At 55.0% G+C, this 57,671-nt stretch carries 49 protein-coding genes and 1 tRNA gene; 20 read left to right on the forward strand and 30 right to left on the reverse strand.

The features are described 5' to 3' along the window. Positions 1-257: 257 nt before the first annotated feature. The 3 genes from JTP09_RS03420 to JTP09_RS03430 form a co-directional block, all read right to left on the reverse strand. A complete protein-coding gene (locus JTP09_RS03420; RefSeq protein ID WP_204877016.1) occupies positions 258-839 on the reverse strand; it encodes a sigma-70 family RNA polymerase sigma factor in 582 nt (193 codons plus the stop codon). A gap of 130 nt (positions 840-969) precedes the next feature. Then, positions 970-1,125 (reverse strand): hypothetical protein, encoded by a 156-nt coding sequence (locus tag JTP09_RS03425; protein ID WP_204877021.1) that lies wholly within the window; start codon positions 1,123-1,125, stop codon positions 970-972. Between the two features lie 137 nt (positions 1,126-1,262). Then, on the reverse strand, positions 1,263-1,424 hold the full coding sequence (locus JTP09_RS03430) for a hypothetical protein (RefSeq protein ID WP_204877022.1): 162 nt from the start codon (positions 1,422-1,424) through the stop codon (positions 1,263-1,265). 566 nt (positions 1,425-1,990) lie between these two features. On the opposite strand from JTP09_RS03430, the gene JTP09_RS10305 reads away from it, so the two are divergent. Beyond that, positions 1,991-2,359 (forward strand): helix-turn-helix domain-containing protein, encoded by a 369-nt coding sequence (locus JTP09_RS10305; protein ID WP_204877213.1) that lies wholly within the window; start codon positions 1,991-1,993, stop codon positions 2,357-2,359. Here JTP09_RS10305 and JTP09_RS03440 read toward each other — a convergent pair. The 3 genes from JTP09_RS03440 to JTP09_RS03450 form a co-directional block, all read right to left on the reverse strand. Next, a tRNA-Met gene (locus JTP09_RS03440) sits at positions 2,316-2,392 on the reverse strand. The genes JTP09_RS10305 and JTP09_RS03440 overlap by 44 nt on opposite strands. Positions 2,393-2,597: 205 nt before the next feature. Continuing rightward, complete coding sequence (locus JTP09_RS03445; RefSeq protein WP_204877024.1) at positions 2,598-5,642, reverse strand: UPF0182 family protein; 3,045 nt, start codon at positions 5,640-5,642, stop codon at positions 2,598-2,600. A 155-nt stretch (positions 5,643-5,797) separates the two neighbouring features. Further along, the gene (locus JTP09_RS03450) at positions 5,798-6,919 is read right to left on the reverse strand and encodes a PDZ domain-containing protein (RefSeq protein WP_204877026.1); all 1,122 of its coding nucleotides are present in this window, start codon (positions 6,917-6,919) and stop codon (positions 5,798-5,800) included. Positions 6,920-7,059: 140 nt separating this feature from the next. Here JTP09_RS03450 and JTP09_RS03455 point away from each other — a divergent pair, with 140 nt between their 5' ends. Then, positions 7,060-8,421 carry a zinc-dependent metalloprotease gene (locus JTP09_RS03455; protein ID WP_204877028.1) on the forward strand — a complete coding sequence of 454 codons (1,362 nt, stop codon included), beginning with the start codon at positions 7,060-7,062 and terminating at the stop codon, positions 8,419-8,421. A gap of 102 nt (positions 8,422-8,523) precedes the next feature. On the opposite strand, the gene JTP09_RS03460 is transcribed toward JTP09_RS03455, so the two are convergent. The 3 genes from JTP09_RS03460 to nudC form a co-directional block, all read right to left on the reverse strand. Then, the gene (locus JTP09_RS03460) at positions 8,524-9,120 is read right to left on the reverse strand and encodes a M48 family metallopeptidase (protein WP_204877030.1); all 597 of its coding nucleotides are present in this window, start codon (positions 9,118-9,120) and stop codon (positions 8,524-8,526) included. A gap of 23 nt (positions 9,121-9,143) precedes the next feature. Beyond that, complete coding sequence (locus JTP09_RS03465) at positions 9,144-10,955, reverse strand: ATP-dependent helicase (protein ID WP_204877032.1); 1,812 nt, start codon at positions 10,953-10,955, stop codon at positions 9,144-9,146. A 163-nt stretch (positions 10,956-11,118) separates the two neighbouring features. After that, positions 11,119-12,234 (reverse strand): NAD(+) diphosphatase, encoded by a 1,116-nt coding sequence (nudC, locus tag JTP09_RS03470; protein ID WP_370592484.1) that lies wholly within the window; start codon positions 12,232-12,234, stop codon positions 11,119-11,121. Between the two features lie 195 nt (positions 12,235-12,429). Between nudC and JTP09_RS03475 the strand changes: the two genes are divergently transcribed. Next, on the forward strand, positions 12,430-13,563 hold the full coding sequence (locus tag JTP09_RS03475) for a phosphotransferase (protein ID WP_204877033.1): 1,134 nt from the start codon (positions 12,430-12,432) through the stop codon (positions 13,561-13,563). A gap of 74 nt (positions 13,564-13,637) precedes the next feature. On the opposite strand, the gene JTP09_RS03480 is transcribed toward JTP09_RS03475, so the two are convergent. The 3 genes from JTP09_RS03480 to JTP09_RS03490 all read right to left on the reverse strand — a co-directional run bounded on the left by JTP09_RS03480 (position 13,638) and on the right by JTP09_RS03490 (position 21,519). Continuing rightward, positions 13,638-17,540, reverse strand: coding sequence for an ATP-dependent DNA helicase (locus tag JTP09_RS03480; RefSeq protein WP_204877035.1), 3,903 nt, complete (start codon positions 17,538-17,540; stop codon positions 13,638-13,640). Between the two features lie 20 nt (positions 17,541-17,560). Further along, on the reverse strand, positions 17,561-21,067 hold the full coding sequence (locus JTP09_RS03485) for a UrvD/REP family ATP-dependent DNA helicase (RefSeq protein ID WP_204877036.1): 3,507 nt from the start codon (positions 21,065-21,067) through the stop codon (positions 17,561-17,563). A gap of 62 nt (positions 21,068-21,129) precedes the next feature. Continuing rightward, positions 21,130-21,519: a hypothetical protein gene (locus JTP09_RS03490; RefSeq protein ID WP_204877038.1), complete on the reverse strand. Its 390-nt coding sequence runs from the start codon at positions 21,517-21,519 to the stop codon at positions 21,130-21,132. A gap of 124 nt (positions 21,520-21,643) precedes the next feature. Between JTP09_RS03490 and JTP09_RS03495 the strand changes: the two genes are divergently transcribed. Then, positions 21,644-22,330 carry a 3'-5' exonuclease gene (locus JTP09_RS03495; protein ID WP_204877040.1) on the forward strand — a complete coding sequence of 229 codons (687 nt, stop codon included), beginning with the start codon at positions 21,644-21,646 and terminating at the stop codon, positions 22,328-22,330. A gap of 532 nt (positions 22,331-22,862) precedes the next feature. Here JTP09_RS03495 and hemL read toward each other — a convergent pair. The 8 genes from hemL to hemE form a co-directional block, all read right to left on the reverse strand. Next, complete coding sequence (hemL, locus tag JTP09_RS03500; RefSeq protein ID WP_204877042.1) at positions 22,863-24,188, reverse strand: glutamate-1-semialdehyde 2,1-aminomutase; 1,326 nt, start codon at positions 24,186-24,188, stop codon at positions 22,863-22,865. A 34-nt stretch (positions 24,189-24,222) separates the two neighbouring features. Continuing rightward, the gene (hemB, locus tag JTP09_RS03505) at positions 24,223-25,251 is read right to left on the reverse strand and encodes a porphobilinogen synthase (RefSeq protein ID WP_370592485.1); all 1,029 of its coding nucleotides are present in this window, start codon (positions 25,249-25,251) and stop codon (positions 24,223-24,225) included. A 36-nt stretch (positions 25,252-25,287) separates the two neighbouring features. Next, entirely contained in the window at positions 25,288-26,145 is an 858-nt protein-coding gene (locus tag JTP09_RS03510; RefSeq protein WP_204877044.1) for a uroporphyrinogen-III synthase, read from the reverse strand. A 1-nt stretch (position 26,146) separates the two neighbouring features. Further along, positions 26,147-27,178 (reverse strand): hydroxymethylbilane synthase, encoded by a 1,032-nt coding sequence (gene hemC, locus JTP09_RS03515; RefSeq protein WP_204877046.1) that lies wholly within the window; start codon positions 27,176-27,178, stop codon positions 26,147-26,149. After that, a complete protein-coding gene (locus JTP09_RS03520; protein WP_204877048.1) occupies positions 27,150-28,478 on the reverse strand; it encodes a ferrochelatase in 1,329 nt (442 codons plus the stop codon). Before JTP09_RS03520 ends, hemC begins: the two co-directional genes overlap by 29 nt. Beyond that, entirely contained in the window at positions 28,478-29,212 is a 735-nt protein-coding gene (gene hemQ, locus JTP09_RS03525; protein WP_204877216.1) for a hydrogen peroxide-dependent heme synthase, read from the reverse strand. The genes JTP09_RS03520 and hemQ overlap by 1 nt, the downstream gene beginning before the upstream one ends. A gap of 197 nt (positions 29,213-29,409) precedes the next feature. Continuing rightward, entirely contained in the window at positions 29,410-30,864 is a 1,455-nt protein-coding gene (gene hemG / locus JTP09_RS03530; protein ID WP_204877054.1) for a protoporphyrinogen oxidase, read from the reverse strand. 8 nt (positions 30,865-30,872) lie between these two features. Continuing rightward, positions 30,873-31,988 (reverse strand): uroporphyrinogen decarboxylase, encoded by a 1,116-nt coding sequence (gene hemE / locus JTP09_RS03535; RefSeq protein WP_204877055.1) that lies wholly within the window; start codon positions 31,986-31,988, stop codon positions 30,873-30,875. A gap of 138 nt (positions 31,989-32,126) precedes the next feature. On the opposite strand from hemE, the gene JTP09_RS03540 reads away from it, so the two are divergent. From JTP09_RS03540 to JTP09_RS03560, 5 genes are all read left to right on the forward strand, one after another. Further along, the gene (locus JTP09_RS03540; RefSeq protein ID WP_204877056.1) at positions 32,127-33,419 is read left to right on the forward strand and encodes a glutamyl-tRNA reductase; all 1,293 of its coding nucleotides are present in this window, start codon (positions 32,127-32,129) and stop codon (positions 33,417-33,419) included. A gap of 113 nt (positions 33,420-33,532) precedes the next feature. Then, a complete protein-coding gene (locus JTP09_RS03545) occupies positions 33,533-34,276 on the forward strand; it encodes a TetR/AcrR family transcriptional regulator (RefSeq protein ID WP_204877057.1) in 744 nt (247 codons plus the stop codon). 147 nt (positions 34,277-34,423) lie between these two features. Further along, positions 34,424-34,654, forward strand: coding sequence for a DUF3107 domain-containing protein (locus JTP09_RS03550; RefSeq protein ID WP_204877059.1), 231 nt, complete (start codon positions 34,424-34,426; stop codon positions 34,652-34,654). A 358-nt stretch (positions 34,655-35,012) separates the two neighbouring features. After that, on the forward strand, positions 35,013-36,596 hold the full coding sequence (locus JTP09_RS03555) for a DEAD/DEAH box helicase (RefSeq protein WP_370592486.1): 1,584 nt from the start codon (positions 35,013-35,015) through the stop codon (positions 36,594-36,596). Positions 36,597-36,605: 9 nt separating this feature from the next. Next, a complete protein-coding gene (locus JTP09_RS03560) occupies positions 36,606-37,628 on the forward strand; it encodes a site-specific DNA-methyltransferase (protein WP_204877061.1) in 1,023 nt (340 codons plus the stop codon). A 13-nt stretch (positions 37,629-37,641) separates the two neighbouring features. Here JTP09_RS03560 and JTP09_RS03565 read toward each other — a convergent pair whose 3' ends face one another. Further along, entirely contained in the window at positions 37,642-38,469 is an 828-nt protein-coding gene (locus JTP09_RS03565) for a PHP domain-containing protein (RefSeq protein ID WP_204877062.1), read from the reverse strand. A 79-nt stretch (positions 38,470-38,548) separates the two neighbouring features. On the opposite strand from JTP09_RS03565, the gene JTP09_RS03570 reads away from it, so the two are divergent. Continuing rightward, complete coding sequence (locus tag JTP09_RS03570; RefSeq protein ID WP_204877063.1) at positions 38,549-40,087, forward strand: aminopeptidase P family protein; 1,539 nt, start codon at positions 38,549-38,551, stop codon at positions 40,085-40,087. A gap of 81 nt (positions 40,088-40,168) precedes the next feature. Here the strand turns inward: JTP09_RS03570 and JTP09_RS03575 are convergent, their stop codons facing one another. The 3 genes from JTP09_RS03575 to JTP09_RS03585 form a co-directional block, all read right to left on the reverse strand. Next, a complete protein-coding gene (locus tag JTP09_RS03575) occupies positions 40,169-41,107 on the reverse strand; it encodes a BsuBI/PstI family type II restriction endonuclease (protein ID WP_204877064.1) in 939 nt (312 codons plus the stop codon). Further along, on the reverse strand, positions 41,107-42,564 hold the full coding sequence (locus JTP09_RS03580; protein WP_204877065.1) for an N-6 DNA methylase: 1,458 nt from the start codon (positions 42,562-42,564) through the stop codon (positions 41,107-41,109). The genes JTP09_RS03575 and JTP09_RS03580 overlap by 1 nt, the downstream gene beginning before the upstream one ends. A 134-nt stretch (positions 42,565-42,698) precedes the next feature. Then, the gene (locus tag JTP09_RS03585) at positions 42,699-43,703 is read right to left on the reverse strand and encodes a general stress protein (RefSeq protein ID WP_204877066.1); all 1,005 of its coding nucleotides are present in this window, start codon (positions 43,701-43,703) and stop codon (positions 42,699-42,701) included. Between the two features lie 177 nt (positions 43,704-43,880). Here JTP09_RS03585 and JTP09_RS03590 point away from each other — a divergent pair, with 177 nt between their 5' ends. Genes JTP09_RS03590 through JTP09_RS03600 form a run of 3 tightly spaced genes read left to right on the forward strand, consistent with a single transcriptional unit; the run spans position 43,881 to position 47,016 of the window. Next, complete coding sequence (locus tag JTP09_RS03590; protein ID WP_204877067.1) at positions 43,881-45,191, forward strand: magnesium transporter MgtE N-terminal domain-containing protein; 1,311 nt, start codon at positions 43,881-43,883, stop codon at positions 45,189-45,191. Next, positions 45,184-45,846: a DUF1003 domain-containing protein gene (locus tag JTP09_RS03595; protein ID WP_204877068.1), complete on the forward strand. Its 663-nt coding sequence runs from the start codon at positions 45,184-45,186 to the stop codon at positions 45,844-45,846. The genes JTP09_RS03590 and JTP09_RS03595 overlap by 8 nt, the downstream gene beginning before the upstream one ends. Beyond that, a complete protein-coding gene (locus JTP09_RS03600) occupies positions 45,847-47,016 on the forward strand; it encodes an Mrp/NBP35 family ATP-binding protein (RefSeq protein WP_204877069.1) in 1,170 nt (389 codons plus the stop codon). A gap of 82 nt (positions 47,017-47,098) precedes the next feature. Here the strand turns inward: JTP09_RS03600 and JTP09_RS03605 are convergent, their stop codons facing one another. Beyond that, positions 47,099-47,488, reverse strand: coding sequence for a twin-arginine translocase TatA/TatE family subunit (locus JTP09_RS03605; RefSeq protein WP_204877070.1), 390 nt, complete (start codon positions 47,486-47,488; stop codon positions 47,099-47,101). A 106-nt stretch (positions 47,489-47,594) separates the two neighbouring features. On the opposite strand from JTP09_RS03605, the gene JTP09_RS03610 reads away from it, so the two are divergent. Continuing rightward, on the forward strand, positions 47,595-48,233 hold the full coding sequence (locus JTP09_RS03610; RefSeq protein ID WP_204877071.1) for an O-methyltransferase: 639 nt from the start codon (positions 47,595-47,597) through the stop codon (positions 48,231-48,233). 26 nt (positions 48,234-48,259) lie between these two features. Here the strand turns inward: JTP09_RS03610 and JTP09_RS03615 are convergent, their stop codons facing one another. Further along, the gene (locus JTP09_RS03615; RefSeq protein WP_240334008.1) at positions 48,260-49,600 is read right to left on the reverse strand and encodes a hypothetical protein; all 1,341 of its coding nucleotides are present in this window, start codon (positions 49,598-49,600) and stop codon (positions 48,260-48,262) included. After that, positions 49,593-49,958 carry a DivIVA domain-containing protein gene (locus JTP09_RS03620; RefSeq protein ID WP_204877072.1) on the reverse strand — a complete coding sequence of 122 codons (366 nt, stop codon included), beginning with the start codon at positions 49,956-49,958 and terminating at the stop codon, positions 49,593-49,595. The genes JTP09_RS03615 and JTP09_RS03620 overlap by 8 nt, the downstream gene beginning before the upstream one ends. A gap of 183 nt (positions 49,959-50,141) precedes the next feature. Here JTP09_RS03620 and JTP09_RS03625 point away from each other — a divergent pair, with 183 nt between their 5' ends. Genes JTP09_RS03625 through JTP09_RS03640 form a run of 4 tightly spaced genes read left to right on the forward strand, consistent with a single transcriptional unit; the run spans position 50,142 to position 53,409 of the window. Further along, on the forward strand, positions 50,142-50,885 hold the full coding sequence (locus JTP09_RS03625; protein ID WP_204877073.1) for an amino acid ABC transporter ATP-binding protein: 744 nt from the start codon (positions 50,142-50,144) through the stop codon (positions 50,883-50,885). Between the two features lie 32 nt (positions 50,886-50,917). Continuing rightward, entirely contained in the window at positions 50,918-51,766 is an 849-nt protein-coding gene (locus JTP09_RS03630) for a glutamate ABC transporter substrate-binding protein (protein WP_204877074.1), read from the forward strand. A gap of 48 nt (positions 51,767-51,814) precedes the next feature. Continuing rightward, positions 51,815-52,498 carry an amino acid ABC transporter permease gene (locus JTP09_RS03635; protein ID WP_204877075.1) on the forward strand — a complete coding sequence of 228 codons (684 nt, stop codon included), beginning with the start codon at positions 51,815-51,817 and terminating at the stop codon, positions 52,496-52,498. Continuing rightward, complete coding sequence (locus JTP09_RS03640) at positions 52,495-53,409, forward strand: amino acid ABC transporter permease (protein ID WP_204877076.1); 915 nt, start codon at positions 52,495-52,497, stop codon at positions 53,407-53,409. Before JTP09_RS03635 ends, JTP09_RS03640 begins: the two co-directional genes overlap by 4 nt. Positions 53,410-53,645: 236 nt before the next feature. Here JTP09_RS03640 and dapE read toward each other — a convergent pair whose 3' ends face one another. Next, on the reverse strand, positions 53,646-54,782 hold the full coding sequence (gene dapE, locus JTP09_RS03645; protein ID WP_204877077.1) for a succinyl-diaminopimelate desuccinylase: 1,137 nt from the start codon (positions 54,780-54,782) through the stop codon (positions 53,646-53,648). 59 nt (positions 54,783-54,841) lie between these two features. On the opposite strand from dapE, the gene dapD reads away from it, so the two are divergent. Together dapD and galE are read left to right on the forward strand one after the other, a co-directional pair. After that, positions 54,842-55,795: a 2,3,4,5-tetrahydropyridine-2,6-dicarboxylate N-succinyltransferase gene (gene dapD / locus JTP09_RS03650; RefSeq protein WP_204877078.1), complete on the forward strand. Its 954-nt coding sequence runs from the start codon at positions 54,842-54,844 to the stop codon at positions 55,793-55,795. Between the two features lie 95 nt (positions 55,796-55,890). After that, positions 55,891-56,904 (forward strand): UDP-glucose 4-epimerase GalE, encoded by a 1,014-nt coding sequence (gene galE, locus JTP09_RS03655; protein WP_204877079.1) that lies wholly within the window; start codon positions 55,891-55,893, stop codon positions 56,902-56,904. A 185-nt stretch (positions 56,905-57,089) separates the two neighbouring features. Here galE and JTP09_RS03660 read toward each other — a convergent pair whose 3' ends face one another. Further along, positions 57,090-57,344, reverse strand: coding sequence for a Txe/YoeB family addiction module toxin (locus JTP09_RS03660; protein WP_204877080.1), 255 nt, complete (start codon positions 57,342-57,344; stop codon positions 57,090-57,092). A gap of 4 nt (positions 57,345-57,348) precedes the next feature. Next, complete coding sequence (locus JTP09_RS03665; protein ID WP_204877081.1) at positions 57,349-57,603, reverse strand: type II toxin-antitoxin system Phd/YefM family antitoxin; 255 nt, start codon at positions 57,601-57,603, stop codon at positions 57,349-57,351. Positions 57,604-57,671: the final 68 nt, after the last annotated feature.

The following is a 57,671-nucleotide window of genomic DNA, read 5'->3' on the forward strand; positions in this document are numbered from 1 at the left end:
CCCCCCCCCTATCAATCACCAACTTAGCCACCGCCAGCATCTTGATAGTCTGGTTGTAGTAATCCCGGCTCAGAGAATGAGAGATGCCTAGCTGTTCACCAAGCGCGGCCACAGCAGCGGTATTAAGGTCTGTTCCGGTAGCTATCATCGAAACCAGCACACTAAAGCCAGCAGGCAAGTTAGCCTCCTTACCCGGCAGACAGTCCAGCAAACCATCAACAGTAACAGCCTCAGAGCCTCCCTGAGCAGCAAGCCGTTCATGAGCATCCAGAGCCCGATGAATAACTTGGGCCAATCTCACGGTTATTGGCCTGGTTATCCCGTAAGGTCTTCGCGGCGATACCCAAAGCTCTAGAGGCGGCAGCTACGTTGCCGTCAAAGGCTAGAACGATCTTGAGGGTGCGCTCTAGGTGGGCGGGGTTTTCCATGATCGTGGCCAGGATTCCCATGATGTGATGCAGGCGGGTATAGTCGCAGTCTTCTTCGATGATGCCGGTTGCGATGTCTTCTTCGATCAGGGTAAGCGTCTCGGTGATGCCGATATGCGCCATGTCGCTGTATTCTTCATCGCGGCGGGCTTCGGTGAGCTTTTTGCGCCGGTAGGTTTTGATTTCGGTGAGGGCTACGTATCGTATCCAGGGACCAAAGGGGGCTTTGGTGGGGTCATAGGAGTCCAAACGTTGGTGGGCTGCTAGCCAAGTGTTTTGGTGGACGTCGTGGGCGTCGTGGGCAGGGCTATCGCTGGTGAGGCGGGAGCGGATCAAGGAGAGGGTGTTTTGCCATTCTTGGAGCATTTGGGGTGTCCAGGCGCGGGCAGCTCCTGTTTGCGTGTGGGTCATGTTTGTTTTCTTTCTTTGGGGTTGATGTTTTAGTCGGTGGTGGTGCTCTGCTGGTGCGGCTAAGTGATAGGGGCAGGGCGGAAACGGTTGGAGCGGGCTAGGCACATCATGAGTTATGCTCGTGATCTACTTAATCGGCTAGTTTCTTGCGGCAGTAAAGGTCACGGATAGTCTTGAGCACAAAGATGATGGCAAGCACGATGAAGAAAAGGTTCAGACCACCAGAGGCGTATACAATGGCTTCTTCGTTTACTGATGAAGCGCCTAGTTGGTTCTTGAGAGCCACGGCACCGCCAACACTGACGCACAGAAAAGCGGTGAAGCACAGACAGAACAGGTTTAGGAGGTTTGTCGCGATGGTACGGATGATGCTAGGTGAGTGAGTGGATTGTTGGAGGTTCATGAGTGTTTTTCTTACCCTGGTTAGGCAGCTGGGTTCTGAGATAGGCGGCGGGCGCGGATTTGGTCACGGAAGGCTTTACCAGCTTCAGGATCTGCTGGAGTCTCAGGGCTTTCGACAGTCAGAGCACCGGTAGCTTCCTTGAGGCACAAGGGGCAGTGACCGGTGTACTCGCGAGTGTGCACCTGGCAGAAAGCAACAGGGGCTGAGGGTAGCGGGGCAGATGAGGCAACTAGCTGGGTTTCCTGGGCGGTGTTGCTGCATGAACATGGGTCCTTTAGAGGCAGTCATTGAAAAGCTCAAAGTTTAAGCGTTTTAACCCGTCATTATGTATATGCACTGAGATGACCGAATCGGCGGGCTGGGGACGGATATTTTTTAAAAATTTTTGGTTATCAGGTGTTGTTGTCTCGGTGTGTGGTTCCTGCGAAGAAGTCCATAACTTCTAGATTCTCTCTGTTGCAAGGGTTTCGAGTTCGCTGATTCTGAACTCGACGCTGCCTGACATCCTGCTTTGGATAACAGGTCTACTTTTTCCGAGGATTGCACCTATATCCCTGTATTTGAGTTTCCTGTGGCGGGCTTGGGTGCGGACGTTGCGGGCTACGATCTGTTGGATTGTCAGGTGTTCTGCCATAATTAAGAACTATATTCTTGTTTTCAGAATCAATCAAGGATAAATGTTCTCTTTTTCAGAACTTTCCATCGTTTTATGCTTGCGGTGTTATCGTATTGACGATAGACTTTCGCCATGACCACCAAGACTATCACCACTCGTCAAGCCATCACTCGCGAAATCAAGAGCGCTATGGGGCGAGCAGAAATGACACAGCGAGAACTTGCAACCAAGGCAGGCTTCTCAGCTAGTAACCTCTCAGAAAAAATGAACGGCAAACTGTCCTTCAGTCTTGAGGATCTGCTTACCATTGCTGGAGTTCTAGAGCTCTCCCTCACTGAGCTGCTAGGCGAAGCACTCACCGCCCAGCGTGTCCCCATGCCAAGCTTTATAGAGGACGAAAAGGGCAAGAAAAAAGTCGCCCCGATCGGATTTGTTCCAATCGGGACGACTTATGAAATGGTTGCGGGGGCAGGATTTGAACCTGCGACCTCCGGGTTATGAGCCCGGCGAGCTACCGAACTGCTCCACCCCGCGGCGTTGATATTTACTCTACACGCCCTTTTTCACCGGCGCAAACCAAAACTGGCATTTGAGAGCTAAAACACAATTATAAGCAGGTGCCTCACTCAACTACCAGGGAGTTAAACAAAAGTTTCCCCGCCTCGCACCCTGCCCACCCACCATTAGGTAGGTAGACAGGTGCGAAACGGGGAAACTGTTTTCTAGGGGTACTTACCGGCTAGTTGTCGGAGTTTTCCTCTTCTGCGCCAGTGCCTACAGCGCGGTCGAGTGCCTCCTGCAAACGGTCCTGAGCCTCACCGTAAGCTGACCAGTCGCCAGCCTTCATAGCGGCATCTGAATCCTTCATCGCCTGGTTGGCATCGGTCAGAGCCTCCTTCAATGAACGGGAATCAACCGCACTGGCAGAAGAATCATCAGATGAGCCTTCCTCAGCATCAGCAGACTCAGCCCGAGCCGCAGCAGATTCATTCACGCCAGCATCCTCAGCAACAGCAGCACCAGAGTTACCGCCGAAGACCTCGTTCAACGCCTCTTCCAAAGTAGGAGCAAAGCCCACCTTGTCGCCGAAGCTCACTAGCACGCGACGCAGGGTCGGGTAGGCAGAGTCGCCCGATGACTGCACATAGACCGGCTGAACGTACAAGATACCCCCACCCACGGGCAGGGTCAGCAGGTTACCGTTAATAACGTCCGAAGCACCGCGACGCAGCAGGTTCAGCTCAGTTGATACATCAGCATCAGAGTTGAAGTTATTCTGCGCCTGACCGGGGCCGGGAACAACGGACGATCGAGGCATCTCCAAAAGGGTCAGCTTGCCGTAATCCTCACTGCGTTCACCGTCTTTGCCGGTACCGGCATCACCGTTCGCTGAGAGAAAGCCGTACATCACGTTACGGGTGTTCGAATCAGACTGCTGAGGAATAAAAGAGGTGGTGAGTGAGAAGGACGCCTGCTTCTGACCGGGTATCTGCAAAGACAAGTAGTAGGGCGGCAGCGGCTGATCGTTATTTACTGTCGGGTCCTTCGGAGTTGACCACACATCATCGCCAGCGTAAAGGCTGCCGGAGTTAGTCACGTGGTAGGCGTTGAGCATCTCACGCTGAACCTTAAACAGATCCTGCGGGTAGCGCACGTGGTCCATAAGCTCAGCGCTCATCTCGCTGTAGCTCTTAAGGTTACCGGGGAACACTTTCTGCCATGCCTGCAAAATCGGGTCTTCTTCATCCCAGGCGTATAGTGTCACCGAACCGTCGTAAGCGTTCACGGTTGCCTTGACGGAGTTGCGGATGTAGTTGACCTCGTCCTGCGGCAGAGCGCGGGTCACACCGGCTGCTGTCTCAGAGTCGCTAGTTGCATCTGATAGCTGCGCGCTCTCAGCGTAAGGGTACTGGTCAGAGGTGGTGTAGGCGTCCACAATCCACTGCACCTGACCATCAATAATCGCCGGGTAGGGGTTACCATCAACGGTCAGGTAAGGAGCGACCTTTTCCACGCGTTCTGAGGGGTTGCGGTCGTAAAGAATCTGAGATTCAGGGCGCACACCGTCAGAAAGCAAGATATCAGTTGATTGGAACTTGATAGCGTATGCCAGGCGGTTGAAAGCGTTGCCGATGTTCGGGCCACCATTACCGGCAAAGGTGTACTTAGCGTCTGAACTTTCATCACCGGCGGTTGCTGGGCGGTCAAGCTCAAGCGCCTCATCCCCCTCAGCGCCACCCACAATCGAGTAACTGGGTGATGACTGACCAAAGTAGATACGGGGTTCGTAGTCTTCAGAGATTTCACCGGTTGCGGTGATGCCCGACTGTATGAAGCGGGGCTTACCATCTGATTCGACCTGGTTACCGTAGGCTGCGATTACGCCGTAACCGTGGGTGTAGACCACATGCTGGTTGAACCACGATGAGGACGCGTTCTGGGCGGGATTGAGCTCACGCGCAGCGATGACGGTGTCTTGGATTTCACCGTCTACCTCGTAACGATCCACAGAAAGGTTGTCGTTGAACTGGTAGTAAGGGCGGAACTGCTGCAACTGTGAGAAAGCGTCAGAGACCACGTTGGGGTCAAGCAAACGGATGTTTGAGATGGTTTCGCTTTCGCCCTTGAGCGCGCCGGAGGGTGCGTTAGTGGTGGCGTCATAATCGCTGGCTTCGATTTTATCCAGGCCGTAGGCGGCGCGGGTCATATCGATGTTGCGCTGAATGTACTCGCTCTCGTATGCCTGTTCGTTGGGGGTTACCTGAAAGCGCTGAATAATCCAGGGGTAGATTCCACCCACAACCAAGCTGACGATGACTAGCAGGGCGGTGCCAATAACAGGCAGTCGCCACTGGTTACGCACCAGAGCGTAGATAAAGAGCAGGGCAACCAGCACCGCGGCAACAGCCAAAATTGAGCGGGTGGGAATAATCGCGTTCACATCGGTATACATAGCACCAGCCCACTTGCCGGATTGCTCCTGAATCGAGGTGTAACGCTCCAGCCAGTAGCGAGCGCCACGTACCAGCAGGTAGAGGGTTACCAGTAGAGCCGCGTGGCGCTTGAACTGTTTGCTGGTTTCGATGCCTTTGTCATGAACGGTGATTCCGCCGTAGAGGTAGTGGGCGAAGGCGCCACCGATGGCTGCAATCAAAATGGCTGAACCGGCAATGCTGGTTAGCAGGTTCAAGAAGGGCAGGGTGAAGATGTAGAAGCCGAGGTCTTTGCCGAACTCGGGGTCGGTGCTACCGAATTCTGTTCCGTTGAGAAAGAGCAGTACGGTTTCCCAGTGGGTCATCAGTGAGGTTGCGACGAAGGCACCTACGCCCAGGGGAATGAGCCAGGTCAGGGCTTTGGACGCGTTGTCTGCGTTTTTGCGGTAGCGGTTGAGGTTCTGGTTGAACATCTCCTGCAGGTCAGCGAAAGGGTCTTGCTGGGGTGGCAGGGGGTTGCCGTTGGCGTCAAAGCGCGGACGCGGGGTGGTGGGTCTGCGCGGTGCGCTCTGGGGTGCTTTGCCGTGCTTGAGAGCGTAGCGGAGGGAGACCCACAGGGGCAGGGCAATGAGTAAGGTGCCGAGTACGAAAATAGCGGCTTTGGTGAGGTTCTCTGTTACGAAAACGTTGGAGAAGCCGAGCTGGTTGTACCACAGCACCTCGGTGTAAATTTGGGTGGCAAAAACAAAGACCATGACGAGCACTGCAACGATTATCAGTGTGAGTGTCAGTGTGTTGTTTTTGCGTTTACCCGATGGGGCGGGCCGTGGTTGGGATGGTCCGGTAGTCACTAGGAATCCTCATCGATTGGGGTGGCGCAACACCGGGTTTTCTGGTGTTGCGAAGGGGCTTTGCCGCAGGCTGAGCCGCAGATAAAGTTTTACCTTCTATTGTGCCAGTTATAGTGCTCGATGAGTAACGGTGTTACGTCAGTGACTGTTGGTGTTTAGGGCGCAGGGCAGGCGTCGAAGCTCTGTGCGGACGCGCGTCCGGCACCGATATCTTTCAGTGCGGTGGCTGCATCGTCGAGGGTTTTGACGGGTATGACGGTCAGCCCGTCCGGGATTTTCCCGGTAACGTCAGCGCAGTTGTCGTGGGGCAGGAAAAAGACGGTGGCACCGGCGTCCGCTGCTCCCACCAGTTTTTGGGGCGCACCGCCGATAGGGCCAACAGTGCCGTCGGAGTCAATGGTTCCCGTGCCGGCAAAGTGCTTGCCACCGGTCATCTCTTCTTTGTTCAGCTCGTCAATAATACCCAAGGCAAACATGAGCCCCGCGCTGGGACCGCCCACCTCTTCAAGCCCATAGTTCACTGTGAAAGGAAAATCGTAGGTGCGGGTAATCATCAGTCCCAGCAAGTAGTTTTGTGACTGTTCATCAAAACGAGGGGTCACCTCAACGGTGCGTTCTTTGCCATCGCGCTCAACGGTGACGCTCAGCTTTTGCCCCTCAGATGCTTGTACCTGCTCGGTCAGCTCAGAGTATTTATTCAGGCGTTGACCGTTCACCGCAACAACAACGTCCCCAGGCTCAAGGAGCCCTTTACTCGCGCTGTCCGGGGCTAAATCATTCACCACCAGCTTCTCGTTCACGTCCTCCCCCAGATAATTCAGCGCAGCTGCCTGGGCAACCTCCTGAGAGTTAGTCATCTCCGCAGTGTTTTGCGCCGTCACTTCTTCGTGAGTCACGGTCGGAGCGTAGATAAGATCGCTCGGTAGCACCGTTGAACTTGCATCAAAGAAATTCGCCAGCGCGTACAGAGCAGTGATATTGGTATTAGGACCACCCGCTACAGATACCGTAGTCATATCAAGATTGCCCGTCACCGGGTGTGATTCTCGCCCTTCAATCTCAATCAGCTGCGCGCCCTCGTATTCACCGATGGTGTTGAAGGTAGGGCCGGGCTGCTCAGTTACATACTTCACTGGCACGGCAAAAGACCCCAGCGTCAAGATAGCGGTTACTGCCCCACAAGTGCGTGCCAACGTCCACCGGGGCTGCGATGCGGACGCGGATGCCGAAGATACTGACGATGCGCGAAAAAAACGGCGGCGGGGTGATGAAGTCATGCCTTTTAGAATACCCTGACTCTTCTCACCGAGCGCAGTTCGCGCGAGCAGCGAGCGACGATACTCACCAAATACCCAGCAAAAAACTGTAGGCTTGAAAGTAATCTGCACGCATTAATCTCTAGAAAGGTAACACTTGTATGTCACAGAATCCTTTTGGCAACGGTCAAGACCCCTTTGAAGAATTTTTTAAGAAGCTCTCAGAAAACGGCGGTGCCGGTTTCAACGCTGATGATATGAAGAACATGGGTATTCCCCTTGACCCCGCGATGCTTTCGAACATCATGGGGCAGTTCTCTGCCATGATGAGCAACCAGGGTGAGGGCGTGAACTGGGATCAGGCGCGTCAGCACGCCCGTCAGGTTGCCGCAAGCAATGAGGATCCTTCTGTGACTGAGAACCAGAAGTCAGCGGTTAAAGACGCCTCGCAGCTGGCTGATTTATGGCTTGATCCTGTGGTTGAGTTCTCGCGTCCGGAGTATTCCACCGAGGCGTGGTCACGCGCTGAATGGATTGAGAATTCCTTTGACACCTGGACTGAGATTGCCCAGCCCGTTGCCGAAGAGACCACCGCCGCTATGAACTCTTCTATCTCATCGCAGATTCCTGAAGAGATGAAGTCTATGCTCGGTGGCATCAACATTATGGGCAACTTGGGATCCATGATGTTCGGTATGCAGATCGGCTCGGGCGTAGCTCACCTTTCCACCGAGGTTCTTTCCACCACCGATATCGGTATTCCTCTGGTCTCAGGACGTAGTGCTCTGCTACCCGATGCCATCAAGAAGTTCACCGACGGTCTTGAAATTCCAGCCCAAGAAGTTATGCTCTACCTGGCAGTGCGTGAGGCTGCCCTCGTCCGTCTGCACAAGACCGTTCCCTGGCTGCGCGAAGACATTATGGCACTCATTCAGCGTTTTGCCCGCGGCATTCACGTTGATATTGAACGTATGCAGTCACAGGCAATGGAAATCGATCTCGATTCCATGGATCCCGAACGTATTCAAGAAGCCTTCAGTGCCGAGATGTTCGAACCCCAGCACACTGAAGATCAAAAACTTGCTCTCGACCGTTTAGAGAACTTACTGGCGCTCATTGATGGCTGGGCAACCGTTGTTACCGAAGAAGCCACCAAAAACCTGCCCTCAACCGTCCGCATGAGTGAGGTAATGAACCGCCGACGCGCTGATGGTGGCCCCGTCCAGCACCTCTTTCAGGGTCTGCTCGGTCTCAAGGTTCAGCCCCGCAAGTTCCGCGAGGCAACCGACTTCTGGCGCGGCTACGAGTCTGAGCACGGTGCAGCTGCCCGCGACCAGCTCTGGAACGCACCCGAGAACCTGCCCACCAGCGATGAGCTAGAGGATTCTCAGGCTTTTGAGGATCGCAGTGAGTTCCTCAACTCCACCGATGAAGACTTTGACGCGGCTCTAGAAAAGTTGCTCTCCGGTGGGTACGATGCCCCCGATGAAGAAGGCGACAACAAGCCCGATGAAAAGCCCTAAGGTTTGTTCACGCTTTCACTAGCTACCTATCTGTAGAAGAAACCACCCGCTGTTTTGCCCGCATATTTTCTGTCGGGCATGTAGCGGGTGGTTCTTTATCATCTAGCGAGCGGATGCGTTCTTTTGCTGCCCAAAACTCAGACCTTCGAGGAAGGCTCTGGCTTCAGCGGTGCGTGGATAACGTGCTTCCAGCCCTCTAAAAGCTGCGCTGTGGTTCAGGTACACAAAATGGCACAGCTCGTGGTGCAGCACGTAGTCAATCACGTACTCCGGTGCCCCCTGCAGCAGGTGGCTCAGGCGGATGCGCGAGGTTGCGGGGGTTGCTGAACCCCACCGGGTTGATTGGTTAGTGACCCATCGGATCTCTTGAGGTAGCTCAACTTCCGGCAGATACTGCGCAATTAGATTTTGTGCCCGTTGCACCAGGTAGTCGTTACTGACGAAAGTACGCTTACGCGCGTCCTGGGTTTCTTTCTGACGGATGATGCGCGGCAAAAGGTGTTCCAGGTACTCCCAAATATCATCGTCCGTAGTCTGCACCGGCACTAAAAGCCGTACCCGCCCCTCGGGTGTGAAAGATCCTGAGACCGTTTTAGTACGACGCGGCGAACGAACAATCTCGAGTTCCGGGTGATCGTCCGTTGCCGGAAGGTACTCGGTAGAGGGTTTGCGGACGGACGCGCGCGATCTAGTGGGCACGGTCGAACCTTTCAAGAAGTAGATTAGTAAATGCTCTGTGGAGCGAGCGCGTCCAAAAAGCGGGAACGCTTACGGTTGGGGCGCCCGCCGGGGGTGCGTGACAGTGACCAGGAAAAGGTGATGTACTTGCGGGCACGGGTGATACCAACATAAAGCAGGCGGCGTTCTTCATCGATGTCATCGCTGGTCTTAGCGAAAGAGATGGGCATGAGCCCCTCATTGAGTCCGCAGAGATAGACCGCCTCCCATTCCAGACCTTTCGCTGCGTGCAGGGAGGCGAGGGTGACGCCGTCCATGGAGGGGGCGTCCTGGTTGGCAAGACGCTGGGCAAGGTGCGCCACGAACTCGTGCAAAGACAGCGGGGCGGGTAGCTCGCTGGCACCGTTCGACTGTGCCTGTTCGATTTCTTTGTCTCGCACCGCAGTGAGCGAATCAGCCATTGATACTAGAGCGGCAAGAGACTCCCATTTGGCACGTACCGCCCCCGAAGATGCCGGGGCTTTATCGGAATACCCCAAAGATTTCAGCACATCGCGCACAAAATTGGGAGTCTTCTCCCCTGTCTGCGCCTGGGCTGAATTACGCAATAAGGTAAGTGCATTGCGAACCTCAGGACGGGCAAAAAACTGTTCGGCACCGCGCAGCTGATAGTTAATACCGTGTTCGCTCAGAGCCTGTTCAAGGGCAGCCGATTGCGCGTTAGTTCGAAAAAGTACCGCTATATCGCGAGCATGCACCTTGTTGTAGGAGATGAGTTCTTTGATATCGCGGGCAATACGGTGGGCTTCATCTTCATCATCCGCTGCCTCGATCCAGTCAGCAGCAGGGCCTGTACCGCACTGAGCCACCAGCTCTAGGGGCTTAGCCCAGCTACCGGGAGTTGAATCTCGCTGCGCTTTACGGGCATTCAAAAGGGTGTTTGCCAACTCAACTACCGTATGCGTTGAGCGGTAGTCGCGCACCAGTTTGACCTGTTGGGCGTTCTCATAGCGGGTGCGAAACTCCGTCAGAAACCTGCTGGTTGCCCCGGTAAAAGAGTAAATGGTCTGCGAAGCATCGCCCACCACGCACAGATCATTTCGGTTACCCAACCACGCGGTCAGCAAGCGCTGCTGCAGGGGCGAAACGTCCTGGTACTCGTCCACCACAAAGTGTCGGTACTGCGAGCGCACAGCCGCTGCGATTGTCTCGTCATCTTCGAGAAAAGAGACAGCCAGCAAGAGAACGTCCTCAAAATCAATGAGGTGGCGTTCGTCTTTGAGTTCTTCGTAGGTGCGGTAGAGTCGCACCAGATCAAGGGCTGACATGTTATTAGGCAGCGCGCGCCCTTCTAGGTGCGGTAGCAAGGTATCAGGGGTGAGAACTTTCACCTTCGCCCACTCAATCTGGGCGGCGAGATCACGAACGGTCGCGCGGTCTGTGGTCAGCCGTAGACGGTTGGCTGCTTCGGTAATCAGCTGAGCTTTGTGGGGCACAATAGTGGGCGGTGGTCCGCCCACTGCCTGCGGCCAAAAGTACTGCACCTGACGCAGCGCTGCGGCGTGAAAGGTTCTCGTTTGCACCCCTACCGCGCCCAGTTGGCGCAGTCGTACCCGCATTTCATCCGCTGCGCGGTTGGTGAAGGTAAGGGCAAGGACGCGCTGAGGTACGTACCTGCCGATGGCGATGCCGTAGGCAATGCGGTGGGTGATAGCTCTGGTTTTACCGGTGCCTGCACCTGCAAGTACACACATGGGACCCTCAAGTTCGGTGGCAACCCGACGCTGCTCGGGATCAAGACCCTCTAAGATCTTTTCGGGTGTGATAGCGGAAACCGCAAGCGGTGTTATCGACACAGGTAAAACTCCCTTTGAAGAGAAACGGCAGGCACTCTAGTCTAGTAGATCCTTAGGTTTCTTGGCGAGAAGAGATAGAACACACCGGTGGCAGGTACTAGAGTATAAGCGCTCAGCAGATAGAGGACGCCGGTGGGTTAATGGCGCGGGTATTCTCATCAGCCTAGAGAGTAGCGGGATCGGTTCCTTCTTGGAGCCACTCTTCAATCAGTTTACGAGAGATAGAGCTGCGTCCTGGCAGAATCACTGATCCGTTTGCTTTAGCTTGCACTAATTCAGAACGAGTAAACCAGCGCACCTCACCGATTTCATCCCCGTCACCGCGCGCGTCCTGTGGATTTGACGCCACCGCCCGGTAGCCCAGCATCAAAGAACGAGGAAAAGGCCAGGGCTGAGAGCCTCGATAGCTCATGGATTCCACTACGATGTTAGCTTCTTCAAAGACCTCACGTTCAACGGTGTTTTCGAGGGATTCGCCAACCTCAACAAAACCTGCAAAGGTAGAGAATCTGCGCGGCTCCCAGGCATTAGCGTGCCCCAGCAAGAGATGGTCTTCACCGTCAAAGACAGCCGTTACCGCAGTAATCACCGCAGGATCGGTGCGAGGGAAAAGCTCTCTACCCGAAGCGCTCATACGTGCCCAGCCAGAACGGTGAACGGTGGTCGGTTCTCCGGAAGCCGGGTCAAATTGAGCCGAACGGTGCCAATTTTTAAGCGCTGATGCCGCAGAAAGAACAGCGCCCCAGGCACGTTCGCTGTGGTTTTCGGGCAGCTCGTCAAAGCCCAAAGTGGCAAAGGCACGAACACTCAACCATGCAGAGAGAGTCTCATCTCCCGAAGAGTGAAGTGCCGCGTCCTCCCCCACGCTCGGCGTATCTGCCCAGAACGCATTCGTTGCCGATAACAGATAATCCGTTTCTTCCGCAATCAGGGCAAGGACCGGTCGAACCCCAGCTGCATCGCTGACTTCACCGATGTACACCAGAGTTGCCCGGTGCTGTCCCGGCTGCGCAGCACGGCGCAAAGCTGCCACGTCGCACTCTGACGGGTCAAAAAGATAGGGGGAAATAGTGCTATCTTGTACCCTCACCGCAACCTCAGCTTCGCGCACCACAATCAGAGCAGGACGCGCCTGCCAAGGATAAAGTTCAGCAACAGGTTGCGCGCCGCCAAAAACATCAACAGCATGCGGCAAAAACCCCGGTTGATCGCGTATCTCATCAAAACGACGCATACCGCTACTACTCAAGGGGATATGCCCTAAGGGCGCAAAACTCACGTCACAACTCTCTTTCGTAGGTAGTTGGTAAAGGCTTCACCGGTGTCTCTAGGCTATACCGTACTGTCATCTGACTCGAAGAGCTCTTCACGCACCCGCCATATTTTGCGCCGGTCGTGAAACCCCTACCGTCTTGTGGTAGGTATAACTCCCTTCCAGTGTGATGTGATAACTATCTTTAGTACCCTTAGATACGTGACTGTTACTCCGCTTCAGCTAGCCGCTATCGTTTCTGCAGGTGTGCCCGGACTCTACCCGGTGGCTGCCCTGCCCTCAGCCGACGACGCCGCAGACTTCGACTCTGCGGTCATCATCGACTCCGCCAAGAAACGTTGGCGGGTACGTTCACCGCGCCACCCAGAAGCAAGTGTCCGCCTTGAAGCTGAACACGTTATCTTGCAGTCTTTTTCTGCCGGCTTGCGCGCCCGCCTGCCTTTTGAGGTGCCCACCATCGTGGGAACGGTACCCCTGAACGGTATGCAGACCTTCATCTACACGCACATTCCCGGCACCCATCACGATATCGATGAGTTGGCAGAATTTTCCCGCCATGCCGCCCGCGCAGACGAAAACCTCGCCACAGAGCTGGGCAAAATGATTGCCATTATTCACGTGATGCCAGAAACCATCATCGATGAAGCAGACCTACCGGTCTACTCGGCAACCGACTTACAAGAACGCCGCATTCGCGATGTTGAGCGCGCCGAAGCTACTGGCAAGGTGCCTAGTGCCTTGCTCAAACGCTGGAAAGATATGGTTCACGATGACAACCTGTGGACTTTCCGCCCTCGTGTGGTACACGGGGATCTAAGCGAAGACAACCTAGTGCTCAATAAAAAGCACATTACCGAAGTCACCGGCTGGTCAGAAGTCTGCGTGGGCGACCCCGCCATAGATTTCTCCTGGTTGCTTGCCTGCTCTGATCAGAGTTTCAGCGACGAAGTATTTGAGGTCTACTCACGTCAAATGCCTCAGGCACCGGATCGCAACCTCATGCTTCGCGCCAACCTCTACGCCGAGTTCGCTCTTGCCCAGTGGCTGGTACGCGGTATTGAACTCGATGATGACTCCATGGTTACTGAAGGTGTATCGATGCTTCAGGGCTTAGAGGCTGATTTACGAGCAGCCGGAGAAATCGTGGAGGAAGAAAAACTTCCCGCTTTCATTGAGGACGAGTCAGCCCCCGGTAACGATCCCACTATTACGTGGAACCCTGCAACAGGCGCCGCCGAACGCAAACCGCTTACTACTCCCTCCGCAGCAGAGCTGGACGCGCCCACGCACCCCGATGCACCGGGTACCTCAAGCGGTGGCTCAGTCAGGGCATAAGAAGCTACTCACTCTTAGTTTTTAGGCTCTACCGGGTACATTCCGGTAGAGCCTGAAACTTTTTGATCCTGGTTCTAGTTCGCGCTCTGATCTGCACCCCATCCTGCGTTCTGCCCTGCTTTACGTGCCCGACGAATCAACGTTTCCAGAGCAGCAGCGTCCGGGTACCGTTTGGTATCAAGCTGACGTTCCTCACCGCTGGCAACATAGTAGAAGGTCGCTGAAACATTCTCTAAAGGAACCTGCATGAGACGCGAAAAACCCAACCGGTAGACAGCCAACTGCACCTGCTTATGCGCCAGCTCCTGCTTTGTCGGCACCCGCCCGGTCTTCCAGTCCACCATCTCCCAGCTCTCGGTACCGTCCTGCTCCACCTGCTTGAAAATCGCGTCCACGCGTCCGCGCACCGAAATGCCGTCCACCGGAGTTTCGATGGGATACTCCACCTTCCACGGCTGCAGGTCAGCCCACCGGGAGCTCTTAAAGTTCTCCCGCAGTTGATCCATATTCAGAGTTTCTTCAACCTCATCGTCAGCGAAATCCTCCTCGAAATCAAGAACGGACTGCTGATCGTAGTAGTCCTCAATCCAGGAGTGAAAAGCTGTGCCCTGACGCGCAGCAATCGTCGGACGCATCGGCATAGGCCTGCGGAACTGCTCCATCACCTGCACCGGATTATCGCTCAGAGCAACCAGCTGGGACGCGCTTAGGTGCTCGGGTAACTCGGTTTTCTTCTCGATTGCTGGGGCGTTCAGAATACTCAGCAGCAGCTCTGTCTCTTCCTGCCAGTGGCGAGCAGTCTCAGCAGATTGAGCGTAAGTACGCTGTTCCAAACTATCTGAAGCATCAGGGGTTGGCTCCCCCTCTTCAAGACCACCCCTGACAACATTGTGGGCGGCTCGATTTAATCGGGCGCGGCGCGAACTCAAGAAAAGCTCCGTCAGGCTCTGCGATTCAGCAGCCGGGTCACCGTGTTCGGGCTGTTCATCCCTCAGCGCTGCTTCAGCACTGGCACGGTCAAGCTCCTGCGCAGAAGCCCACCTGCGAACCTGCGGGCCCTCCAGCGGGTCAAAAGGCCACAGCGCCGTCACCACCGCTGCTTGCAGGGGGTTCTCACCCAAGGTCTGATGGTGGGCAACCGTATTCAGCACCTCAAGAGGCACCTGAGCTTCCCCAGCCTTTTCAGCTTCTTGCGCTGCGCTCAATAAATCGACCCCGTCAATGCCCTCGGGCAAGAGCTCAGCGTCCATTAAATCGTAAGGCACAGCTTCGAGTTGTTGCAGGTGGCGGAAGTACAGAGCACGACCACGGGCATCCAAGTCAACTAAATCACGCAAGAACGGCGAGATACGCCCCGGCGGCTTCTTACTCCCCAGCCAGTGGGAGTAGGTGAGCACCAGCAAAGACCGCGCACGGGTGAAGGCAACATACGCCAAACGGCGCTCTTCAGCCAGAGAATACTCCTGCCCCAGTTCCTTAAAAAGCTCAAGATCATCATTGAACTCTTTAAGGTTTTCTGCGGTCTCAGGATTAAAAGGAGGCAGATACTGAGCATCGCCCCTCAACGCCCAGGGCAGCATCTTAGCGTTTTGCGTCCAAGGCTCGTCTTTATCCGACGGAAAATTACCAGAGCTCAACGCCGGAACATACACGTGGTCCCACTCCAAGCCTTTAGCTGCGTGAACCGTCAGAATCTGCACCACATCACGACGCGGCTCCTCCCCCGAAACAGATAGACCCTTCTCCTGTTCAGCAGCCTGCTCGCACCACGCCAAAAATCCAGCAACACCCGTTGCCGAGGCTGACGAAGCATTCAGAGAAAAACGAACCTCACCGGTAGCGTCCTCGCTCTCAATCACACCGTCACGACCAGCAAGCAAGGTGGCGTTGATACGTGGCGCGCTTGCCAGATACGTCTGAGCTGCCTCATGGAAAGCGTCGAGATGACGGCGAGCTGTCAAAGCGTTAACCTGACTTTTCGCCGCAATTTCGATATCCATGAGAGTGGTCTCTTCAATGCGATGCATCAGCGTCACCAGATCATCAGCCATAAACTGACGCAGATAATCAAGCTCATCAGCTATACGTCGCAGTCGCAAGTAACCGGTTTTGGTAAAAGAACGCCCCGTAAGAGGTGACGCCCAGTTCTGATCTGGCAGATTCTCAAGGGCTTCAATCAGCGAAGAGTTATCGACGATATCAGATTCAGCGGCAGCTTTCACCTGGTTCCAGCGTGCTTTAGCCGCCTGACGTGTTTTCTCTTCGAGAGCGGCTGGCGTACGCGCCTGGCTGTGCTGAGCGATGAGTTCCTGGGCGCTTGCAGCCGACTGAGTGGCTATGCTGAGCAGCTCCTCAACATCCAGCCCCTCTTGCATACCGCTCAACTCAAGTTCAATACCTTCACGAACTAAAATCTCACGGCGTTTTTCAAGAAACTTTGACCACTCTGCCAGCGCTAGTAAATCATCAACACCGATGCGCCAGCGCGCACCCGTGAGAATCCGCATCAGGGCGTCCGAGCGTCCGGGGTCTGAGAGCACGTGCATGATGCTGGTGAGATCAACAACCTCGGGAGTATCAAGCAGCCCACCCAAACCCACTACCTGGTAGGGAATCTCAGCAGCGTCAAAGGCTACGCGCAGGGGTTCCATGCTGTTTTTGGTGCGGGTCAGCACCGCCATTGTGGGTACCGGTTGGTCCCCCGCCTGCGCGCGTCGCTCAGCAATCAACCCGGCGATAGCTGCTGCCTCTTGTTCCTCTGTCTCGTAAGCACCCGCTAAAACACTGCCCTGACCTGCCTTGGGCCGCGGTTGTAAATCGGGCAGGGTTACTTCTGAGGACGAGCGCGCCCACTCGGGCTGCTGGGCTAAGGGCGCGGCAACCGTGTTGGCTGCATCGAGTATAGCGGTATCATTACGCCAAGCGGTCGAGAGAAAGCTGGGGGTGGGATCTTCAGTGGGAAAGTACTCGTAGAAGCTAAAGAGCTGCCCGGCAGACGCCCCGCGGAACCCATAGATCGACTGCTTGGGATCGCCCACAGCCATGACCGGGTGAGGTTCGCGCACCTTAGCGTCAATGGCTCGCTGGGTGCCCCCAAAGAGATCAGAGAACAGGCGCATCTGGGCGTGAGAGGTATCTTGGAACTCATCAAGAAGCACCACTTTAAAACGGGCGCGTTCAGACTCAGCCGCTTGAGGCACGGTTGCCGCAATACGCGCCGCATGAGCAATAAGATCACCGTAATCAAGCACCTGCATCGACTGCTTGAGACGAATATAGCGTTGCACAAGCTCAGCAACAATAACACGCGCATGAATGTTCTCGGCAAGCTTGTTGCGGTTGGTGACAGCACCGGGCTTACCCAGATTCGTCAGTGCATAGTACTGGTTCAAGCAGTACTCTTGTACCTTTTCAAGAGGTACCAGGTGCTCAGCGCAGTCACCAGCAAGCTGAACCACAGCACCAATTAGATTTTTCTTCGACATGCCTTTTGACGGCAGCTCTCCCTCGTAATACTCCACGAGTTGGGCAACCAGCTGCCACGCCTGCGTTTGCCCCAGCATCTGCGCGTCCTGCTCAACACCCAAACGAAGACCGTAGTTCTGTACCAGGGTATGAGCGTAGGAATGGTAGGTACTGACCACCGGATCGGTGGATATACCCTCGTCGCCGGGTTCGGGAGTGTACAGCCCCTGAACGCGCAGAGTTTCGATGCCGTTTCTCATGCGCTCGCGCAGTTCACCGGCTGCTTTACGGGTGAAGGTCACGCCCAAAACCTCGTCGGCGCGCACAAAACCGTTGGCAACCAGCCAGACCACGCGATCAACCATCGTTGCTGTTTTGCCAGAGCCTGCACCGGCAACCACCAGCCGGGGCACCAGCCCCAGCTCAATAATTTTAGACTGCTCATCAGTGGGACGGTGTTTGCTCAGAGCATCGGCAATTTCAAAAGAAGTCAGTAGTTTGTGGTCAGTCATCTGTGTCAGAAACCTTTACGTTAGCTCTGGGTAATCTGGCGCCCGCGAGCGCACAGGGGGCAGATTTCGGGCAGTTTACAACCGTGGGTGTAGGCTGATCTTGTTCCGTGGCGGGCTTGGAAAGTATCGAGTGAAATGAGTTCGGCGGCTCGGTTGATAAGTTCTACAGCCCAGGCGTCTTCGGTGGTCAGTGGGGGTTGTTCCTGTTGGCTGAGTTTTTTGGTGCCGTCGCCTAGCTGGATAAGCCAGGCACCACCGGAGAGTTCTTGCAAATTCATAAGGTGGGGCAGGGCGGTCTCCGTTATGTCCGGTGCAGGCGGACGCGGCGAATCGGCGGAGTTTTGAAATTCAGCGACCATCTGTTCCCCTGCGCCGGCTTCAAGGGCAACCTGATAGCTGGCAAGCTGCGGGTGTTTTTCAAGATCGCTTTTGCTGGGCTTATCTTTGTTGGTTTTCAGGTCGATGATGACGTACTTACCTGCCTGATCAATCTCTAGCCGGTCTGCACGTCCGGAAAGTATCGCGTCTTTAGCGGGGCCTGGTACGAAAACGCTGAAGCTGCCTTCAATGCCCACCAGGGAGCGCCCGGTAGAGGGTAGTTCGCTCACGTAGGTGGCAAACTTGCTCATCATTTCTTGGGCGCGTTCAAAGAGTTTGTCGGTCTCCCAGGTGTCAGGCAGGTTGAGAGTGGTAAAGCGCTGGCGCAGTTCAGTGAGCAGATCAGCTTCGGAGGCTTCTGGCATGTCTTCGGCAATAGCGTGTACCAGGGAGCCGATTGAACGCGAGACATCGGTGAGTGCCTCTGCACGGGCTGCATGCACAAACCAATCCAGCGGGGAGGTATGGATTGTCTCTACCCACGAAGGAGAAATACGCACCGGCTCCTCGGCGGGCTGGGCTGTACCCCCAGAGGAGAGCGGCAGCAGACCCCACCAGCTATCGGGGTGAGCACCGGGCACCTCAAAGTTATTGGTCTGTTCCTTGTCTTTGAGCCGGTGAAGCAGCGCCGCGGCGTGGTGGGCGCGCACAGGGTCAGCGTCCTGATCAGCTACGTACTGGCGTAGTTCTGCCACCAGCGCACGCAGGGTCATTGGTCTACGTACCTCTACATTTTCGCGGTGCTGGGTGGGAGCTACGATGTCTAAAAGCTCTGAGGGTAAAAAGTCATTGGTGGACGCGGCGGTACAGATCAAGCGCTGTGAGGCACGAGAAATAGCGGCAGAGAACATCCGTAGCTCATCAGCTCTGGTGTCTCGAACGCGCTGGGTGTAAGTCATAGTGCGGGCAATGTCGGGGCCGTATTCCACGGTGTCAATGAGTTCTTGGGTGCGAAGGAGTGTGCCTCGCACCGTAGTATTCGGCCAAACACCCTCTTGTAGACCGCTGACGTACACGATATCCCAGCTGCGCCCGGCAGCGGTTGCCGGGGTTAAGATCTCCACTGCTTCAATGGTTTGCACCCTTGCAGCTAGAGTATCCATCGGCAGATCTTGAGAGTCGATGTAATCCAAAAATTGAGCGGCGGTTGCTCCGGGCATCTGATCCACGTAGCGGCGGGCAGCTTCAAAGAGACCAATGATGGCGTCAAGATCACGGTGGGCTCTTATGCCGGTGGCGTCATCAGTAGCTGACGCCTTATGCCAGATATCAGCCAGCCCCGATGCCTCCCACAGTGCCCAGAGCACTGTTTCAGCGGTAGCCCCCGGCTCTTCTAGCGCGCGGCTGCCTGACTGCAGAACACGTGCCACGCGGCGGGCAGCGATTCCTTCGCGTCCGCCCGGTAAAAGCTCAGGGTCAAGCAGTGCCTCTACGAGCAGGGTCTCCGATGAGCGGGTGCCACCGGCACGCAACTCAGCACCGCGTAAAACCTGACGCAGATTGCGAATATCCATTGCCGATGCACCACCCAAACGGGAGCTGAGCAGGGCAACGGCGCTTTCGAAACCGAGATCCAGGGCAGCACCGGTTGCCGCTGTCTCTTCGTCGGGCTGCTCCCCCTCTGCAGATTCTGTTTCGACAGGTTCTAGCTCGATACTTGTCTGCGAAGTGCTTGCCTGAATAACCAAACGTAAAGCATCAAGAAAGGGTCGGACGGCAGGTTCATCACGCACCGGAGTTTCAGCAGCTGAGGTAGCCACAGGAATGCCTTGAGCCTCCAGAATACGCTTGATACGTTGCACTTCAGTCCCGTTACGCACAATCACTACACTGCGGCTGTAGCTTCTGCCGCGGTGCAGACGATCTTCAAGAATCATCTGGGCAAGCAGTGCCCCCTCCAGCTGAGGGGTATCAACGGTGAATGTTTCAAGAGCTGCATCATTGCCCGCCGATTTTTCGGGGTCTAACAGCTGATGGTCATTGCCCGCCGATTTTTCGGGGTCTAACAGCTGATGGTCGTCGCCCAGTGGCGGCAGTGCCTGTTCAACGTATTCGGTTTCGGGGGTGGACGCGAGGACGCGAGGGCTGCTCAACCCCGCCGGCGCATGCGGGATGCGCTCGGCAACAGCTGCCCAGGCTGAAGCGATATCCTCTGGCATACGGTAGGAGGTCTCCAGCGTCTCAATGACGAGGTCTTCGTACATGTCGCGGATCTTGCCCACGTAATCGGGGCGGGCACCGCGAAAGCCCTGCACTACGGTATCGGTACACAGGCTCAGCACCGCGGTGGGTGCTAGGGCGCAGGCATTGACCAATGGGTCATCGCCTGGGGCGATCTTATGCCCCTGCAGTAGGTATGCCAGGTTGGTTCCGGTGAGTACCGCCAGCAGACGGTAGATTGAGGGGCTTGCCTCTTGCAGATCGTCCACCAGCACCAGGTCAAACCGAGTACGTTCGGCAGCCAGAAAGTCGGGGTTCTTCATCAGTACCCGCACAGCTTCGTGAATCAGCGCTGAGGGGTCAAAAGCGTTGGGGGCGCGCAGTCGCCGCACCTGCTGGTACTCGGTGTACAGCTGGGCTGCAGCCACCCACTCAGGTGTGCCGGTGCGCTCACCCCACTGGGCAACGGTCTGCGGGTCAAGGTTGTACTCTGCTAGTCGGTCAAAGAAGTCGCGAACCTCATGGCGAAAACCGCGGGTAGCAATAGCTTCCCCCAATTCATCGGGCCAGCGGGGCCCTGTGAGAAAACGACGATGCCCTTCCAAGAGCTCTTTAATCATCACATCTTGTTCGGGCCCCGAAAGCAGTTTGGGCGCAAAGTCTAGACCGGGGAGAAGCTCAGCCGCATGGGCTCTACGCAGAATGTCGTAGGCGTATGCCTGCCATGCTCTCGTGGGGGCAGCAGAAAAAGTCGTGTTGATACGTTTGGTCAGCGCATCGCGAAAGCGGGTGGCGCTGGTACGCGAGGGAGTGAGCACTAGCAGACGCGCAGGATCACTACCAGCAGCCATAAATTCGGTAGCCAGTTCGAGCAGACGGTAGGTCTTACCGGTACCAGGTGCCCCCACCAAAACGCCGGCGCGACCGCCGGTTATCTGCGCCAGAAAATCGGTGGTAGTGCCAGTGTGTGTCTGCCCCAAAGTATCCATGCCATTATTCTTGCAGAGGTGACTGACATTTTAGGGCGATATTCGCCCACCGCTTGAAAAAATTATTTTTTCTTCATGCCTCGCAGAATTGCCGGTAAGTGACGGGTAAGCTGCGCAGCTGCGTACTGGGATGCTGATTGAGATGATGTGCCGCGCGTATGAGTACCACAAGCGTCGTACCCTGACCCACCGCGGTAATCCTTGAAGGGGCGATCATAGGGCGATTGGTGCGACTGCTCGTAATGTACACCACGCCTATTGTTATGATTGCTCTGCCCGCGACGTTTGCCATCGAGCAAACCCGCAGACTGCGCCAACCGCACTACCCGCGATAGGGTGGAGAATGTGCCCGAGCGTCCGCGGCTTTGCTGTGAAGCAATCTTCATACCAATATTCAGAGCCTGCTTGAGGTAGCCTTGCGCTCCCCCACGGGATCCAAAGTTTCGAGCCATGATGCACATTTTCTGATCGTTGGTTACCCTGCCATTACTCTTCAGACTCTAGCACTGGCACCCTGTAGCCGGTATCGGGTGCGAGGGTCTTTCGGTGAAGGCTGATGAGTGTACCCTTAAAGGTATGACTTCATGGACTGAAAGCCCTCGGGCTACTTTCGATCTTGAAACCACCGGTATTGATGTTCGCACCGCTCGCATTGTGACGGCATCACTCATTCTGGTAGATGCTGAGGGCGAGATATTACGCAAGGGTGAGTGGTTGGCTGACCCCGGCGTTGAGATTCCCACCGGGGCTTCTGATGTTCACGGCATTACCACCGAGTACGCTCGTGCTAACGGTCAGCCCGCTGCGAAGGTGGTGTACGAGGTTGCGATGGCTCTGGGCGGTCTTTTTGCTGACGGTGTACCCGTTGTTGCCTTTAACGCTGCCTACGACTTTTCGGTGATGCACCACGAGCTGGCACGTCACGGCTACCCACCGCTCAATGCTTACCCTGTGCTTGATCCACTGGTGATTAATAAGCAGGTACACAAGTTTAAAAAGGGCAAGCGCACGCTTGAGGTTTTGAGCGCCGAGTACGGTGTTGAACTTGCGGACGCGCACACCTCGAGCGCCGATGCTGTTGCTGCTGAACGCTTGTTGACCGCAATGAGCTTTGAGTATCCCGAAGAGATTGAGCAGGACGCAGCGACCCTGCACCAGGCACAAATTGGCTGGGCACGGGCTCAGGCTGCTGATTTGCAAGCCTACTTTGATCGTGTGGGCAAAGATGCAACTATTGACGGGGCATGGCCTATTCGCGCCTGATCCACCGTTCTTTCAGTACATCAATCATTCTCTTAGTCCCCTCGTCCTCCCAAGGATTGTTGTGTCTGAATCTACCCGCAGTATTACTCCTGGTTCTACCTGTATGCACCATGAACGGTTGGTACGTCAGTCAGCTGTTGTGTTGAGGTTGGGGTTGTCTTTGCCGCTGGTTTGCTGGCTAAAATTATTGCACCGCTGCTGCCAGCGCAGGCTCTCGCGCGTCTCGTTTTCTGGTCCTGCCATAGTGACAATGGTTCCCGGAGTGCTGTTCTATCTTTCAACGGCGCACTTTAGCAGAGGAAACGTCGCAGAGACTTTGGCAGGTTTGCCAGTTGCACGTTTGCTCATGGCTACCAACTGACTCAACGGCAGAGACACCCAAAAACTATCAACCACTGCTGTCAGCCACAGAATGCGGTAGAAAAACAATGCCCCGGTGAAAAACACCGGGGCAATTATTTTTTAGACAGCGGGGTAGCTCACTGCTTACGGATAAACACCTAGCCTGTGAGTTTTTAGCTGCGAGCTTTATTTAGGCGGTTGCCTGTGCCGCGGCTTCAGCTGCATCAGGCAGAGCCAGAGCGATGCGTTCCATAGCGCCGTCATCGTGAGCAGATGAAAGGAACCACGCTTCAAAAGCACTTGGCGGTAAGTAAATACCTGATTCCAGCATGGAATGGAAGAAAGCGTTGTAGCGGTAAGTCTCAGATGCCTTGATGTCATCGTAGTTGTGGATGCCCTTCTCTGAGCTTCCGAAAGCTACGGAGAAGAGGTTACCAGCAGTTTGAATACTGTAATCCACCCCGGCAACGTTAAAGGCTTCGGTCAGTGCCTTCTGCAACTGTAGAGAGCGCTCATCAATCGTTGCATATACCTGAGCGTCAGCCGCGGTGAGTGTTGCAATACCTGCCGCCATCGAAATCGGGTTACCCGAGAGGGTACCTGCCTGATAAACCGGACCGGTGGGAGCCAAATACTCCATAATTTCGCGCTTACCAGCAAGAGCAGCAATAGGCATGCCACCGCCGATCACCTTACCGAAACAGAAAATATCGGGTACCCAACCGCCATCAGTGGGAGCAGCATAACCCCAGTAACCAGCGGAAGAAACGCGGAAGCCCGTGAGCACCTCATCAAAAATCATCAACGCGCCATTGGTTTGGGTCAGTTCGCGCAAACCCTTGTTGAAGCCCTCATGAGGGGTCACCACACCCATGTTGCAGGGCGCAGCCTCAGTAATAACCGCAGCAATCTCACCGGGGTAACGCTCAAACGCCGCGCGCACCGCCTCAAGATCGTTATAGGGCAGCACAATCGTGTCAGCAGCAGTAGCCGCAGTAACACCAGCAGAGCCCGGCAGCGCCAAGGTCGCTACACCCGAACCAGCTTCAGAGAGCAAAGCATCGACGTGACCGTGGTAGCAGCCCGAGAACTTAATAATCTTGTCACGACCTGTGTATCCGCGAGCCAAACGCACAGCAGTCATCGTCGCCTCAGTACCGGTTGATACCATACGAATCTGCTCAATCGCACCGGGAAGAGCAGCATTGATACGATCAATCACTAACTCCGCCAGCTGCGTCTCAGCCTCGGTGGACGCACCAAACGACAAACCGCGCTCAACAGCAGCATGAACCGCCTCGATAACCCGCGCGTCCTTATGACCCAAAATTGCCGGGCCCCACGAGCCTACCAAGTCCACATAGTTATGGCCATCAGCATCGGTAATGTAAGCGCCCTGTGCCTCCACCATGAAAGCAGGAGTACCACCAACAGAGTTGAAAGCTCGCACAGGAGAATTCACGCCACCGGGAATCACCGCACGAGAACGGGCAAACAAATCTTCATTAATAGTCATTTCTCACTCTTTCTCACGCACTCAACGTAACAGTCTAACGAACCGAGCGGTTCAGCCACTGAGCAACCTCAGTAGCATAGTAGGTCAAAATCATGTCGGCACCCGCTCTGCGAATACCCATCAAAGACTCCAGGACAATGCGCTCGCGGTCAATCCAACCTTTCTCAGCGGCAGCCTCGATCATTGCGTACTCCCCCGACACCTGGTAGGCGGCAACGGGCACGGGCGAAACCTCGGCAAGCTCCCGCACGATATCAAGATACGCCATAGCGGGCTTGACCATCACAAAGTCTGCACCCTCTTCGATATCGAGCTGAGCTTCAAGAAGAGCTTCACGACGCTGGGAGGGGTCTTGCTGGTAGGTCTTACGGTCGCCTTTGAAGGTGGATCCCACCGCGTCTCTGAAGGGCCCGAAGAAAGCTGAAGCGTACTTGGCGGAATACGCCATGATAGACACATCGGTGTAGCCAGCTTCGTCCAAGGCATCACGAATGGCGCCCACCTGACCGTCCATCATGCCCGAGGGGCTGACTGTATGTGCCCCGGCTTTCGCCTGAGAAATAGCCATCGCGCAGTAGGCTTCAACGGCGCGGTCATTATCAACAACCTCATTACCCCATTCATCCTGGGTCAGCGGGCCGCAGTGCCCGTGGGTGGTGAACTCGTCCAGGCAGGTATCAGCCATAATCACAATCTGATCACCGAACTTTTCACGCAGAACGCGAAGACCGCGGTTGAGAATACCGTCCTCAGCCCATGCAACCGAACCGGTCTCATCCTTGTCTTCTTCGCGAGGAACGCCAAAAAGATCAACACAGGCAATACCGGCATCGATTGCTTTTTGAACCTCGGACACCAGGCTTTCAAGGGTATGCTGAAATTGACCGGGCATTGAAACGATCGGCTGAGGTTCGCTAATACCATCACGCACAAATAGCACCTGAATCAGGTTACGCGGTTCAAGCGAGGTCTGAGCTGACAGCCTGCGCATCGCCGCAGTGGTGCGTACACGGCGCGGGCGGGTCACTAGATTAAGTGCCGGTGTCGATGAAAGATTCTGCACTGCGTAGACTCCTTGGTTTCAGGATGGACAAAAATTTTAGGTTAGGTTCTGCCGCGGATTGCTGGTCAGCAGCTCAAGGGCAGTATCAGCGAGGTCGGACGCGCGTGGGCTGGCGGCTGCGATCACAGTTAGCTCAAGTTCTTGGGCGGCTGACTTGGTGGTTGCCCCGATGGCGACTACAGGCGGTAGGTTGCTCCCCGCCTCTGCTACCAGCGCCCTTAACAAAGAGGGTGCTGTTGCGATAATAAGGTTTGTATCGTGCAGTTGTTCCTGTGCCTGTTCCAGACTCAGAAGATCTACGCCCTCAGGTGTTGTGCCCACGGGCACCAGAGGATTGTGCGCTGGGTAGGGTCTCATGGTGTAGACTGTCTCGCTCTCCACCTGCCAGCCGAGTTCGGTAAGACCGCGCGATAACGTGTCTCTCGCATGATCACCCTGCACACACAAGACTGTGCCGCCTGCGCCTGCCTTTTCAGGCCACTCAGCCACCATATGGAGGGCCTCGGCAACTGTGGGCACAAAATCAACGCGCACCCCGTACTGCTCCAGAGTTTTTTGGGTTGCGGCTCCCACGCAAGCAACCTTGGCACCCCTCAGCAGACGGGCGAGATCACCGGTGGTAGCACCGGTCTCGGTCTTTGCGCTGTCTCCAGCCAGCATTCGGGCGCTTACTTCGGCTGCTTTCACCCCGTTGGCACTGGTAAAAGTCACCCACCGATAGTTGTGAGCATCTGCTAAGTGACTGTCAGACAAGCTCTTCGTCAGGGCTACTGCCTGGTAAATGGGCGCGCAGGCAATCTTCAGCTGCCCCAGATGGGCACGCTGAGCACCGCCGCGCAAACTCTCTATCAGTTCGGCGGCGGCGTCAGGCGTCCGGGTGATAATAACCCGCATCCTAGAGGGTAAGCCCCGTCAGTTCAGCAGCCCCATTTTCTAGCAGGTTATCTGCCAAGCGAATGCCCAGCAATTCCGCCACTTCAACGGTCAGCTCATCGGCTGACGCGCTCTGACGTAACACGGTGGAACCATCGGGGTGGGCGGCAACTGCGTCCAGCACCAAGATGCCCTCTTCAACGCGGGCGTAGGTGCCAACGGGGGCAGCGCACCCCGCCTCTAAACGACGTAACAGAGCACGTTCGGCGGTCACTGCCATGCGCGTTTCCAGATGATCAAGCGCCATCAATGCGGCGGCAAGCGCTGAAGGCTCCGCTGATTCGGTAGCGGCAATTTCAAGACTGCGGGTCTCTAATGCCAGCGCCCCCTGCCCAGGAGCAGGGAGGAAGGTCAGCGGATCCAAATACTCGGTAATGACCTTTTCAAGCCCCAAGCGTTTGAGACCTGACGCAGCAAGAATTACCGCATCGCAGTCACCGGTTGCGGTAGCCATTGTTTTCGTGCCGTAGATACCGTGCCCATTGACGCCGTACTTTTCTAAGCCAGCTACACGGGCAAGTCGGGTACCCACGTTGCCACGAATATCAACAATGGTCAGATCAGGACGAGCTGCCAGCAGCTGAGCAGCACGACGCGGCGAACCGGTACCCACGCGAGCTCCCTCGGGCAGCTGGCTCAGGGTCAGGTTGTCGCGGGCGCACAGGGCATCTCGGGGGTCTTCACGTTCGGGAATAGCCGCGATGCTTAGCCCCTCTGCCTGTGCAGTGGGCAAATCTTTAAGGGAGTGAACCGCAAAGTCCACGGTGCCATCCAGGACGCGGGTACGCAGGGTTGCGGCGAAGACTCCGGTGCCCCCCATCTGTGAGAGAGGGCCGGTGAGTACATCGCCTTCAGTTTTGACGGTGACAAGTTCAACCTCGAAACCGCCTGCCTGCGCCACGCGCTGCCCCGCCATGCCCGACTGGGCCATGGCGAGGGCTGAACCGCGGGTACCCAAAAGGTACTTAGCCACGAGCACCGCCTTGGGTGTCATCCCCAGTGTAGTTAGCGATCACGGGCTTGTCTGAGCCTGGGCGGCTTGACTTGCAACAATCGGGGTTGCAGGCGTCAAACCAGCCGCGTGAACCGCACACGGTATCACGCTGCGCCTGGATTTCTGCGGGGTCGGCTGACGGCGCTGTTGAGCTGACACGTTCAGCGATGAGCTGGCGCAGTGATTCAACGTAATCGGGGTGGATGCCGGGGGTCGGGGTGCGAGTGGCAATAAAGCCGAGTTCGGCACAGGTGTCGAGCGCCTCGGTGTCCAAGTCCCACTTGACTTCCATGTGATCCGAGACGAAGCCTAGTGGTACCAGTACAACACCGTCTACTGCGCCCTTGAGTTCTTCGAGAGCGTCGTTCACATCGGGTTCGAGCCAAGGCATGGTGGGAGGGCCTGAACGTGACTGGTAGACCAGTTCCCATTCGACCTTATCGAGCAGGGCGGGGTCGATAGCTTCGACCCCGGCAAGAACAGCTCGTGCTGCCTGCAGGTGCTTTTCAACGTAGGCGCTGCCACCTTCATAATCTACTCCGCGCGGGCCTGCTTCGTTGGCTGCGCTGGTGGGCACTGAGTGAGTGCAGAACATGACGCGGATTTTGCCGTTGCCCGCAGCGGGGTTTTCAGCGGCTTCCACTCCAGCCTGTACTTCTTTGAGACCATCGACCAGACCATCAACGAATGATTTGATGAAGCCGGGGGCATCCCAGAACTGACGGACCTTATCAATCTGCAGTTTGCCTTCGAGACCCAGCTTTTCAAGGGCAATACCGTAATCCTCACGGTACTGACGGCATGATGAGTAGCCGGGGTAGGCGCTGGTGGCAAGAACTAGAATCTTGCGTGCGCCGTCCTCGTATGCCTGGGAAACAACGTCGTTCACGTAGGGTTCCCAGTTACGGTTTGCCCAGGTAATGGGTACCTTGGGGCCGCGGTCTTCCATCGCTTCGCGCAGGGCTGCCAGCAGTGCCCGGTTCTGGGCGTTGATGGGTGATATACCACCGTTGGCGCGGTAGTGGGTTGCCACTTCTTCTAGGCGTTCATCGGGAATACCTCGACCGCGGGTGACATTGCGAAGAAAAGGAATAACGTCCTCTTGACCTTCGGGGCCACCAAAGGACGAGAGAATAACCAAGTCATAGTCATCCGGTGCTTGTGAGCGGGGGCGGGTGAGGTTTTCTTCGCCGTGGTAGCTCTCAACTGTTGTCTCATCGAGGGCCGCCGGGCCGTTGCTGGCGGTGTTGTTAGGGTCGGTGAGGTTGGGGCAAATATCGTTGAGTACGGTAGCAGTCATTAGGCGAGAACCTCAGCAATTTCTGACGCTTCAAGGAGACGTCCGGTGTAGAAGGGAATTTCATCGCGCACGTAGTGACGCGCTTCGGTGTTGCGGAAGGAACGCATGAGATCCACGATCAATACCAATTTAGGTGATTCAAGAGCGATCAACCACTCGTAGTCGTTCAGCCCGAAGGTTGCGATGGTGTTGGGTAGAACCTCGGGGAAGTCGATGCCCTTGAGACCGTGGTTCTTCATGATCTCGCGGCGCTTTTCGGGGTTGAGGGTGTACCAGTCGAAGGAGCGCACGAAAGGGTAAACACAGACCCAATCCTGAGCGGGCAGCCCCTTGGCAAATGAGGGGGTGTGACCGGCTGAGAACTCAGCGTCGCGGTGTACGCCCATAGTTGACCAAACAATCTTGGTACCGGTGAAGGCATCGGTGCGGCGAATCTGGCGGATTGCTGCCTGCAAATCCTCGGGCACAGCGCCGTGTACCCAGACCAAAATATCAGCGTCGTTACGCATCGCTGAGACATCATAGAAACCGCGAACAATGACGCCGCGGCTCTCCAGATCAGCAACAAGGTCGGTGATTTGCTGGGTTGCTGCCTCAGAGGTTGCGGAGGCACTTGCCTGGGTATCACGGGCAAAGACGGTATACAGGGCATAGTGGAACTGGCTATCACCTTCGGCTACCTCGCCGGGGCGCTGCCCCTGGATTTTGCCGTTGGCGTCTTTAGCGGTGGGCATGGGCGGACGTCCGCCACGAGCGCCGTGGGAGTAACCGGATGTTCTGGCTGAAGAGTGCGATGAGCTGTGGGAGTAGGCAGGGTGCCCGCCTGTGTGCTGTTCTGAGCGATTCTCGGGGTGCTCTTCGGGCTTACCGTGGTGTGCCATGGGGGGTCCTTCCAGAGGTTTTGCGGGTGTTGATGATGGAGTGAGGTTTGCTAGTTGCATGCCATGTTCTGCCGAACGTTGGCGGAGAACTCGGCTATAGTTGCGTAGGTGTCTTTAGTCACCGCTACTAGACCGGTACCTGCCAGCCAGGCACCGACTGCTGTGACACCCTCAAGCTGCCCCAGCGCGTCCCTAAATTTTTCGGTTTTTTCTTGGTGACCTGCGCGTGGGGCGGGGATTGCGCCCTGCCAGCGCACCACATCTGCGGCAACAAGCTGTTGGGGGGTGAGACTCACGCCCAAGAGTTTGGCGGCATCGCGCAGACCTAAGGTCACCAGCTGGTCATCGGTGAGATCAACCTCGCGAATAGGCTGAGAGGTGTCACCGGTGCGACCGTACGAAAGACGGACGATGTGCCTGCCAGCCCCGGCGCGGTCGGCAATCCACTGCCATTTAGCGCTGGCGTGGGTGAGTGCCTTGGCACGAACGGTGGTCACCTGGTCTGAGACCAGCAGACCGGTGCCGCGCGGTGCAGCATCGAGGGAGGGCTGGTCTACCACTAAGGAAACCAGTGCCACCTCGGGGCCGGATTTGACGGAGGGTACAGCGGATGCTGGCAAGTGAGAGCCAAGGATGCGGGTAGCGGTAGGAGCATCAGTGGCAACCACAAGGTTGGTTGCTGAGAGCGCCACCGTGCGTTCTGATGTATCAGAACGACGCTGAATCAAGGTCCAGTCGCCCGATGCCGGGTCGCGATCAACAGCGATAACGTCAAAGCCGGTGACCATGCGTACCCGCATGCGCTGCAAATCAGCAACCAGCGCTTCGGAAAGCTGGTTCATGCCACCTTCAATGCCTGCTACGGCAGAACCTGCCGGAGCCGCGCAGCGGATAGCGGCAGCCGCTGCCGCCAGTGAACCGTGGGTGCGTAGCCCCTGGCGCAGACCGGGAGCTACAGTGTCAAGGTCTAAGACATCGGGGTGCATGGTGTGAACACCGGTCACCACAGGTGCGACCAGGTTGTTAAGCACCTGGCTACCCATTCGAACGCGCACCAGTTCGCCCAAGGTTTTAGCGTGGGCACCCACGCTCGCAGGCAGTAGCTTATCGAGCTTGGCACGTTGAATACCAGCGAAGTTAAGAACCTGCTGCACTGCCGGGTCTTCAAAAGATCCTGGGATACCCATGAAACCGGTGCTGGGTGCAGGGTAAGCACCACCGGGCAAATAGAGCCATGAGCCACCAGAATTTGGCAACACAATCTTGTCTTTAAGCCCCAAATCTTCTAAAAGGTTAGAGACAATGGGGCTGCGGGTAGCGAACGATTCAGCTCCAGAGTCAAGAACCAGTTGCGCCAGTTCGTGGGAAGCAACTGCCCCACCGAGGTGCTGGTTCTTTTCAACGACAGTGACTTTGAAACCGTCCTGAGCAAGGACGCGCGCCGCCAGCAAACCTGAAACGCCGCCGCCCAAGACAATGGCTGTGTGCTCTGGGGACTGTGGCATGTTCTTGATCAGCTCTTTCGGGTTGATGAGTGAATGTAATCTACAAGATCGGTCAAAACCTGGGGGTCGGTGGTGGGAGGTACACCGTGACCGAGGTTAGCAACGTGGGCGGGGGCGGCGCGTCCTGCTTCAAGAACCTCATCTGTGTGAGCATAAAGCGCCTTGCTGCCTGATGCGAGCAGCGCCGGGTCGATGTTGCCTTGCAGTACAATACCGCCGCCCAAACGGCGATCAGCTTCGTTCAGGGGCAGACGGTAATCAACGCCCATAACGTCGGCACCGGCTTCGAGCATGGCTGGCAAAAGTTCTGCGGTACCGGTGCCAAAGTGGATGCGGGGCACGCCGTAGTCTTCGACCATCGACAAAGCGGTGGCTGAGTGTTCTTGAACAAAACGACGGTAGTCGGCTTCACCCAAAGAACCAGCCCACGAGTCAAAGAGCTGCACAGCTGATGCGCCAGCTTCAATCTGAGCTTTCAAGAACTGACCGGAGGTACGCGCTGCCCAAGCGGCGAGTTTCTGCCAAGCTTCAGGTTCAGCGTGCATCATGGTGCGGGGCTTGAGGTGATCGCGTGAGGGACCGCCCTCCACCATGTAAGCGGCAACGGTGAAGGGAGCACCCGCAAAACCAATCAACGGGGTTGAGCCCAGCTGCTCGATGGTGTTGGCGACTGCCTCACGAATAACGTCAAGGGCTGATTCTTCAAGCTCGGGCAGGTTATCAATATCGCTTAGGGAGTTGATGGGTGATTCCAGAACGGGACCTCGACCGGGAACAATGTCAACATTGACGCCGGCGAGCTTCATCGGAATCACGATGTCAGAGAAGAAAATACCGGCGTCCACCTTGTGGCGGCGTACCGGCTGCACTGTAATCTCAGCGGCAAGATCAGGGGTGAGGCAAGAATCAAGCATGGCAATGCCTTCACGTACCTTGCGGTATTCTGGCAACGAACGTCCTGCTTGGCGCATAAACCACACCGGGGTGTGCTCAGCTTCGCGCCCGGTCAGGGTACGAAGCATTGCTGATTCGCCGGTTCCGGCAGTTTTCAGCGGGTGGGACGCGGGCAAAAGTTCTAGCTGCTGATCTGTGAGCAGGGCACGTTGACGCAAAGTATTAGCCATACATTCTATTGTGCCAAGTTAACAGCTGCATTTTGCAGACAGAGTGTCATTATTGCCCAGCTTTCGACGTCAGTGTTAGCTCAGGGTTAATCTTTGGTACTGTGGATAAGTTCAAAGAATTCTTACAAGATACTTTCTATGACCATCTTTACCCTCGTTGCATCACATAAAACAGTTGATCTGGAAACCGTTGCCAAACTCAGCACCGGGGCTATTGATTTACCCAAAAACCTCAAAGAAGAGGGTTTTGAGGGGTCTGTTATTCTCTCTACCTGCAACCGGTTAGAGCTCTATGTTGAGACCAGCTCACAGGCGGCACCGGCTGAGAGCCACCGGGCACAGCAGGTTGAAGAGAATAAGCGCGTCATTATTAGCCAGCTGGCTCAGCTCTCTGGCATTGATACCCAGGTTGCCCTCGACAGTTTTGAAACTTACGTTGATCATGATGCTGCCCACCATCTTTTCACCGTGGCATCCGGTCTAGAATCTGCGGTGGTTGGTGAACGCGAAATTACCGGTCAGGTGCGTCGCGCCATTGCTACAGCTCAAGAGGACGGTCACGCCACCGGTAACCTGGTGCGCCTCTTTAACCAGGGCACTCAGACTGCCCGGCAGGTCGGTCAGCAAACTGCTCTGGGCTCGCGGGGGCGCTCAATCGTTTCCGTTGCTCTTGATTTAGCGGACGACGTTGCTGAAAAAACGTGGGAAGACCGCACAGCGCTTGTTTTTGGCACCGGCGCATACGCGGGGGCAACGATGGCAGCGCTAGCTGATCGCGGGTGTACACGCGTCCTCGTTTTTTCTCGCTCCCACCGAGCCGAAGAGTTTGCAGCTAAGCGCGGCGGTATACCGGTTGCAGATGGTGCGCTCGAAGAGGCAATGGCTGAGGCGGACGTTATTATTGGTTGTTCTGGCGGTTCAGCTCCCATTACCGCTCATCAGATTCCTGCAGGCAAGCGCGTAGTTCTTGACTTGGCACTCACCCGAGACTTTGACCCGTCTATTGCAGAGCTTGAAGGCGTTGAGCTTATCACCTTAGAATCGGTGCGTTTAGCAGCCCCAGAAGAAACAGCTGAATCCGTTGAGATGGCACGCTCCATTGTCGCGGCGGCAAGTTCTGAGTTCACTCAAAAAGAAAAGGCACGCGACATTGATGCCGCAATTGTTGCCCTTCGCTCACACACCCTGAGTATTCTTGATACCGAACTTGAAAAAGTACGCACCCAGTTCGGCTGCTCAGGAGCCTCCGAACACCTAGAATTTGCTATGCGTCGAATGGTGAAGTCTTTACTTCACTCCCCCACCGTTCGCGCAAAAGAGCTAGCAAAAGAAGGACGCGCCGATGAGTACATTGCCGGATTAGAGGCTTTATACGGCATCGAAGTTGAATCATCAGTTACCCCGGCTGAGAGAGACTACAAGGTATCCTAAGCCTTCTTCGCACCACCTCCTCAGAGTAAAGAGTGCGGTGAGAAGATTCGTTATAGTCCCCTTACCCCGAGTTATCGTTCATTGTGCGCCAGCACCTAAACCGAAGATGAAGCATGACAATTGTTGATGAATCAGCGTCACCTAAGGCAACGAGCATAGAAGAAGATTCGCGTGATGAGACTAGCGGAACCCTTGAGATCCAGGTTCCTCGCAAACCAATAAAATCAGCGAAAAAGAAATCCACAAGGAGCCGTAAGTCTACAGTACGGTTGCCGCGTGATACCCGCCGCCGTCAGCTCATTGACTGCTCACTTCGAGTATTTTCGGCCCAGGGCTATCATGTCACCACGATGGAACATATTGCCGAAGAGGCTCAGGTTTCAAAGCCCGTGTTGTACCAGCACTTCAACGGTAAACAGGATCTGTATCTAGCATTGTTGGACGATCAGATCGCCCAGTTCGTTGCGGCTGTTTCGGCACCCCTCTATGAGACCGAGGTTAACCGTGATCGTGTGGAGGGCGTCCTCATGGCGTTCTTCAAATTCACCCGCGCCAACCCCCAGGGGTACCGCCTCATCTTTGAATCTGATGTTCACGGCGATTTGATGGTACAAGATAAAGTTGAGGGTTTGCACCGCACTATGGCGGAGCATATTGCTGGCATTTTAGGGCCCAACGCCGGTCTTGATAGCCAGCAGGCAGTCTTACTTTCGCGCACTCTCTCTGGCATGGCGCTGAGCGCCACCCAGCACGCCCTGCACTCGGGTATGAGCCCCACAGACCTCGACCAGGTGGGTAAGCTCGTCTTCAAGCTCGCCTGGGGTGGTGTTTCAATTCTGGACGAGGACTGGCTCTAAAGTGCGCTGTCGCATCGAGTCTTGGTTTCTTGCGGATGTTCTCTCACAGAGATGTTGCACCGGCAGGTACACCGGTAGCTTGTAGACTTGGACGCAAGACGTCTTCACCTGCCACCAAAGTGTGGCGCACACGTTTAGGGGTAAAATATGGATATCAAAATTGGCGTGCAGAACGTTCAGCGTGAAATTGTTGTTGACACCGACGAATCAGCAGACGCTGTTAAGGCTAAGGTTGCTGAATCTCTCGCAAACGGTTCGGTGCTTGAACTGACCGATTCAAAGGGCACCATTATCTTGGTTCCCGGCGCTCAGCTGGGCTACGTTGAAATCGGTGCTGAAACCAAGCGTCGCATTGGTTTTGGTTTCAGCGAGGCATAAACGCCTCTAACAATGAGAGCTTCGGCAGAAGTTTTGCAGCCGGTGGCACCTGACTCTCCCAAGGGTCCACGGTGTCACCGGTTATTTTATGCCGGTATGCGTTCACGCTGAGAACGCATGAAATACAGGTGTGTGCTCGCTCATTCCCACAAATAGCGCTCAAGCGTATAGACTTAGTGGAGTCTATGCGGTTGCCCGGTCGTTGGTGAGTAAAACACAATACATAGACTTTAGATACGCTCTATAAGCCCCAAAAGCGCGGCGAGAGCGTAGCGCGCATATTCACGATCGGCTTCCCTCAATTTTCATTGGTGTTTACCGCGACGGTGACACAGGACTTTATAAGGAATTTCGAGACGTGAACGAAGAAGATAAGACATTCGTTGATTACGGTGTTCGCGAGGACATCGCCGCTGCCTTAGCGGCTAAGGGCATCGCCCAGCCCTTCCCCATTCAGGCGCTCACCCTGCCGGTAGCGCTTGAAGGTCACGACATTATTGGTCAGGCGAAAACTGGTACGGGTAAAACTCTGGGCTTTGGTTTGCCCGCTATTCAGCGCGTGGTAGGACGCGAGGATGCCGGTTGGGATTCACTCAAGGTTCCCGGCGCACCCCAGGCTCTTATTATTGTTCCCACTCGTGAGCTGGCTGTTCAGGTGGGGTCAGATTTGAGCGCGGCTGCTGCCCAGCGCAACGCTCGCATTGAGACTCTCTACGGTGGCTCCCCCTACGATGCTCAGGTGAAGGCTCTTGAAAAGGGCGTGGAGATTGTCGTGGGCACGCCCGGTCGCCTGATTGACCTGCACCGTCAGAAGTACCTTGACCTTTCACAGGTGAAGATGGTGGTTCTTGATGAGGCTGACGAAATGCTCGATTTGGGCTTCTTGCCCGATGTCGAGCGTCTTTTGGCAGCTCTGCCCGAGGTGCGTCAGAGCATGCTCTTCTCGGCTACTATGCCCGGACCGGTGCTGACCATGGCACGCCGCTACATGACCAAGCCTATGCACATCCGTGCAGAAGCTCCCGGCGATGATTCAAAGACCAAAGCCTCTATTCGCCAGGTCATTTACCGCGCGCATCCGCTGGATAAAGACGAGATGGTGGGGCGTATTCTGCGTGCTGAAGGCCGCGGTCGCACCATTATCTTCACCCGCACCAAACGCAGCGCTGCTAAACTCTCTGAAGAACTAATCTCACGCGGTTTCGCCGCCGCTGCCCTGCACGGAGATCTCAACCAGGGCGCGCGAGAGAAGGCGCTCCAGGCTTTCCGCGATTCTAAGATTGATATTTTGGTGGCTACCGATGTGGCTGCCCGCGGTATAGACGTTGACGACGTTACGCACGTGATCAACTATCAGATGCCCGAGGATGAAAAAGCCTATACCCACCGCACAGGTCGTACCGGTCGTGCATCTAACGAAGGTACCGCTGTGACTTTCGTGGACTGGGAAGACGTACCGCGCTGGAAGTTCATCAACCAGGCACTGGAACTCAACGTTCCTGAACCGGTAGAAACCTACTCTTCGTCTCCCCACCTCTTCACTGATCTGGGTATTCCTGCCGGATCTAAAGGTAGGTTACCGAAAGATGAGCAGACTCTTGAGGGCATTGGTTCACAGCGTCAGGACATCGACTCGCGTGATTCTCGCGGTGGCGGTGGCGGTCGCGGTGAAGGACGCGGTGGCTCAGACCAGGGACGCGGTCGTGGCGGTAATCGCCGTCAGCGTTCTGATGATCGTCGTTCAGAAGGCACCCGTTCGGCGAATAAGCGTTCTGAGGGTAAGGTCTCTTCGGAAGATGCTGGCGAGAAGCATTCAGAGCGTCCTACTCGTCGCCGTACCCGTGCAGAGGGAACCGAGCAGCGTAGCAAGACAGTAGAAAAGCGTGAGGATGGCACCCGCCGCCGTCGCCGCCGCCGTAACCCATCAGCTGAAACTGAGTAGGACTGTTCGTTGACCCGTTTTGACGCCGACGGCCATTCGTTGGTGGTTCAGGCAGATAATCTTTCGTATCTGCGTGAACTGCCCGATGGGGTATTCACCATGATTTATATTGACCCGCCTTTTAACACAGGGCGGGTTCAGACCCGTAAGACTCTCGCCACTACCCCTGTTGAGGAGGGTAGAGGTGACCGGGTGGGGTTTGCTGGCAAGTCGTATTCTTCGGTACTGGCTCAGCTGGCAAGTTATTCGGATAGTTTTGAGGATTACTGGGGTTTTTTGGAGCCTCGCATCACAGAGGCTCACAGGCTGTTGGCTGACGATGGTACCCTGTACTTGCACCTTGATTGGCGTGAGGTTCACTATGCCAAGGTTATGTGCGACATGATTTTCGGTAGGGAATCGTTCATTAACGAGCTGATTTGGGCCTACGATTTTGGTGCCAAATCGTCTCGTCGTTGGCCGACCAAGCACGACAATATCTTGGTTTACGCAAAGAACCCTAAGGCATACTACTTCAATACTGAAGAGGTCGATCGCGAGCCCTATATGGCACCGGGGTTGGTGACCGCTGAGAAGGCGGCGCGCGGCAAGCTACCCACCGATGTGTGGTGGCATACGATTGTCTCGCCCACCGGTAAAGAGAAAACCGGTTACCCTACGCAAAAGCCGTTGGGTCTTCTGCGTCGCATGATTGCAGCATCTACTCGCGAGGGTGATTGGGTGCTGGATTTCTTCGCCGGTTCAGGTACTACGGGTGCAGCTGCGGCTGAAATGGGTAGGCGTTTTGTATGTATCGATCAGAACCCACCGGCTATCAGGATTATGAAGAAACGTCTGGGGACCGTAGGACCTCGCAAGGCTAGTCTTCTGGTCCAAGAGCAGGCTGCAAACGCGGTGACGGCAGTTTTCACCAAGCACCGCTCGGCGCGTGCTATTGAGCAAAGAATCAAAGCTGAAGCCGCTGTTTTAGAAGCCAAACGGTTAGCGCGTGCTGAGCGTAAGGCAGCGAAAGGTGAAAAGCCCGACGTGTAAACCCCGCAGGAGGTCACAGCCCGGCGCGTTCGCGGATGCGCTCCACCATCTGCCCGGTGGTGGTGTTTTCCCCCAGACGGTTGGGTTTGCCTGCCCCGTGATAGTCAGATGCCCCGGTAACAATCAGGTTATGCTTTTGAGCAAGCACGCGCAGTACGGCTCTGTCATCTTCTGCATTATCGCGATGGTTAATTTCCAGCCCGCACAAGCCGGCATCAATCATCTGTTCGAGCAGTTCTACCGATGCCACACGTCCGCGCGAGCGCGCAAACGGATGCGCCATCACCGGCACTCCCCCGGCTGCACGCACCAGTTTCACCGCTTTGACGGGATCAACAGCGTAGTGCGAGACGTAGTAGGGTGAAGCCGGGGTCAAAATAGTGGCAAACGCTTCTGAACGGGTTGAGACACATCCTGCGGTCACCAAAGCATCAGCAATATGCGGACGCCCCACGGTAGCCTCCTCGCCCACGTGCTCCTGCACAAGATCCCAGGTCACCGGGTAATCGACGGCAATGAGATCCACCATTTTCTGTGCTCGGGTGATGCGCGAGTCTCGCGCCAGATTGATCTCCGCAAAAAGGTCAGTGTTTTCAGGGTCATGGTAATAGGAGAGCAGATGAACACTCAGCCCGGAGGTAGCACACGAAACCTCCATGCCCGGCATAAAATCTAAACCGTACACATCAGCAAGCTCAGCAGCTCGCGTCCACCCCACGCATGTATCGTGGTCGGTGAGTGCGAAACCAGTTAGCCCGGTACCTGCGATTTCACCGACGAGTTCGTCTACGGTCTGAGTACCGTCTGAGAGTGCTGAGTGAGTGTGAAGGTCGTATGCCATGACTCTTAGTTTAGCGGCTGGTCCTCACAGCTGTGATCTAACGGTAGAAAAAATAATCAATCACGGTAGAGTAAGAAACATGACTGAAAATTCAACTGACCAAAACATTGAAGAGCGTGTGAAGAACCGCTCTCAGCCACCCACATCACAGGCGTTCAAAGATTTCATGGCGTCCAAGTGGGCAGAGCCTTCCGGCGATATGCCCGCCCGCGATGAGGTCGCTGACTACGCCGCCGCCCGCCGCGCCAAGCTCTCAGCGCGTTTTGTCGGTGAACGCTTGGTGATTCCTGCCGGGCCACTCAAAGTGCGTTCCAACGATACTGACTACCGTTTTCGCCCGCACTCAGCATTCGCCCACCTGACCGGTTTGGGCACCGACCATGAGCCTGATGCCGTGCTAGTGATGGAGCCCGTCGATGAAGGCACCGGCGATAACGGTTCAGCGCACGAGGCGACCCTCTACTTCACCCCGTTGGCAGGTCGCGATAGCGAAAAGTTCTACGCTGACCCCCGCTACGGTGAGTTTTGGATTGGCGCTCGCCCCACCCTGGCTGAGGTTCAGACACAGTACGGTATCAATACCGCTGATCTTGCCGAGATTGAAGTAGCTGTTACTAAGAACGCTGGCAATCAGGCTCTCGGTGGTATCCGTATTCGTTTGGTGCGCGATGTTGATATGAATATGGATGCTTTGGTCGATACCTCGCGGTATAACACCGGCGTTGATTTGGAGCAGTCTGATCAGTTAGACGCCCAGCTCACCGAGGCGCTGAGCGAGATTCGTCTGATCAAGGACGCCGTTGAGGTTGAGAATATGCGTCGTTCGGTGAACGCGACGATTGCCGGTTTTGAAAATATCGTCAAGACGATACCTACTGCCACCGGGCACCGCCGCGGCGAACGTCTAGTAGAGGGCGCTTTCTTTGCCCAGGCTCGCGCTGAGGGTAACGATTTGGGCTATGACACCATTGCTGCCTGCGGTAATAATGCAACGGTTTTGCACTGGATTCGTAATAACGGCACTGTCGATGAGGGCAAGCTGATTCTGGTGGATGCCGGTGTTGAGGATGATACCCTCTACACTGCTGATATCACCCGCACCCTGCCGGTGGACGGCAAGTTCACTGAGATCCAGGCGAAGGTTTACCAGGCGGTGCTTGATGCCGCTGACGCTGCTTTTCAGGTGGCTGTGCCCGGTAACAAGTTTAAGGACGTTCACGCGGCTGCGATGAAGGTTCTCGCGAACCGTTTGGAAGAGTGGGGTCTGCTGCCGGTGTCGGCTGAGGTTTCACTGTCTGAAGTCGGCGGTCAGCATCGCCGATGGATGCCGCACGGCACCAGCCACCACCTCGGTCTTGACGTTCATGACTGCGCCCAAGCGAAGCGTGAGCTGTACATTGAGGGCGTTATTGAGCCGGGTATGGTTTTCACCATCGAGCCGGGTCTTTACTTCAAAGAAGAGGACTTGGCAATCCCTGAAGAGTACCGTGGCATCGGCGTGCGCATTGAAGATGACGTGCTGATTACCGAAGACGGTAATGAAAACCTCTCTGCTGCTCTGCCCCGCGATATCGAAGGAATCGAGCAGTGGATGGCTGACATCCTCAAAACCAACTAACCGTACGCCCCGCGGTTAAGCGCAAGCCCGCGCGTCCTTACCCCTCAAGAAGGGTAGGGACGCGCAGGCTTGTACTCTACGTTATGGTCTTGGTCCCATGAACCTATCGCCGTTGAGATGAATCATGTGCGTCGGTTCATCAGCAATCCAAATCTCGGTATCCCAAGCTATATCAGCAATGAACCTACGCATGACTGCACGGTTGGGAAAACATGATACAAAGACTAGCCCAGCAGAACTGTGCCCAAATATTCCTTGAAGTTCAGCTTTGCGACTGAAATCAACAGGACCGTGGGTGGAGGCAGCTTCTATAAGGTAAAGCCAGTTCTTTTCGCGAAGATAGACCACTACATCAGGGAATTTACCATGAAGATTGTAAGTAATCCCTAACTGCTCTAAAGCATGCTGGTTGGTCGCAACAGATTTTGATTTAGCATCCCCAATAGTTATGACTTCACCTCCAGGAGCAAAGGTTGGGCAAAAATCTTCGATAATTTGTTTGATGAGAGCATTCTGACCGCCGGACTTAATGAACACGTCAGTTCCCGTGGGAAGTGCAACCGGTATTCTTTCAAGATTTTTTCGTTCTTCACGTTGGCGGCTTAGAAGTGATGGGATATCTAATAAATACTTATCAAGTAAAGGGAGAAATTCATCTGTTCCAAATTTTTGGATGACGCACAGCGCCCGGTCATTAATCTTGTAGTTATTCTTTGAAGAATTAGTAGGTCTAGCTGGATCATCTTCATTATGAATGACAAAGCCAACTTCAACAAACTGATGTAATACGAATCGTCGAATAGTCTCCCTGGAGTTTTCTGCGATGGGATGATCAAGTTCTTCACGCATCCAGTCCAAAAGAGCCCTCACACCAAGCCTATAGGACGTTGCTTCTGACCAGTGCTGTTGGGGTTTGAGCTGGACTAACGACAAGAAAGTGCGTGCGGCAGTAGCGTTCGTTCTCTTGGCGTCAAAACCGAATGCTCCGAGGATAACCTGTGCCTCTTCTAAGGTTGCCATTATGCTGCTTTCTTGGATTGATCTGAATAGGAAAATAGGTCTTCGACAGCGCTATCTACTAATGAATCTTCAGCATCTGCTAACCGCAGCAGCTGGCTCTTTGAGGGAAAAGGTAAAGATCTCAAGTCACCGGCGTTCACCTGAGTATGACCACTGAAAATTCTGAAGTACTGATCTACTCTTGAACTTGAAAGCCATTTATGGATTCCTAATGCAAGCTGCCCATTGATCCCTTGCCCATCTGCGTGCAGGTAGTTTAATTTATTGTCCAGTGCCGTCGGCGCTGAGACGTCCAGAACAGCTGAGACAATACGTTTTTTCTCTTCCTTAGCTGAGAATCTCTTCACAAGAACATAGGTTCCGGAATCAAGCGTGTTTTTTTCCTGAACGTCTACGGGAGCATCAAACCACTGTGATTTTTTCACAGTTGCTCGGGGATGAATAACTTCGTTATTCACTATGTTTGCAGGATATAATAAAGGCACAGAAAAAAGAGTAGGCGAGTCTAACAGATATTCTTTAAGTCTAAACCCCACTACTTTGCCTGTTGATACAGATACACCTAAATCTTTGAGCGTATGGGTGGCTTGTTTCATCCACTGCGCCGTATCACTTGAGGCGGCGCCAGATGGTATAAAAATAAAATCATTATCTATAATCGCAGCTACTGGGTATTCCACAGTTTCTGCGGAGCCTGAGGAACTCTTAGCAATTGACACCTTAATATTTTGGGATTGCTGGTGCCCCGCTATGACTGTAATCATTGATTCTTGGAGAACTCCCATGTCGCCAAACACTTCGCTGCGAGAGTCAAAAAGGTAGAGGTGCTCCAGACTAAACCCATCTCTAAGGTCTTTTCGAAACTGTTTATAGTACGTTCCGTTGGTCCATGATCGAGGGGTAATAGCAACGACCTGACCACCTGGATTCAAGAGGTCTAGCGATAGCCTCACGAATGCGGCATAGAGGTTAGGAACTTTGATACCTGCATCAGTAAGCAAAGTATCGTGAAAAGATTTTGAATGAAGCTTTTTATAGGGCGGGTTCTGGACTATCAGGTCGAAAGCGTTACTTTTTTGCTCCAGCGCCCACTCTATAAAATCAGCTGATACAACGGTAGTTTTAACCCCGATTGCGCGTAACTCATGAGCTGCATCTTCTAGTACTGGCAGTAGCTCTGTGTCTTTCTCAATGGCTGTGACCCAGATTTCAGCATTGGGGATTTCTTTGAAAATTCTCTGAGTTAGAGCTGTCATCAGCACTCCCGACCCCGCTCCGGGATCTAGAATCTTGATCACTTCATGGTTATCGGCAAAAGCGTCTAATTGGATTTGCTCGGCGATAGTCTTGGCAACCGCGATGGGGGTAAAGAACTGGCCTAACTCACTTTGGCGAGTTGCATTTAGGCTTCCGAGGGCAGATTCTCGCCGGTTCTGAGCTGCTTCTAACAAATCCATAGTTACTAGAGTAACTCGAAAATACTAGCGAAGAGCTCTCCATCAGCAGCGCGAAAGAAAGCGCAAGTCCGCGCGTCCCTGCCCCTATTGAGGGGTAAGGACGCGCGGACTTACGCTATTTTCAGCTGTCGGGTTTAGCGCTGCTGGTTGTCTTCATCGGGTTTGCGGATGGTTGCCTCGTACTCGGCGGGGTCGGTGATGCGCTTACCGTATTTTTGTACCGGTGGCTCGTTACGTACCGCTTCAACGACGGGGTTGGTTTCGGGCTTTTCGGGCGCATTACGCACCATCGCCTCGTATTCTGCGGGGTCGGTGATACGCAACCCGTACTTTGATTCGCCGTTTGTGGCGGTCGGTGGAGCGAAAGGTGCTGGCTCACCGGCATTGGGTTGAGTAGTCTGCTCTGGCTGCGCAGCAGGCGCTGCTACCGAACCGCGTTCTTGAGACTGCCCAGGGTTCACCGGCACTTGGGGGTTCTGCTCAGGCTGTCTATACTGACCGGGCTCAAAAGGGGCTGCAGGAGGCTGCTGGGGAGGCACCGGCTGCTGCCACTGTGGGTACGGCGGGGGCGTAGACTGTTGCCCCTGCTGCGGGTGAGGATGCGAGTGCTGAGGTGTACCAACCGGTGGCACAAAGCCGGTCGGGGTAGCGCCGAACCCCCGAACACCCAAAATCTGACGTGCCTGCTGTGAGTACTGGGGAACCACCATCAAATCGTAGGACTCCGCAACAGTAGTGGCGCGGGTGGCAAAGGCGTCCTTATTTTTCATTCGAGCCACCGAAAGCACACCTGTCAGCATCCAAAAAGCGATGCCCAGAGGAACAGCAGTCAAAGCGTTAGCGAGAATAGACGTATTCGTCACGAGAGCCATCACCACAGAAATCAGTGCGCCGAAAGTGGCACCCGAAATTGCCCCGCTCAGTGCGGCTTTGGCGTAGGTAATCTTTCCGGCGATAACTTCGACCTGGCGAATATTGTTGCCCACAATGAAGAGAGCCTGAGCAGGAACACCCCCGTCGGTCAGACGCGCAACGGCAGTGTTGAGCTCATCGCGTGATCGGTGGCTGGTCAGTTTATGACCATCGGGAATAGAAGTGAGGGCAGCAGATGCTTTAGCGCGAGGTTGAGTATCGTCCATGCGTTCTATTTTTTCGTACCCCACCGCCCCCTGTCGTCTCAAGTAACCACTTATCGCCACTGGTGAAACGAAAAGCTGAAGAAAAAACGTCATATAGTGCAGATATTGGGGTGCAATACCCCACATCTGCAAGGTTGTAGTGGGTTTATCGCAACATAACGCCCTAGTCTATTAACTGTGAGTACTGCACCTAATAAAATTTTTATTGCCCGACTTCTAGGCCTCGATGTTTTTGACCCCATGGGCGACCGTCTGGGGCGAGTACGAGATATTGTGGTGCTCAAAGGCAGCTTTGTTGCCGATCAAGCAACCCGCGCGATTCCCGGCAAAGAACCCGTTGTTGTAGGTATCGTCATTGAGGTGCTAGGCAAAAAGCGTATCTTTGTGCCCATGACCCGAGTAACCTCTATTGACTCTACCCAGGTGATTTCAACCGGTCTGGTTAATTTGCGTCGCTTTGAGCAGCGTGGTTCTGAAGCTCTCGTGGTCGCTGAGCTATTCGACCGCAAAGTGCGTTTAGAAGACGGCTCAGGCGAAGCAACCATTGAGGATGTTGCAATGGAGCAACGCCGCAACGGAGACTGGATTATCTCTGAGCTGTTTGTTTCTCGCGGCACCGGTCAAAGCGGTCTCATGCGTCGCAGGCAGCAAACCCTGGTGGTTGATTGGAACGAGGCGGTTATTTCAACCGATCACGAGCCCCAGGCAGCTACTTCGTTTGTGGCTACCCACGAGAATTCCCAGGCCGCTGACCTAGCGGATGCGCTACATGAGATGAACGATAAGCGCATGATTGAGGTCGCTCAGGAGCTTCAGGACGAACGTCTTGCGGACGTGATGCAGGAGCTGCCCGAGGACGACCAGGTAGAAATTCTTTCGCACCTTGACCTCGAACGCGCAGCGCAGGTTCTTGAAGAAATGGAACCCGATGACGCGGCTGACCTTCTTAACGAGCTCTCTGATGCCCAGCGTGAAGAGTTGCTGCAGCTCATGGATGTTGAAGAAGCGGACGATGTTCGCCGACTACTGGAGTATGAAGAGGGTACTGCGGGTTCTTTGATGAACCCCGTCCCCGTTATTTTGCCCCCGGAGGCTACCGTTGCCGAGGCGCTGGCGCATATTCGCCAGGAGGAAATCTCCCCGGCAATGGCAGCAGCGGTCTTGGTCACGCGTCCGCCCCAAGAAACCCCCACCGGCAAATATTTGGGCATGGTTCATATGCAGCAGTTGCTGCGTGTTCCCCCGTCGGTGCAGGTGGGAACTCTCTTAGACAGCTCCATTGAGCCGGTCTCTGATATGAGTTCTCTTGAGGAGCTCTCGCGCGTTCTGGCAACCTATGACCTCACCATTTTGCCCGTGGTCAACGACTCTAACCGTCTGGTGGGAGCGGTGACTATTGATGACGTTCTCGATGCGCTCTTGCCCGATGACTGGCGCACATACGATGATGGAACTCCCATTCGAAAGGTAGGTCGCCGTTATGAATGATAAGTCTCGTGACCGCTCAGCGAATTCTCTGAGTACTCCCCAGCGCGCCCGCCGCAAACTTTTTACCTACAAACCCAACCCCGATGCTTTCGGTCGTATGACCGAGGGTTTCGCCCGCTATATGGGTACTCCGCAGTTTTTGATGTGGATGACCCTGTTCTGCGTGGTCTGGATTGGCTGGAATACGCTGGCACCCGAGCATATGCAGTTCGACCCGCGAGCGCTTAACTATACTCTGCTGACGCTGATGCTGTCTTTGCAGGCGTCGTATGCTGCGCCTCTGTTGCTGTTGGCGCAGAACCGCCAGGATGACCGCGACCGCGTGGTGGCGAAAGAGGATCGTAAGAGGGATCAGCAGAATCTTGAGGAAACTGAGTACCTGACCCGTGAGATTGCGTCTTTGCGTATTGCGATGCGCGATGTTGCGACGCGTGATTTTGTGCGTAGCGAGTTGCGCGATGTTCTTGAGGAGCTTCTGGAGATGCAGAAAGAGGACGCGCGTGTTGATGAGGGCGAGGCGGACGCCGCTGATCAAGAGGGTGGTTCAGAAGGTAGTGCTGAGAAGAAGTCTGAGCGTAAGGGCGAGCGGAAGTCAGAGCGTAAGAAGTCTGGCAGTAAAAAGTTGGTCAAGGATTTAGAAAAGGCCGATAGCTAGATGGAGCAGATCGATGTTGCACTGTTAGAGGCGCTGGGTCGGGTTGATGATCCTGAGTTGCGTCGACCGATTACTGAGCTGGGCATGGTAGAAAGTGCCCGTTTGGTGGACGGTGTTGCGATGGTTTCGGTCTTGCTAACTATTGAGGGTTGCCCGCTACGCTCGACGATTGAGGCGGATGTGAAAGCCGCTGTCTCAACGGTTGAGGGTGTGCGCGAGGTGATTGTTGAGGTGGGGTATATGACCCCCGATCAGCGCACTGTGTTGCGCGAAAAATTGGGGCATAGTGCCAGGGTGAATCCCTTTGCGTCCCCCGATTCGTTGACGAAGGTCTACGCGGTGGTCTCCGGTAAAGGTGGAGTGGGTAAGTCTTCGGTAACTGTAAACTTGGCGGCGGCTTTTGCATCTCAGGGACTCAAGGTGGGCGTGGTCGATGCTGATGTTCACGGCTTCTCGGTACCCGGTTTGTTGGGTATTACCCAGGCACCCACCAGATTAGAAGAAATGATTGTTCCGCCGGTGGTTTCGTTGCCCGATGAGGAGTTGGCTGCGTGGCAGCGCCAGCATTCTGCGGTTGAGCCAGGTTTCATCAAGGTGATTTCTATTGGCATGTTTGTTGATAGTGTTCAGCCGGTGGCGTGGCGCGGTCCGATGCTGCACCGGGCGTTAGAGCAGTTTTTGACGGATGTGTATTTCGGTGACCTTGACGTGCTCTTGCTCGATTTGCCCCCAGGCACCGGTGATATTGCGATTTCGATGGCGCAGTTGCTGCCCACCGCTGAGCTTGTTTTGGTATCAACCCCGCAGCTTGCTGCGGTGGATGTCGCGCAGCGTGCCGGTACGCTCAGTTTGCAAACGGAGCAGAAAGTAGTGGGCATTGTTGAGAACATGAGCGCTATGGTGATGCCCGATGGTTCAGCGGTTGAGGTTTTCGGCTCCGGCGGCGGTCAGGTGCTTTCTGAGCGGCTGGGTGAGGTGCTGGGCTATGAGGTTCCTGAGCTGGGTTCTGTTCCCCTGGATGTTTCTTTACGTGCAGGTGGGGACGCAGGTAGGCCCGTGGTCTGGTCAGCTCCTGATTCACCGGCAGGTTCTGCTCTGCGTGCTGTTGCACAGACCTTAGGTCATGCCAAGCGTAACCTCGCGGGGCGCAAGTTACCCCTGAACTTCTAAGGGTAGGTTTTAGACTCTCGCATACGCAAAAGCCCGGTCTTGATGAAAGGCCGGGCTTTTGCGTATGTAGTTTTACAAAGTTTTAGGTTGCCTCAATATCGAAGGGGGCGAGCGCTCCAGCGCTCAGACGCTGAGGGGGCACTGATGATGCATTGGCTGCGGGAGTCAGCTCCCTGCCTTGTGCCTGGGTCTCAGAGCGTTCCTTCTCGCGCTCAGCGTCGTCTTCTGCCAGTGCCTCACGCACAATAGTACGCGGGTCATACTGACGAGGATCGTATTGACGCCAGTTAATATCTTCAAGGCCCGGTCCCAAGGTCTCTTTGAGGTCGTCCTTAGCATCAAAGGCCATGCGACGCATAGATTTGATGAACTCTTTGGCCTGTTGCGCATATTCAGGCATGCGTTCGGGGCCGATCACCACAAGCGCGATGACGACGATGATTATAAATTCAACACCATTGATTCCAAACACACACCAGAGTTTACCTGTCTTTGAGCAGAAAAACCTCTCAGGTGGGCAATGGCTCTATATGATATTGATGAATCACCTGTTTTTTTGACCTGAAAGTTGTGTAAGAGTGGCTATTCAAGCGCGTCAGTTGAGCGATGCTTTTTGCGATGAGTTCCCTGTTCAGGATGCACTCGCCGTGCAAGCCCGTGAACACAGCGCGCGGTGGGGCGTTCGGGCGGTGAGCCCAGCAGCGGCGTCCCTGCTAACGGTATTAGCGGCGATCTCCGGTGCGCGTCAGGTCGTTGAGGTGGGCACCGGTAGCGGGGTTTCAACCCTCGCTCTTTTAGAGGGGCTACCGGCTGGGGCTACTTTGACCACCATGGATATTGATTCAACACGCGAGCATCTGGCGAAAGAAGCTATCAAGGCTGGCGGTTTTGACCTCACCCACCGCGTGCGGGCGATTACCGGGGACGCATCGGGGATTCTCCGCAGGCTCTCAGAGAACTCCTACGATTTAGCCTTCGTTGATGCTGATGCAGAGAATTTTGCCCACTATGTCTACGAGTGCTTGGCTTTGCTCAAGCCCGGTGGTTTGCTGATTGCCCATGACGCGCTTAATTCGGGGCTGGTGGCTTCTCCTGCTACCCGCGATACAATTACCCAGAACCACCGTGAGGTACTCACCGCTCTGAGGGAGATTGACGATATTTTCATCTCTCTCGTGCATGCTGGTGAGGGGCTTTTGCTGGTTTATAAAAAGTAGCTTCCCCTCGCTGGGGCAGCGAGGGTTTACGGCGGGTAGTCTCCCCCGCCTGGCAGCTGCTTCCAATGCCAGAGCCACCCTACCCAAACCCACTGACCGGTAGCACCGGTGAGCAAAAGCAAGTACCGGTAGGCACGTGAGGTAGAGAGCGCGACGATCGGCAACGCTAGAACGAACAGGGGCAGCAGCATCCGAAAAGTTGAGCTTTGCGGAAACCAGAACAGTAGCAAATAGCCGGCAAAGCAGGCGCACCACAGGCGCAATTCAGGCGGCAACACCCGACTCGTTACCGGTGTCAATAGAGCAGCTACGCCACCTGCTAGAAGCAGTAGGAAAGCCATCGGGCCAATAACGCCCAAGTAGTGGTAGCTCTGGGTAAACCAGGGAAGAATAACGGTGAGGTGGGTGCCACGCCAGGCTGTTTCGGTGGCTGTATACGCATCCATCTGACCGGTAGCCCACCAGGCAAGGGCAGGCCATAAGAGCGCGAATCCGCAGACCGCCAGAGCGCTCATAAGTTGCGGTGCTCGCTGGGTAAAGGCACGCATCCATGGGGCGCGGTGCTGGTACACATCGGTGATAAGGCACCACGCCCACCATAGCCCCAGGGTTGCGCCCAAGGGTACACCGATAGGACGCGAGAGGCAGGTTGCCAGGGCAAAAGGCAACAACAGGAAATAGCGCTGGCGAAGCAACAGATACAGGGTTGTAGCCAGGAACAAGAGGTTAAAAGACTCGGCGTAAGGTACCTGCAAGATAGCAGAGACGGGTGCAAAGCCAACCAAAGCGACCGCCCACAGGGCAAGAGTATGGGCTGACTCGTGAGTTTGTGCCCCGTGCTGTCTTTGTATTCTACGGGTGTAGCCGGTGCGCCGTAGAGCTTCACCGAAGAGAAGGTAGATAGCCCAGGATGCTGCGAAGCCAGAAAACAAAGCAAGAGCGATAGCTACACTCATATACGGTGTACCCAGCCCAGCTGCTAGAGCACCTGCCACTAGTGGAAACAGCGGCATGAACGCCCAGGTGTTTTGTTCTACCGTTTCGTTAGCATCGCGGGGCAAAGTCGTAGGGTAGCCTTCGTGGGCGATTTGCTCATACCAGCCGGCGTCCCACAGCCCTAAAAACCGGCTGTAGCTCAAGGGACCTTCACCCCAGGGGCTCACCATTTGTTGGGCGGCAACCGTTGAAAAGACCAGCCAGCCCCACACCCGTGACACGCCGTAGACTGCCAGCACCTGCGTCCAGACCGGCAGACCGCTCACGAGAAATACGATGCGCAGCCAAACTGCCATGAGATGTTCGCTCGCTGTGCGTGGACGCTGGGTTACCTGGTCTGAACCGGTGACAGCTTGCATCTTTTTAGTCACGGTTGCTCACAGCACGGTGCGGTGTTTCTGCTGTCTCGAATGCTGAATACGGGTGCTGGCTAACGCGCTCTCTCAAAGCAGCGTTTTGCTCCAGCAGAAGCTGCACGAACTGATCAACTTCGTCTTTGTTATACCCAGCAACAGAGGTCGCGAACTTCACCCGTTTCAGCTCTTCAGAAGAAGGGTTATCTGAGAGTACGTGGGCGGGGTCTACTCCCGAGGTGAGAGCAACTCCATCAGTGGATACGTATTCAAAGAAACGTTGCCCCGGAAACACCCTGTCTTTACCTAACAACACCGCTGCCAGCGCTATACCCACTGCTGCCGCAGCTGTCAGTGTTACCAAGATGTATGCCATGTGGTACCCTTCTCCATATGCTAGGGTGATATGAAACACGTATAAATTCTGTGTAAATTTTTGCTTTTACCGCGTAACACGCCGGTTACCTAATGCCAGTACTGTAAGCCCATGTTCTCGGACATCAGCAGCTCTCTACATGCTACACGAGGGCGCCCATCCACCGTTCCAAGGAGGAACTCAATGAGCAGTCAATCGCTCGTTCAGGTTCGCAATATCAACAAACACTACGGCGACCTGCACGTTCTCAAAAACATCAACCTCGAAGTCGGCAAGGGCGAAGTTATCATTCTCCTCGGCCCCTCCGGCTCCGGAAAATCTACCCTCTGCCGCACCATCAACCGCCTTGAGCCCATCGACAACGGCGACATCCTCATCGACGGCAAAGTACTGCCATCAGAAGGTAAAGAACTCGCCAACCTCCGCGCAGAAGTCGGCATGGTCTTTCAGTCCTTCAACCTCTTCGCCCACAAATCCATTCTCGATAACGTCACCCTCGGCCCCCGCAAAGTACGCGGTCTATCCAAAGCAGAAGCAGAAGCAGAAGCAATGGAACTGCTCAAAAAAGTAGGCGTTGAGTCTCAAGCAAACAAGATGCCCGCCCAGCTCTCCGGCGGTCAGCAGCAGCGCGTCGCCATCGCCCGCGCACTCGCCATGAAACCCAAAGTCATGCTCTTTGACGAACCCACCAGCGCACTCGACCCCGAAATGGTCAATGAAGTGCTTGACACCATGGTGGCGCTCGCCCGCGAAGGTATGACCATGATCGTTGTTACCCACGAAATGGGTTTCGCTCGCAAAGCAGCTGACCGCATCGTCTTCCTAGCGGAGGGCCAGATTGTTGAAGAAGCAACACCCGATGAATTCTTCTCTAACCCCAAGTCAGAGCGCGCACGAGATTTCCTCGGCAAGATTCTCAACCACTAGGCACCGCGCCTTTCTTTGAAAGAAGAACCTTCATGGCATACTCATTCCTCACGAAAAAAGCGGCAGCAGGCACCGCACTTGCTGCCACGGCTGCGCTAGTGTTCACCGGTTGCGGTTCCTCCACCGGTGAAGACACTCTGCGCATCGGTATCAAGTACGACCAGCCCGGTCTGGGTTACCAAGACGGACGCGAATACACCGGTTTTGATACCGAAGTCGCCCGCTACGTCGCCAACGAGCTGGGGTACGCAGAAGATCAGATTGAGTGGGTGGAATCCCCCTCTTCAAACCGTGAAAACATGCTTTCCAACGGTCAGGTTGACATGATTTTTGCGACCTACTCCATCTCTGAAACCCGCCTGAAAACAGTGGATTTTGCAGGTCCTTACTTTGTGGCGGGTCAGGACCTTCTCGTGCAAGAGGGCAATACTGACGTCACAGGCCCTGAATCCTTGGGCGGTAAGGATCTGTGCTCAGTGACCGGTTCAACCTCAGCGAAGAAGATTCAAGATAAATACACCTCAACGGTGCAGCTGGTTCAGCAGAACTCCTACTCCGACTGCGTAGTGGCGCTCAACGCAGGCATGGTGGACGCGGTAACCACCGATGACATCATTCTGGCAGGTCTTGCCTCCACCAAAGCCAACAAGGGTGAGCTCAAGGTTGTGGGCAATACGTTCACGACCGAACGCTACGGTGTTGGTCTGCCCAAGGGCTCCGATAAGTGCCCTGCCATTAACGCTGCCATCAACAAGATGGTTGAAACCGGCGTCTGGGAAGAAGCTCTCGCCAAGAGCGTTGGCGATTCAGGCTTCAAATACAACACCGAACTCAATCCGCCCAAGCTCACTGATGCTTGCGCCACCGTTGAGAAAAAATAGTAGTTGAAAAAATGGCACCCACTTTTTACTTATTAGATGGAGACTTTCATGTCGTTCTCTGAACAGCTCTCCACGCTCTTTGAAACCTACAATGTTTTGGGAGCGTTTTGGACGAACGTTCAGCTGACCTTCTGGGCAGCTATCGGCGCTTTCGTCCTCGGCTTAGTTCTAGCGCTTATGCGTATTTCCCCCGTTCCCTCCCTCCGTTTGGCAGGCACAGCTTACGTACACCTCGTACGTAACACTCCCCTCACTATTTTGATGACCCTGGCAATCTTGGGTGTCTGGACCCAGTTTCAGCTCTCACTTTCATCAAATTTTGAAACCAACTTTTTTCTCTACGCGGTGATTGTTCTGGCGATTTATCACGCAGCTTTTGTGTGTGAGGCAATCCGCTCGGGTGTGAACACCGTTCCCGTGGGGCAGGCTGAGGCAGCGCGCGCCATCGGTTTGGACTTCATGGCGACAGCCCGCCACGTGATTTTCCCCCAAGCGCTACGCGGGTCTATTACCCCGCTTGGCAACACCCTGATTGCTCTTGCCAAGAACACGACGGTTGCCACCGTAGCGTCCGTGGCTGAAGCCTCAGGCATGATGAAATCGATGATTGAGTTCAACTCTGATTTGATTTTCATGATCTTCTTTGTTTTCGCAATGGGCTTTGTGGTCATTGTTGTTCCCATCGGCGTCCTGACCACCTGGGCGTCCCGTAAGCTGGCGGTGAAGCGATGAAACGTCACGTAACTACGTCCGTACTCTTTGATATTCCCGGGCCCAAGGCTCGCGCCCGCACCCGCATTTTCAATATTGTTTCGCTGGTGCTGATTGCAGCCTTGCTGCTTTACATCGGTGTAGTCATGCACCGCCAGGGCCAGTTAGAAGCAGAAAAGTGGACATCACTTTTCTCAGGTAATCTGTGGGCTAACTACCTACTGCCCGGTCTGTTCAACACCCTTAAAGCTGCCCTGATTGCTGTAATTACTTCGGTAGCTTTTGGCATTTTCTTTGGTATGGCACGTCTTTCACCGTTAGCTCCGGTGCGCTGGTTTGGCACCGTGGTGGTGGAGTTCTTCCGCGCAGTACCCGTGCTGATTATGATGATTTTCTTCTGGCTGTTCTTGGGTCAGTTCTCGATTTTCTCGCCCTCACAGTTGCCCTTCATCGCCGTGGTTTTGGGTTTGACTCTCTATAACGGTTCTGTGATTGCTGAGCTGCTGCGCTCTGGTGTTCACCAGCTGCCCAAGGGTCAGGGCGAGGCGGGTCTAGCAATTGGTCTAACCCCTTGGAAGGTACTGACCTCTGTTCTGGTACCCCAGGCGATGACGGCTATGATGCCATCACTGCTCTCACAGTTTGTAGTCATTCTGAAAGATACCGCGCTGGGCTATATCATCTCTTACCCCGAGCTGCTGGCTTCGGCACGCCGCTTCGGTTCGGGTGAGGGCAACATCTTGCAGATGCTGTTGCTAGCTGCGCTAATCTTCATCGTTATCAACTTTGCGCTCACTCTCTTAGCTGAGTACCTTTCGAAGTTCATGAGCTCACGTTCAGATGTTGCTATTAAGCACGCTGACGGTGTTCCCGGTGAAGTCGACGACGCGCGTCCCAAGACCGAAATGATGTTCAAGATCCCCAAGGCGTAAGCCTTGCAGCCTTCACTTAGTTAAACGAGCACCCGCGACCCTGCCCTTTTCTTGGGGTCAGGACGCGGGTGCTTTTGAATGTCTTCAAACACCGTCTGAGCCGTCGGTAGAGTCTCTGAGGCAGAGAAAAAGAATCGGCAGAATTATAGAAAAACAATCGATTCACTTGCGGAAAATGGACTGGTTCAGAGGTGGAAATTCGGCAGGTAGCCCCCCCCTACACACTCAATAATTCTCTAGGCGATCAGCCACCGCTTCAGCGCCCGGTAGCACTTGTCAATAGCCGAGGCACTCACATGTTCGTTGTCTGTGTGGGCTAGGAGGGCGTCGCCGGGACCAAAGTTCACGGCGGGTATGCCGATTTCAGAAAATCGGGCTACGTCCGTCCACCCGTACTTGGGTTTGGGTTCTTGCCCTACCGATTCGATCAGAGAGCGCGAGAGTTCAGCGTCAAGACCGGGGCGGGCGGCCGATGACTGGTCGACGAAGTCTAGCTCGTAGCCTTCAAAAACTTCTTCAACGTGGGCGATTGCCTCGTCAAGGGTTTTATTGGGGGCAAAGCGGTAGTTGATGTGTACCGAGGCAGCGTCGGGGATGACGTTACCGGCAACTCCGCCCCTGATTTGTACGGCGTTGAGGCCCTCACGGTAGGCAAGTCCCTCCACCTCGTAGGTCTGCGGTTTGTAGGTTGCCAGTCGGGTGAGCACATCGCCCATCTTGTGAATGGCGTTCTCCCCTACCCAGGCGCGTCCTGAATGGGCGGCTTTGCCCGCGCAGTGAACCCAGAAGCGCATAGTGCCGTTGCAACCGCCCTCGATGGTGCCGTCGGTGGGTTCCAGCAGCACGGCAAAGTCAGCGTCGGTCAGTAAGTCACGGTGTTCGCGCATCAGGCGAGCAAGACCAGAAAGTTCTGATGCGACTTCTTCGTGGTCATAGAAAACATAAGTGATGTCGTACGCTGCATCGGTCAGGGTAGCAGCTAGTGCCAACTGCACCGCTACTCCGCCCTTCATGTCGGTGGCACCGCGTCCGTAAAGTATCTGTTCGCCGTCCTCTTCAATCCAGCGTGAAGGTACTGTTCCGAGCGAACCCTCAACCTGAGGCAGGGGTACGGTATCAAGGTGCCCCGCCAAAACGACCCGCTGGGATTTACCCCAGTTGGTGCGAGCAATAATGGAATCCCCATTGCGAACTACGCTCAGGTGGCTCAGGGCAGTCAGCTGCTGTTCAACGGCATCGGCAAGACACTTCTCTTCACCCGATACCGAAAAAATATCAAGAAGATCCTGGGTCAGCTGGGCTACGTCCTGCCCAATATCGAGGGTTTTCGGACCATAAGATTCAAAGTCGCTAGGTGCAAGTGTCTTTGTCATGTGTCCACCATACAGCCAGTTCTTGAGCTACGCCCTTTTTGTTTCGTAGTCTTGAGAGTATGACTAATTCACGCACAGCTTCAGGCTTTGGTCTGGCAACCATCGTCCATTCAGGTAACAATGCAGGTACCGCTCTCGATACCTGGTTCCCTGCTCCTGCCCTTTCAGCCTCAGCAGATGCAAGCGTCCAGCAGCAGCTGACCGAGCTAGTGGGTGAGGACGCTGCTCGCAACGTTCGTACCGAGGTCGTAGAGGTGAGCATCAACCTTGATGAGGCGCCCGCCGATGCTTCGGATGCTTACCTGCGTCTGCACTTGCTCTCGCACCGCCTGGTGGAGCCGAACTCTATTAATCTTGATGGTCTGTTCGGTCAGCTCGCCAATGTTGCCTGGACCAATTTTGGTCCGGTTCTCGCTTCAGAGTTCAACGCTCTTGCCATCGGTTTGCGTAAGCGCGGTCATCTGAGCGTCAGTCATGTTGATAAGTTCCCCCGCATGATTGACTATGTGGTACCCGCTGGTGTTCGTATTGGTGATGCCGACCGTGTACGTCTGGGCGCTCATCTTGCATCAGGAACCACCGTCATGCACGAAGGTTTCGTGAACTTCAACGCGGGTACCCTGGGCACCTCAATGGTTGAAGGACGCATTTCCCAGGGCGTCATTGTCGGTGATGGTTCGGATATCGGTGGCGGTGCCTCCACCATGGGCACCCTATCAGGCGGCGGTACCGAGCGTGTGCGCGTGGGCGAACGCTCACTCATCGGTGCTGAAGCTGGCATCGGTATCGCCCTCGGTGATGACTGCGTAGTTGAGGCTGGTCTTTACATCACTGCTGGCTCACGCGTGAACGTTTTTGTTGAGAAGGGTGCAGAACCCAAGGTGTTCAAGGCTGTTGAACTCTCAGGCGTTTCACACCTACTCTTCCGTCGTAACTCACTCACCGGTGCTATTGAGGTGCTGCCTCGCGTCGGAAAAACTGTTGAGCTCAACGACGCTTTGCACGCTAACTAAAGATTCTCTTTTCTATGCGGGGTGTTTTCTGGCTGTTATCAGAGGACGCCCCGTTTTAGACTTAAAGCAGTAGTTGATTGACAGAAGGAGAAACTATGAAGATTTTGGTGACCGGCGGTGCCGGCTACATCGGTTCGCATACCGTATTGGAGCTTCTTGAGGCAGGCCACGATGTAACCGTGATGGACAATCTGGCGAACTCATCGGAGGAATCGCTGGCGCGTGTTGCTGAGCTAACTGGCAAGAAGGCAGCTTTCCACCAGGTTGATTTGCTTGATCTGCAGGGTATGAAGGATCTTTTCAACGAGGTGAAGCCCGATGCTGTGATTCACTTCGCTGGTCTCAAGGCTGTGGGTGAATCGGCTGAGAAGCCCCTGTGGTACTACCAGACCAACGTAGCCGGTACCCTCAACCTGCTGTACGCGATGGAAGAATCAGGCTGCAAGTCTATTGTTTTCTCATCATCGGCTACGGTTTACGGTGCTCCTGAAGAGATGCCCCTGGTTGAAAAGGTTAATATGGACGCGCAGTCCTGCTACGGTCGTACCAAGGAACATATTGAGGACATGCTGGTTGACCTGGCTGCCTCAGATAATTCTTGGAACATTGCCCTGCTGCGCTATTTCAACCCGGTTGGCGCTCACGAGTCTGGTCGCATTGGTGAAGACCCCGCCGGTATTCCCAATAACCTGGTGCCCTTCATTGCTCAGGTTGCGGTGGGACGCCGCGAGTACCTGAACGTCTTTGGCAACGACTACCCCACGGTTGATGGCACCGGTGTGCGCGACTACATTCACGTGGTTGATTTGGCGGATGGCCACCTCAAGGCACTGGATTACATCGCCGAGCACGGTGGCTTGCACACCTGGAACTTAGGCACCGGCAACGGCTATTCGGTTCTTGAAGTTCTACATGCCTTTGAAGAGGCAGCAGGTAAGGAACTGCCCTACAAGATTGTAGACCGCCGACCCGGCGACGTCGCTGTCTCCTACGCTGATCCTTCCTCCGCCCTTGCCGATCTGGGGTGGAGCGCTACCCGCGACATCAAGACCATGGTGCGAGATCATTGGAACTGGCAGAAGAATAACCCCAACGGGTACGAAGCCTAGAACTCAACTTTAGCTCAAAAAGTGGGTGTCCATCTCTTTCCCAGAGGTAGCCACCCACTTTTTATATGCTGTCCCAGACAGAAGAAAGCTCGCCACTAGAAAGCTCAAGGACGCACCGTCCAGCCCCCCGGGTAGTACGTGGGCACACGGTAAGTTTCGTAGTAGGGGGGGGGGACATCAGCCTTCTAATAGTGGTACCGGCAGGAGGCGATGAGCAGACTATCCTCTGTGAGTGCGTAGATAAGTCTGTGCTCATCAGTAATACGCCGGGACCAAAAGCCCGACCAGTCATGTTTGAGCGCTTCAGGTTTTCCGATACCTTCATGCCCATTGCGGGCAATATTTTTGATGAGCAGGTTTATTCGTTTCAGCACTTTGCGATCCTGTACCTGCCACCACAGGTAGTCCTCCCAAGCTGCTTCATCCCAGACAATTTTCATGGGCTTACTCGTCGATGAGGTTGTGTTCACTACCCATGCCTGAGCGTAAACGCTCGATAGATGCAGATACTCGCGCAGCATTACGGGGTGAGCGTTTGAGGTAGGCTGTTTCTTTCAGCGAATCATATTCGCGTAGAGAAAGCATGACCACCGGTTCATGCCCAGCGCGGGTGATAACGATTTCTTCGCAGTCATCGACTACGCTCGTCATGACTTCTGCATAACGTGCTCGTGATTCTGAGTAGGTCATTGTTTTCATTTTTCCTCCTTGTACAATTTATTGTACATATTTAACAGGAAGGAAAATAGGCATACACAGATTCATTG

It is taken from the genome of Rothia sp. ZJ1223 (assembly GCF_016900985.1).
In the GTDB taxonomy this organism is placed as follows: domain Bacteria; phylum Actinomycetota; class Actinomycetes; order Actinomycetales; family Micrococcaceae; genus Rothia.

What these genes read in the sequence shown, in the direction of transcription:
- JTP09_RS03420 (WP_204877016.1), bottom strand. Translation starts at nt 839, where the DNA reads ATGACCCACACGCAAACAGGAGCTGCCCGCGCCTGGACACCCCAAATG.
- JTP09_RS10305 (WP_204877213.1), top strand. Translation starts at nt 1,991, where the DNA reads ATGACCACCAAGACTATCACCACTCGTCAAGCCATCACTCGCGAAATC.
- JTP09_RS03450 (WP_204877026.1), bottom strand. Translation starts at nt 6,919, where the DNA reads ATGACTTCATCACCCCGCCGCCGTTTTTTTCGCGCATCGTCAGTATCT.
- JTP09_RS03455 (WP_204877028.1), top strand. Translation starts at nt 7,060, where the DNA reads ATGTCACAGAATCCTTTTGGCAACGGTCAAGACCCCTTTGAAGAATTT.
- JTP09_RS03480 (WP_204877035.1), bottom strand. Translation starts at nt 17,540, where the DNA reads ATGACTGACCACAAACTACTGACTTCTTTTGAAATTGCCGATGCTCTG.
- JTP09_RS03485 (WP_204877036.1), bottom strand. Translation starts at nt 21,067, where the DNA reads ATGGATACTTTGGGGCAGACACACACTGGCACTACCACCGATTTTCTG.
- JTP09_RS03490 (WP_204877038.1), bottom strand. Translation starts at nt 21,519, where the DNA reads ATGGCTCGAAACTTTGGATCCCGTGGGGGAGCGCAAGGCTACCTCAAG.
- JTP09_RS03495 (WP_204877040.1), top strand. Translation starts at nt 21,644, where the DNA reads ATGACTTCATGGACTGAAAGCCCTCGGGCTACTTTCGATCTTGAAACC.
- hemL (WP_204877042.1), bottom strand. Translation starts at nt 24,188, where the DNA reads ATGACTATTAATGAAGATTTGTTTGCCCGTTCTCGTGCGGTGATTCCC.
- JTP09_RS03510 (WP_204877044.1), bottom strand. Translation starts at nt 26,145, where the DNA reads ATGCGGGTTATTATCACCCGGACGCCTGACGCCGCCGCCGAACTGATA.
- hemC (WP_204877046.1), bottom strand. Translation starts at nt 27,178, where the DNA reads ATGACACCCAAGGCGGTGCTCGTGGCTAAGTACCTTTTGGGTACCCGC.
- JTP09_RS03520 (WP_204877048.1), bottom strand. Translation starts at nt 28,478, where the DNA reads ATGACTGCTACCGTACTCAACGATATTTGCCCCAACCTCACCGACCCT.
- hemQ (WP_204877216.1), bottom strand. Translation starts at nt 29,212, where the DNA reads ATGCCCACCGCTAAAGACGCCAACGGCAAAATCCAGGGGCAGCGCCCC.
- hemG (WP_204877054.1), bottom strand. Translation starts at nt 30,864, where the DNA reads ATGCCACAGTCCCCAGAGCACACAGCCATTGTCTTGGGCGGCGGCGTT.
- hemE (WP_204877055.1), bottom strand. Translation starts at nt 31,988, where the DNA reads ATGGCTAATACTTTGCGTCAACGTGCCCTGCTCACAGATCAGCAGCTA.
- JTP09_RS03540 (WP_204877056.1), top strand. Translation starts at nt 32,127, where the DNA reads ATGACCATCTTTACCCTCGTTGCATCACATAAAACAGTTGATCTGGAA.
- JTP09_RS03545 (WP_204877057.1), top strand. Translation starts at nt 33,533, where the DNA reads ATGACAATTGTTGATGAATCAGCGTCACCTAAGGCAACGAGCATAGAA.
- JTP09_RS03550 (WP_204877059.1), top strand. Translation starts at nt 34,424, where the DNA reads ATGGATATCAAAATTGGCGTGCAGAACGTTCAGCGTGAAATTGTTGTT.
- JTP09_RS03565 (WP_204877062.1), bottom strand. Translation starts at nt 38,469, where the DNA reads ATGGCATACGACCTTCACACTCACTCAGCACTCTCAGACGGTACTCAG.
- JTP09_RS03570 (WP_204877063.1), top strand. Translation starts at nt 38,549, where the DNA reads ATGACTGAAAATTCAACTGACCAAAACATTGAAGAGCGTGTGAAGAAC.
- JTP09_RS03575 (WP_204877064.1), bottom strand. Translation starts at nt 41,107, where the DNA reads ATGGCAACCTTAGAAGAGGCACAGGTTATCCTCGGAGCATTCGGTTTT.
- JTP09_RS03580 (WP_204877065.1), bottom strand. Translation starts at nt 42,564, where the DNA reads ATGGATTTGTTAGAAGCAGCTCAGAACCGGCGAGAATCTGCCCTCGGA.
- JTP09_RS03585 (WP_204877066.1), bottom strand. Translation starts at nt 43,703, where the DNA reads ATGGACGATACTCAACCTCGCGCTAAAGCATCTGCTGCCCTCACTTCT.
- JTP09_RS03595 (WP_204877068.1), top strand. Translation starts at nt 45,184, where the DNA reads ATGAATGATAAGTCTCGTGACCGCTCAGCGAATTCTCTGAGTACTCCC.
- JTP09_RS03600 (WP_204877069.1), top strand. Translation starts at nt 45,847, where the DNA reads ATGGAGCAGATCGATGTTGCACTGTTAGAGGCGCTGGGTCGGGTTGAT.
- JTP09_RS03620 (WP_204877072.1), bottom strand. Translation starts at nt 49,958, where the DNA reads ATGGCATACATCTTGGTAACACTGACAGCTGCGGCAGCAGTGGGTATA.
- JTP09_RS03625 (WP_204877073.1), top strand. Translation starts at nt 50,142, where the DNA reads ATGAGCAGTCAATCGCTCGTTCAGGTTCGCAATATCAACAAACACTAC.
- JTP09_RS03630 (WP_204877074.1), top strand. Translation starts at nt 50,918, where the DNA reads ATGGCATACTCATTCCTCACGAAAAAAGCGGCAGCAGGCACCGCACTT.
- JTP09_RS03635 (WP_204877075.1), top strand. Translation starts at nt 51,815, where the DNA reads ATGTCGTTCTCTGAACAGCTCTCCACGCTCTTTGAAACCTACAATGTT.
- JTP09_RS03640 (WP_204877076.1), top strand. Translation starts at nt 52,495, where the DNA reads ATGAAACGTCACGTAACTACGTCCGTACTCTTTGATATTCCCGGGCCC.
- dapE (WP_204877077.1), bottom strand. Translation starts at nt 54,782, where the DNA reads ATGACAAAGACACTTGCACCTAGCGACTTTGAATCTTATGGTCCGAAA.
- dapD (WP_204877078.1), top strand. Translation starts at nt 54,842, where the DNA reads ATGACTAATTCACGCACAGCTTCAGGCTTTGGTCTGGCAACCATCGTC.
- galE (WP_204877079.1), top strand. Translation starts at nt 55,891, where the DNA reads ATGAAGATTTTGGTGACCGGCGGTGCCGGCTACATCGGTTCGCATACC.
- JTP09_RS03660 (WP_204877080.1), bottom strand. Translation starts at nt 57,344, where the DNA reads ATGAAAATTGTCTGGGATGAAGCAGCTTGGGAGGACTACCTGTGGTGG.
- JTP09_RS03665 (WP_204877081.1), bottom strand. Translation starts at nt 57,603, where the DNA reads ATGAAAACAATGACCTACTCAGAATCACGAGCACGTTATGCAGAAGTC.